Consider the following 57,671-nt stretch of genomic DNA (forward strand, 5'->3'; position numbering starts at 1 on the left):
TTAAGGGCTTGGATGGTTAAGTGCTTGGATGATTAAGGGCTTGGCGGGTGAGTAGCTAAGCGCTAATTTTGGCCATAAAAAAACCACCATTGAGGTGGTTTGTTTTAAATTAAATTGCTCCCCAGAATACCGACCGTCGGTGCAGCCCTTGAACCGTAGGTTCAAGGCGGGAAAATGTTCATATCCTAAGGTTTCTCGATACGAGCCGAGCATACGCAATGTCAATGAAAGCATTCACCCTGGGTTTGTAAATATCGGCACAGGGACATAACCTACAAGCGAATATCCCAGGGAGCAAAACAGGGTTGAACCAGGTACCGTTAGCCATTACTAGCGGCAGTACATAATTCTAAAATTGTTAACCTTTCTTGGTGGTTCGTTCAAGCAACGAGTTTTCTAACGTTGATTGTAATAACGAGATACGCTCATCCATTTGCGCCATATACTGCTGATTTTTTTGCTGCTCTTCATACAACTCATGACCAATATTTAACGCGGCCATAATGGCTAATTCTTCGCGACTCAAATTGTTGGTACGTGTTTTTAATGTAGAAAGCTGCTGCTCGACACCCTTGGCAATCGCACGCAAAGCATCCTCTTGTCCCTTAGGACAATTAATCGAGTAGGTGCGCCCTAACAGGGAGATATCAATAGCACTATTACTCATGCTTCGCTGAAGATCCTTATTTGTCGAAAAATAAAAATTGTAGCAGGTTAACGACTTACCTCGCGATAACGCCTTAGCATTACGCTTTTACCACAGTTGATAACGGTATTAGTCTATTTGCGGACTATATAGCGCTACTATTAAAAGTGCAAGGTAACTCGCCGCCTTTACGATTATTTGCTTGTTGTCTGAGCATAATTAATCTTAAAGCATAATTATGGCTAAACTCTCTACACGTTCCCTACACGTCAGGCAGGATAACTCGTTAAGCGCCTAGCTCAAGGCTAATACAAGCCGTCATTGCAATAGGCGTTACAATCGTCATTTCTATTTTTACAAATTAATGGCATCGAACAGTTTACCGTTTAAGAATACTCGCTTTGGTGCAAAACGCTTAGTTGATTGCGTTATAGACAAGACAGTTAATATCAGCTTTAGCTTTATAGCGGCGGGGTTAGTGAAGCTTTGGTCAATTTGCTATTATACTTAGCAAATCGCAATGAACAATTTGGTGGCAGTTATTAACTCTGCTAGCATTGCATCTGATCGAATATAACTGGAACAATATCATGGCAACCCCTCCTTCTTTATGTATTGAAAAACTAAAACAAGCGTTAGATTCAGCTGAAATTGGTCAGCATCCTGTTGAGGTGCATGGCGCATTAGTTGGTTTAATTTGTGGTGGGGTAGATCAAGCAAAATTAGCTTGGCAAAAGCCATTACTTGAATTGATGAATGACGGTCAAGCAGTCAGCACTGAACTGCAACAACTTATCAATGAATTATTCCAAGACACAGCGACTCGCTTAAGCGATGCTGAATTTGGTTTTACGCCGTTATTACCAGAAGAAGAAGAGCTACTCAGCTTGCGCTTAGAGTGCTTAGCCCTATGGGTACAAAGCTACTTAACCGCTATTGCGCTTATTCAGCCAAAGCTTAACGGCGCATCAAGTGATGTGCGCGAAATTATCCAAGATTTAGGCGCTATTGCTCAAGTGGAATTTGATGTCAGCGATGATGATGAATCAGAAGCTGCATTTATCGAGTTGCACGAGTTTGTCAGAATGGCGGCTATTTTATGTTACTCAGAGTTTGGCCCTGAAATGCCATTAGATGAAGAATCCCCATTAGCGCCGCTGCACTAATTAGAATGTAGCTTTCGCCTTGGGCCGTGTTGGCTCGGGGTGAAAAGTCCTCTGGCATCACAGATACTTGAGCTCAGCCAGAACACGAACCAGAGCTGAACTAGCTACATGGCCAATAGCAATACCATCATAACAATATTCAATTCATATCATAATTAACAAAAACAATAAGAACAGGCTTTATGACTGAGTTAAACGCGAAGACAGATAGCAAACAGGCAAGTGCCCAATTACCACAGCCACCACAACAGCCACCACAACAGGTGGATATCACTATTGTTGGCGGCGCTATGGCTGGTGCCAGTTTAGCGCTGGGTTTAGCAAAATTATCAGAAAAATTATCCGCTAAACATGCAGGTCTTTTAAACCGTCCTTTATCTATCGCCTTAATTGAAGCGCAAAAAACTGATGATAATCACCCAGGGTTTGACTCGCGTTCAATCGCCATTGCCCATGGCTCAGTATTTGAGTTAACTCAGTTAGGGATCTGGCCAAGTATTGAAAGCCTTGGCAGCGATATTGAAAATATTCATATCTCAGATCGCGGTCACTTTGGCATGACCGAGCTTAACGCTGAGCAATTTGGCCTGCCATCAATGGGGCAAGTGGTTGAGCTAGCGAAAGTCGGTAAAGTCTTGTTTGATCAACTTCAACAAGCGGATATTAAATTGCACTGCCCAGCAAGCCTAACTCAGCTTGAAACCGATATGGATGGTCACACGATAACCCTTGATAACGGCCAGCAAATTCGCAGCAAGTTGTTAGTGGCTGCAGATGGTGCTCACTCCAAAGTGCGCCAAGCGTTAAAACAAGATGTGACTCAAGTTGAATTTGAACAAGTGGCGCTGGTGGCCAATGTCCAAACTGATAAACCTCACAATAGTTGGGCCTATGAGCGTTTCACTGACACTGGCCCATTAGCCTTATTACCCATGGCGCCAATAAATGGTAAAACTCGGCTGTCATTAGTGTGGGCGCTAGATGCTGAGCAAGCCCATCAGTTTAAACACTGTGACAAAGCCGACTTTTTAGCCGCGTTGCAACAGGCTTTTGGCAATCGCGCCGGGCGCTTTACTGATGTCGGCTTACGGGTCAGTTATCCATTAACCTTATCTTACATGCCAAGACCGATTTATCATCGCACTGTGTTTATTGGCAATGCGGCGCAAACTTTACATCCCATTGCAGGTCAAGGCTTTAACCTAGGTCTACGTGATGTGGTTGGATTAATCGATGCTGTCGAAACAAGTATTGAAACCAGCATTAAAAGCAGTATTGATACAAGTATTGAAGCTGGCATTGAAAGTTTAGATCTTGGCCACAACTCGCTTATTCATCATTATCTTGCATCAAGACAGCAAGATAGAATGGCCACCATCAACAATGTTGAGTTTTTAGTGCGTGGCTTCTCAAATCAGTATTGGCCGCTAGTGGCTGGGCGCAGTTTAGGGTTAAGATTATTGTCATGGTGTCCGCCGCTTAAAGCGCCGATTGCCCATAAAGCCATGGGCTGGAAAAGCGTCTAAAGATTGCAAGTGCAGTAATAAAGCATCTCAGTAAACCGATTGAAGATTAAGGATTAACATGTTTCAAACTCAGACCTATGATGTAGCCATAGTTGGCGGTGGTATGGTTGGCTTGGCAACGGCAATCGGTTTAGCCGAGGCAAACTTAAACGTGGTGGTGATTGATGCGGGCCAAACAGAGGCTGTGTCAGGTGAGCCACGTCTTCGAGTGAGTGCCATTAACAAAGCCAGTGAGCGACTACTTACCAACTTAGGTGCTTGGCAGTACATTGATAGCGCCCGCGCTACCCCATATTCAAAAATGGCGGTGTGGGACAAAGACGGTTTAGGTAAAATTGCCTTTGATGCCGCCAGCATTAGCGAGCCATCCCTTGGGGCGATTATCGAAAACCAAGCCATCAGCTTTGCCTTAGCAAAACGGGCCGCTGAACTCTCGAACATCACCCACCTAGAAGGTCAGCGACTAGAACGCATCGCCTTTGGTGAGCGTGAATCATGGCTTACCCTAGATAACGGTGACAACTTAAGCGCCGCCCTAGTGATTGCCGCTGACGGCGCCAATTCTTGGGTGCGTAGCCAATGCCAAATCCCATTAACCTTTTGGGATTATGGTCATCACGCCATTGTCGCCACTATTCGCACCAGTGAGCCCCACGATGCTACCGCCCGCCAAGTGTTTTTAGCCGATGGCCCATTAGCTTTATTGCCATTGTATGAAGACAATTTATGCTCAATCGTGTGGTCAGTATCGCCCCAGCAAGCAGAAGAATTATTAGCGCTATCAAGTGATGAGTTCTCAAAAGCCTTAACCGCAGCATCAGATGGTCGTTTAGGCATTTGTGAACTGGTCAGCTCGCGCCAATCGCACCCATTACGGATGCGTTATGCCCGTCATTTTGCCCGTCATCGTTTGATTTTAGCCGGTGACGCCGCCCATACAATCCATCCGTTAGCAGGTCAGGGGGTTAACTTAGGCTTTTTAGATGCGGCCAGTATTATCGAAACCGTTAGCGAGTTACATGAAGCGGGTAAAGATCTCGGTGATTACGCCAACCTTCGCGCCCTTGAGCGCTGGCGAAAAGCTGATGCCATTGAAATGATTAGCGCAATGGAAGGGTTTAAAAGACTATTTTCCGGTAGCAATCCAGTTAAAAAAGCCTTTAGAGATCTGGGTTTAAACCTAGTTGATAATGTCGCAGGACTAAAAACAGTGTTCATCAAACAGGCTATAGGCAATAAAGTGAAACTTCCTAAGCTTTGTCGAGATTAAATTTTTTAGCTAATTCGGCCTAAAAATCCTTATATATCAGGGGATGGGCCGAGTTGGCGTAAATAAAGATATTAAAACGCCCATAGTCGCATTAGCTAAACTAATGACAAAGTCTCAGATTAGAAAATTTCCTACTATACAAAATTAACCCTGTGGGTATAATTTTGGCGCATTTATAAAATACCTTCATTAGTTTTACCCTCAGAAGGTTCATAAAAAAGAGATAATAATGGCTAATAAAACTGTACTCTTTAACAAGCACTTAGAATCAAATGGCAAGATGGTAGACTTCCACGGTTGGGACATGCCACTTAACTACGGTTCACAAATCGAAGAACATAACGCTGTGCGTCAAAACGCAGGTATGTTCGATGTATCACACATGACAGTGGTTGATGTGACGGGTACCGATGCTTGTGCATTTCTACGCAAATTATTAGCAAATGATATTGCTAAGCTTAAAGTTGCTGGCAAGGCGCTATATAGCGGCATGTTAGATGACAATGCTGGCGTAATTGACGACCTTATCACTTATTATCTTACCGATACCCATTACCGCGTTGTGGTTAACTCAGCAACTCGGGTAAAAGATTTAGCATGGATGGAAAAACAATCTGCAGGCTTTGAGGTGACGATTACTGAGCGCCCTGAGCTGGCGATGATTGCCGTTCAAGGCCCTAACGCTAAAGCCAAAGCCGCTAACGTATTCAGCGCTGAGCAAAACGCCGCCGTTGAAGGCATGAAGCCATTCTTTGGCGTGCAAGCAGGTTCACTGTTTATTGCTACCACGGGTTACACCGGTGAAGTTGGCTACGAAATTATCGTACCTGAAGCAGAGGCAGAAGCATTATGGCAAGCACTACTCGAAGCAGGCGTACAGCCTTGTGGACTAGGCGCACGTGACACCCTGCGTTTAGAAGCAGGCATGAACCTTTATGGTTTAGATATGGATGAAACCGTTAACCCATTAGCCGCTAACATGGGCTGGACTATCGCATGGGAACCAAGCGAGCGCGACTTTATTGGCCGCGAAGCATTAACGGCTATTAAAGCCGCTGGACCTGACAAATTAGTTGGCCTAGTCATGGAACAAAAAGGCGTACTGCGTCACGGCATGCCAGTATTCTTTACTGATGCAGACGGCGTAGAGCACCAAGGCTCAATTACTAGCGGCACATTCTCGCCAACCTTAGGCTACTCAATTGCCATGGCAAGAGTACCCCAAGGCATTAGCGATACCGCTGAAGTGGAAATGCGTAAAAAGCGCGTAGCTGTTAAAGTAATAGCGCCAAGTTTTGTCAGAAATGGTAAACAGGCATTCTAACCAAAGTGTTATAAATGCTTGTATTGAAGTCACTGAATAATAAAAGTGTTGCTAATGAGGTTGTTAGCCAGCACTTAAATAACACTAACGATTACGCTTTAAATTTATAGATATAGGAATTACGACAATGAGCAACATTCCAGCTGAACTTAAATATGCATCATCTCATGAGTGGATCCGCAAAGAAGAAGACGGCACTTACACTGTCGGTATCACTGAGCATGCACAAGAGCTATTAGGTGACATGGTATTCGTTGAATTACCAGAAGTTGGCGACACAGTGACAGCCGGTGAAGATTGCGCCGTAGCTGAATCAGTAAAAGCTGCATCAGACATCTATGCACCGATTTCAGGTGAAGTAATTGCCGTAAACGAAGCATTAGAAGACTCACCAGAGCTAGTAAACAGCGAAGCATTTGGCGAAGGTTGGTTCTTCCGCGTTCAGCCTTCAGACGAAGCTGAAGTGGCTAACTTGTTAGACGCTGACGGTTACCAAGAAGTGATTGACGAAGAATAATCGTCGACGCTACTAGAAGCTCCCTTGGGAGCTTCTTTTGTTTTACCTTTAAATATTTAAAGGCATTAGCGATCCTTACGTCCCGCGTATAAGTATTGCATTACAACATTTTTTTCCTAGACCAGCTATTGATGCCCTACCGCAAAATACTGGCAGATTTGGAACACGATTTCTCATGACAAAGCAGACCCTAACTCAATTAGAGCAACACGAATTGTTTTTAAGCCGTCATATCGGCCCAAGCCAAACTCAACAGCAAGAAATGTTGAATTTTGTTGGCGCAGAATCGCTCGAAGACTTAACCGCACAAACAGTGCCTGGTTCAATTCGTTTACCGCAAGAATTGACCATTGGTGATTCATGTGGCGAAGCAGAAGGCACCGCTTACATCCGCGGCATAGCTGACAAAAACAAAGTCTTTAAAAGCTATATCGGTATGGGCTACTACGGTACAGAAGTACCCAATGTCATTTTACGAAATGTGTTTGAAAATCCGGGTTGGTACACAGCGTACACCCCGTACCAGCCAGAAATCGCTCAAGGCCGTTTAGAAGCCATTCTAAACTTCCAACAAGTGTCTATGGACTTAACTGGACTTGATCTCGCCTCAGCATCATTACTTGATGAAGCAACAGCAGCAGCTGAAGCAATGGCCATGGCCAAGCGAGTATCAAAAGCCAAAAAAGCCAATATCTTTTTCGTGGCAGACGACGTATTCCCACAAACATTAGACGTAGTGCAAACTCGCGCAGAATGCTTTGGTTTTGAAGTTATCGTTGGCCCAGCAAGCGAAGCCGCAAACTACGAGCTATTTGGCGCATTATTCCAGTACACTAACCGTTTTGGTGAAATCACCGACAACACTGAACTGTTCGCTAAGCTTGCTGAAAAGAAAGCGATTGTGACTGTTGCTGCTGACATCATGTCACTGGTACTGCTTAAATCACCCGGTTCAATGGGCGCAGATATCGTATTTGGTAGCGCTCAGCGTTTTGGCGTACCAATGGGCTACGGCGGACCACATGCGGCATTCTTCGTTGCACGTGATGCACACAAACGTTCAATGCCAGGTCGTATTATTGGCGTATCAAAAGATACCCGCGGTAATAAAGCCCTGCGTATGGCGATGCAAACTCGTGAGCAACATATCCGCCGCGAAAAAGCCAACTCAAACATTTGTACTGCGCAAATCTTATTAGCCAATATGGCGTCGTTTTACGCGGTATTCCACGGCGCCGTTGGCCTTAAAAATATCGCCAGCCGTATTAACCGTTTAACAGACATCTTAGCCGTCGGCCTAAAAGCCAAAGGCGTTGAGTTAGTTAACAGCACTTGGTTTGACACCCTTTCATTATCAGGCCTTGATGTTGATGCGGTTAACGCACGTGCATTAACTGCTGAAATGAACCTACGTATCGACCACGACGGCATTGTCGGCATCAGCCTTGACGAAACCACCACCCGTGACGATATCGCTCAGTTATTTGATGTCATCTTAGGTGCTGACCACGGTCTAGATGTAGCAACACTCGATGCTGAAATCATTGGCGGCGCTGCTTTTGGCGAAGGCGAGGGATCAATTCCTGCTCATCTCATCCGTCACGACAAGATATTGTCTCACCCAACATTTAGTAGCTACCAAAGCGAAACTGAAATGATGCGTTACATCAAGCGTCTTGAGAATAAAGATTTAGCCTTAAATCACTCAATGATTTCGCTGGGTTCTTGCACCATGAAGCTAAACGCCGCCGTTGAAATGCTGCCAGTAAGCTGGCCAGAATTTGCTAACATGCACCCATTCTGCCCGCTTGAACAAGCCCAAGGTTATACCCAGTTAATTAACGAATTGTCAGATTTTCTCGTTAACATTACGGGCTACGACGCCGTGTGTATTCAGCCAAACTCTGGCGCGCAGGGCGAGTACGCTGGCCTGTTAGCGATTAAGAAATATCACGAGTCACGTAGCGAAGGCCACAGAGACATCTGTTTAATCCCCCAATCTGCCCACGGTACTAACCCCGCTTCTGCCCAGCTTGCTGGCATGAAAGTAGTCGTAACCGCCTGTGATAAAGACGGTAACGTTGATTTAGAAGACTTAAAAGCGAAAGCGGCAGAGCTTGCTGATAACTTATCGTGCATTATGATCACCTACCCATCGACCCACGGTGTGTATGAAGAATCAATCAGCGAAATCTGTGAAATTGTGCATCAACATGGCGGTCAAGTTTACCTTGATGGCGCTAACATGAACGCACAAGTAGGTCTTACATCACCGGGCTTTATCGGCGCTGATGTATCACACCTTAACCTACACAAAACCTTTGCTATTCCACATGGCGGCGGCGGACCAGGAATGGGCCCAATCGGCATTAAAAAGCATTTAGCGCCGTTTGTTGCAGGCCATAAAGTTGTCAAACCAGGCCGCGAAAGCGACCATAATGGCGCAGTATCAGCCGCGCCATACGGCAGTGCTAGCATCCTACCTATTAGCTGGATGTACATTAAGCTGTTAGGCACAAAAGGGGTTAAGCAATCAACCCAAATGGCGCTACTTAACGCTAACTATGTGATGAAGAAGCTGTCGGCCCATTACCCAGTATTATTTACTGGCCGTAATGATCGCGTAGCCCACGAGTGCATTATCGATTTACGTCCACTTAAAGAAGCATCTGGCGTCACTGAGATGGACATTGCTAAGCGTCTAAATGACTACGGCTTCCACGCCCCAACCATGAGCTTCCCTGTAGCAGGTACGTTAATGATTGAGCCAACAGAGTCAGAGTCAAAAGTAGAGCTAGACCGCTTTATCGAAGCGATGATCGCTATTCGTGGCGAGATTGCCAAAGTCGAAGCAGGCGAGTGGCCAGCGGACAACAACCCACTGCATAATGCACCGCACACCATGGCTGATATTATGGATCCTGAGTTTGACTCACGCCCATACAGCCGTGAAGAAGCCGTGTTCCCAAGTGCAGCGGTAAAAGCGAATAAGTTCTGGCCGACGGTGAATCGTATTGATGATGTTTATGGGGACAGAAATCTAATGTGTTCTTGCGTGCCTTTATCTGATTACGAATAATTGCTGCTTAGACTCGCTATTACGGCGTTGAACCTCGGCTCCAGTGCTCATTGACACCAGTCAACTCCGCGCTAGAGCTTTCGGTTCGCCTTGTACTAGCATCGCCAGCGACGCAATTATGGTGTTGTTGGGTGAGTTGAAGTTTAGTTATTTATCAAAGTAAAAAAGCGACCTTAGGGTTAATGCCGTTCACTTAACGTGAACGGCTTTCTTTTTTATGGGGTATCGGTCCTTCGAACACTTCAGCACTCTAGGGTAACTACGCTCCCTTTTTCCTTCTAAAACAAACTGTTTTGCATTCTTTTCTATATCAAAGATTACCTTAGGGATATTGCCTGGAGACATACTAGGAAGCTGGGATAGTTTAAAAATAATATGCGATGACGCTTCTCTAAAACTCAATTGGTTAGGGAAGACCCCTTTTAATGAGTGCGCCATCAATACCATCTTATATCTCAGTAAGTTATACGCAAGAAGGACTCCCCACAACTCCTGCCTAATTAATTCCGGAAGCTGACTTCTGAGTGTAAACCGAGTTTCAAGCATGTACTGCTTCATCTCTCTGTACCCCAGCTCTATCTCCCATCGATGAGCATATAAATCAACAATTTCACCTGATGGATAACGCATTGGCTCTGTGAGTGAAGTGATGATTTGCAGCGTTTTTCCCTTCACTGTTTTAGTCAGTAAACGGGCTTCCATAAACTCAGGTAAATCAGGCCTTTTCTTTCTCGATTGAGGCGTGGTTGTTAGCCTAATAAGCTTGTCCTGTCGCCCTAAAGAACGTATCACTTCATATTGTGTATTCTTTTTCAATGGCATTAACCAGTGCCTATTACTTCCCGCTTGTGACCAGTCATGTAATAACCCCAACGAGTAAAAGCCCCGGTCGAACAGGGTTAAACTGTTATCCGGCGTGTTGTTGATGAGATTAGCCGCTAATGTCATTTCATTTTCAGCCACACTCGCAAAAGAGGAGTCGACTAACAGATGGCTACTTAACTCCATTAGACACACCATGCGAACTTGGGGATAGGAAGCATTATTCGATTGATTACTCGTGCGAGAAAATGCACTATCGTTTTCAGGAGTATCGGGGGGTCTCCAGACGACACCGTCAACCCCATAAAGATTAAGGCCGCACCATTGTGGGTGTTCAGCCTGCATGTTCCACTGCTGCTGAGTCTGTCTAAAAATATCTTCTACAACGTCACTCCCTAATTTTTTTCTTGCCTGAGTGACAGCGCTTCGAGCAACATAATCGACTTCATTTGGGAGGATAATATCCAATTTATTAATCAGTTGCCTAACGGACTCACCCCGAAATAAGGCCATGCCGATAACAGCCCAAATCATAGATTCCATAGGTAATTTTCGCTTACGAAGCGTGGCTACACCATTGGATTGTAGACTATGTTGAATAAGCTCTGGGCAGAGAAGTTCACCAAGACTGTCGAACTCGGTAAGTCGGTTGATAGAGGTACGCGCTAAAGCTTCAGAAAGTTCCATGAAAAAATCCAGTACAAACAAGAGTCTGTACTGGATTTTGAAGCCTTTTAAAGATCGGTCAACCGATCATATTGGCCTTAACTGATCGGCATTACGCTACAGCGGCTTTTTTATTCTGTCTATTTAAAACTTATTCGCCTTTTTGCATACTAATTTCAAGCGTTGATTCAACCGCAGCTGAAATCGCATCTTCAGTAAACAACAGTGGGCGGAATTGTTTTTCTGTTGAGTACAAGATGCTTTGGTCAGCAAAAGAGGGGCTCAGTATATTGCTCGATTCAGAGTAAGTTAAAATCCCTTTTGCCACAGGGCCATCATCAGTGAAGCTCACCGCCATCATCCAACTTGAACCATAACGGATTTGATAGCCTTCAGCGGTTAAGCCTGACGCCATATTTCGACCTGTCACAGCATCCATCACGGGCGCATACTTGTGCTGCGGAATTAAGGTGTCATCGCCAGATAAACTGGTTGAGAAGACATTAAATCCACCTTCAGCATTGTGACTTCCTGGCCAAGGTAACTTGGTGCCAGATGCGCTGCCATCAGGTAATGACTTCTCGACAAACTGCACCATTCCCATCGGCGTATCGACACTAAATCCAGCTGCCTCAACGTTTAATGCTGCGTGGGCTAATACCACTAATGCACTACCATCGGTGGTTAACGTATTTGGCGTTTTAGCCGCCATAGTGGCATCAAATGGCACGGTTAACATGGCGTTTTGATCAAATAAATGCGCAAACTCACGAATTAACGCACCGCCGACACTGTCATTGTCTTGCTTACCATTCCATGCTTTTAAGGCGCTACATGCTGCACTGATATCTTTCGATAAACTGGCGCTAACCATGACGGGTGTATCACCTTGGGCTTCACATTGAGCGATTAAGTCGCTAAAAATAAGCTCGTTTAGGTAAATACGATTAGATAATGCCGCAGCCTCTAACTCATCGATTGAGAACTTACCATCATCGCCAGCAGCATCTTCCATCATGGTTAGTGCCATGCGGGTACGCAGTGATTGCTGACCACGCTCGGCGCCATACATAGGCGAGTAGCCTTCAAGTGGCGCAGCTAAGTTGGTTGACCAAAATGAATTATTTGAGTTTTGCACAAAGTCACTACGTTCAAGCTTGGGTGCACGGTCATAAGGGGTTGGACCATCAAAATGAAACAGTGAGGTATTGCCCGGTAAAATAGTGAAACCTGCTTGTGCTTTAGCGGCAATGATTGCAGGATTGGTTTTTAATTGAACCACTGCAAAATCAGTTAAGCCCGGTACCGTAGAATCATCAATATAAAAGGCGTTACCTTCTTTATCTGCATACATCGTATTGTTAAAGATAACCCCATCATAGTTTTTAAAAGCTTGTTGGAATTCATCTTTATTTGATGCTTGATTCATCGCGAACCAATGATCGACAGGATCTTTAGTGGCCATATTGGCATCTTGAATCATAAAGGCTTGGCCATCATCCCAACCAAACGGGGCTAAGGCGGCAGGCGCTTCAACCATCGGACCTTTGATGGTGGTGTAAATATCTTTCTCGGCGACTAACATGCCCGCAGGGCCGCCATTAACCAGAATTGACACCGTCTCTTTAGTGATAGGTAATGGCTTACCATCATACATATATTGCATACGATCGCCGCTGACCATTTCAAGATTGTACATAATGAAGTGTTCGGCCGTTGAGAAGGTATGTGTCCAAGCAAGATCTTTATTAAAACCAATGTTGATTAGCCCAGGCATACCCACAAGTGAGCCACCCATGACGTCTAAATGGCCAGGAATGGTCACATGAGACTGCCAGAAACGTAAATTACCCGTATGGGGGAAATGCGGGTTACCCAGTAACATCCCTTTACCGTTTTCGGTTTTATCTTTACCTAAACCCCAACCATTAGACCCTAAGTTACGTGGGTTGGTTTCTGGTGTAGTAATGGTATTCGCTCGGGCAAGTAGCTTGGTATTTACATCTTGAATGAAAGCGGTTTGCGCCATTGAAGGAGCAGGGCCGACGATGCGAGGTAGATACTCTTGGCCGTCCCCTGGATTTGCATAGAAAATAAGGTCGAGGAAATTTGCCGCCCCGGGCAATAATGCGATTGAGAAAAGATAGTTGGCAATGTCGACGCCTTCAATGGGTTTAACCCAAGGTTGGCCGGCACAAAATGGTTCAGCCTCTTGCTCACCCGCTTCTACATCGGCTAAATACTGGTTATAACCGGCACTAAAGCCCTCCATTAACGCCCGTGAGTTATAGCTAAATTGCGGATACTGCTCTTCAGCCATTTGGCGAATTTTTAATGCTTTATAAGCAAAATCAGACACTAAATTGCCATTGTCTTCTGAGGTCGGTAAGCCTGTAGCAAAATCAATTGAGGCATGGGGGCCAAAATACATCGAGCGTTCAGAGTTTGCTTTAACAAACCCATCAGCCAGCACACATAAGTTATCTTGAGCTTGAGCATAGCCACTGCCAAAACCTAGGCTTTCCAGATTGTCAGCTGTGATATGCGGAACACCATAAGTGGTACGACGGATTTGGGCACTGAGTTTGCCATCAGGGGCAAAGGCTTGCAGCGGGGGAGTGACTTCTGGTTCTGGAATGACTTCAGGGGTTTTGGAATAATCAGTATCGTTGCCGCAACCGGCTAAAAAGACTGATGACGCAACGCCAAAAGCCAGCATGATCTTATTTATGTGCATTACTTTTATCAAAATAATAATCCTTATTATTGTTGTCTCAGCAATTTGCATTGCTGAGTGAGTCTACCTTTTCCTTGTGTCTCAACTTTAAGCGTTAACAGCCTCAATCGTGATTCCCATCATCACTTGTTGATTGTGTGAAAACCTTAAATACAACAAAAACACTTATTTGATTAAATCAATCATTCAAACGTATGTCTACATATACCTGCATTAGTTGATGTCAATTTATAGAGATTACGAAATAACATGGCCACCCACTTTAAGTGGCTAAATTATCAACACTGTACTAGGCTTTGGTTATTGCTTAATAATCGGTGATAGATGATGGCCAGACCAAGAGAAACACTCGTGAGTTTAGAAGATACGCCTTACTACCACTGCTGTTCTAGAGTGGTGCGTAAAGCCTTTCTATGTGGTTTTGATGCAAGCTCTGGTGATAACTATGAGCATCGCCGTGAGTGGGTTGATTCTCGGATATTAGAGCTTGCGACGATTTTTGCCATTGATATTTGTGCTTATTCGGTGATGAGTAATCATTTACATGTGGTGCTAAAAGTGGATATTGATACCGCCAAAAACTGGTCTGATTTCGAGGTGCTTACCCAATGGCATAAAGGCTTTAAAGGCACATTGCTGACCAATAAGTTTGTTAAAGGTGAAGTGCTTAATGAGTTTGAGTTACAGGCTGTGAATGACTGTATTACTCAATACCGACTACGCTTGACTGATATCAGTTGGTTTATGCGTTCACTGTGTGAACCTATTGCCCGAATGGCCAATAAAGAAGATAACTGCACTGGTCGATTTTGGGAGGGGCGCTTTAAATCCCAAGCATTATTAGATGAAGCTGCAGTACTTGCGTGCATGGCCTATGTGGACTTAAACCCTATCCGCGCCAAGATGGCTACAGCCCCTGAAAGCTCCGATTACACCAGCATTCAGCGCCGGATCAACTCAGCCATGAAAGGTGAGCAACCCGCGGAGTTACTGCCTTTTGTGGGCAATGAACGTTTGGATATGCCTAATGGTTTGATGTTTAGTGTTAAAGACTACATTGTGCTGGTTGAAGATACAGGGCGGATTATTCGTGATGACAAACGCGGTGCCATAAGCGCGAGTAGCCAGGATATTCTCAATAGATTGAATATTCCTGCTGAAAACTGGTTAAAAATCACTACTGAGTTTGGTGCATTATTTAAAGGAGCTGTAGGGGCGTTACCTGCATTAACTGAATATTGTGAACATCTAGAGCGCAAGCGGCGACAAGGTGCAGCTAACTGTCAGCGATGGTTGTGCGCTTAATAAATCATTTCTTAATTTCAAGTAAAAGTATTCCCCACTTGATTGATATCAAGCTTTTCTGCTGGATTGAATTTAGTTTATGACTTAATTTTGGCGATTAATTATGAAATTTTCAGTCCTTTGGCAGGGTTCATCCCTTCAGTAAATGATTGTTGGTGTTAGCAACTTAAAATGAAAAGCGTTATGTTATAACTTCAAAATAATGGGTGGCTATGTATTTTTTAAAATTAACATAAATTTAATATGGGTAGCACAGTTAGTTTGCTAGCAGGTATGACAACAGCCATGTTGCAAGCTGGGTAACTGGCAGTAATAGTACCTAGAGTCCCATTGCCTTTAGGCTGGGGGGGAAGTCAAAAGTCACGTAGTAATTGACGGTAAGAGCCCCTGATAAACATGGGCTCTTAGACTTAACATGCTGAACAACCCAATTCTGAAAACGAATTTGTTCATTTTAAAATTGGTACTTTAAACCTAGTTGAATGTCATTGGCTTTTAAGCTGGTTTGAAGGCGATCACCATTAACGTCATAATCAGTAGCGACATCACCTAAGTCGTAATATCTGTATTCTAATATGAGCGCTAATTGGTCTGAAATAGTCATATCAACGCCTGCACCTACAAAAAAAGCAAATTCACTACCATCACCTTTATAAGAAAATGTTTGAGGGAGAAAACCACCAGCGTCACCTCCACCAAAACTGCCTACGTAAAGATCACCTTTAACATCATAAAAACTAGCGCCTAATCCACCTTTGATAAATGGTGTAAAATTTGTAGAATTTTTAAATTCATAGGCAACATTGAGTGTCACCAAGTCAACATCAATACCTGCATCAATTCCAAATTCATCTAGCGCCCTGATATCACTTCCTAATTTTCGACCAGCATCTGTATCATAACTGGCATAGGAGTACTCTAATTCAAGACTTAATGCAGGAATAACTTCTACACCCAAAGCTATGCCATATTTTGCATCGGCATCAATATCACTTTTAGGGGTACCTGTACCATTAGTACCATCATTGAATACTTTTGAAGTTGGGCTGCTATATCCCGCATTAACAGATAGGTACCAATCTCCAGCAATCGCTTGAGAAGAGAATAATGGAGTCGCCATTAATAGTGCAACAGAGAACGCATTTAATTTTCTACACATAAATAGTCCTTAATTTAATTTGCTTATCCGCACAACAAGGGAAGAGTGAGTCTTGATTAAATTAGCCTTATATTCTATTGGTTAATATGATAAGTGCTTAACATGCAACACTCATTATTAAGTCCAAAAGTTACTGTTTATTTTGCATTTTCACAGTGAGCTTTAAATTGATTTTTGGGAATAAAAATGTTTATTGCTGACAACAAGTTCCTAAATAACTTCACAGATGACTTAGTCTCGAAAATTGGTACATTAACGCCCGGTATATCCCAACTGATTAGAAAAATAACATGGCCATATTATTTCGTGGTGGGCGTCAGACTTCCCACCATTTATTTCAAAACAAAATGCATTATCTAGTGGCTATATCGGCGCATTATCATTGTTGATGAGTCGGTATTCTCCATAAATTTTGCAGCAGCGGGGGCTTCCATAAAGGTACTCATCGATGCGTTTGCATCTTCTAAGGAGTCCCAATGAACGATAACTCGCCAGTACCCCTGTGTCGTCATACCTGATCTACGTGAAATAAAACCGGGTTGTTTAGACACATGGCTTTCTGCAACGGCTCTATCTAGAGGCGTAAAGTCATTAGCTGTAACACCATCGCGTAAATCGAATGTCGCGACTTCTACAACGTAATCAGAAGTGAAACCAAATTTCCCATTGTTATTCTTCCACTGGTCTTTGCTTGGTATTGTTTCTAAAGTATCCCAATGCTCAACTATTTTTCCATTATCAATTCTAAATAGATCATAAAACGAGGTGGGTTTACCCATAAAAGTGCCTTCGCCAACGCTTAGGACAAAATTACCTTCGCCCAATATTTTATGGTTAACGCTGTAAACCATGGGGGTTCCTGCTTGAGCTAAGGCTTTCATAGCCTCACTAAAACCACCAAGACCATCCCCAACCATCGAATTGTGTTGCAAGTAATCTTCTGCTGCACTGTCGATATACATGCCGATTTTACTCATATCACCTTGAATAAAAATGGTTTGGATAAAATCTGCGACCAGAGCTTTGTTTTCTTCTGTTTTGTCTATATCTGTAATGTCTGTAGGCCCATCTAACTGCGAACGGCCACTAGGATTCTTGCCTGTCAGTTCCTGTAAGTTATCCCAATGCTCTACTATTAACCCATTCTCAAAACGGAAAATATCAAAACCTACTTTGGGGCCAAAGAAGTTATATTCGGTATGGAGGAACACATAATCTCCATCTTCTGCGGCTCTAACGGTATTCGCTTTTGCTGACCCCTTAGGTAGGGCACTGAGAATTTTTCCGAAACCTTCTAAACCATCTTCAACGGCTAGGTTATGCTGAATGTAGTGGGTTGAATTGATATAACCGATAGCGTTTTGATCACCCGTTTCAATACTAGAGATGACAGCAATGGCCTTTTCTTTATTCGACATTTCTTCGGATGCTGTAACTGATGCAGCGCACAAAATGCTTGTTAATATTACTGTTGAGGCTGTAATGCGTTGTTTTAAATGATGCATGGTGGCTTTCCTTCATGAATTGTTCAATAAATTGTAGCCCAACCTTATCCTTTAGCTATACTTGAAATAGGTACGCGGTGTTAACAAAAATGGAACAGTATGGATGATATAGCGAATCACAGAGCACTTATCTTTGTATCAAAAACTGGATCATATAGTGTTGCAGCCGAACGTTTAGGGATTTCTAAAGTGATGATATCTCGCGCTATTAAGACGTTAGAAACTGATCTTGGGTTTCGTTTGCTAGACAGAACGACTAAAGGATCAAAGTTGACACCAAAAGGTAAAGCCTATGTAGACTTCTGCGAACCAACGATACGTAATATTGAGGAGAGTGTTCAAGCGCTGGTGGGTTATAAGAGGGATTTCAAACAAAAAGGGAGTAACCCGGCGATACGACTTAAGCTATCAAGCCCCAATACATTCGGGTCAATAGTTATAAGTCAAGTGATTAGTGATTTTCATCAAGCCTATCCGAATATTCTGGTTGAGCTCATTACTGACGATGCGTTTAAAGATATTTTTGAGCATCAGTTAGACATAGCTATCCGCGCTCACTTAACGTCAGAGTCGATACTTGAGAATACGATTTCGCGAAAACTAATAAAGCTACCTTTTACTTTTTGTTGTACGCCAGATTATTTAACTCATCACGGCCAGCCAGAGAGTATTGAAGCTTTATTTGTAAAGCACGCATTTGTTGCCTGGACATACTTAAATCAACAAGAGAGTGTCACTATTAACCATGCTGACAATTTGGCATTTATACCGAAAAAAATCGCTTTCATAAGCAATAATTCACTTGCTTGTTTAAACAGCATTTTGACTTCTCATGGTATTGGATTTTTGCCGTACCACGTTATAAGAGACTCGTTAAAACGTGGAGAACTTGTCGCACTGTTTTGTGAGCAAACCTGTTTTGAAGCTGATATACGAGTAACTTATCTTAATTCTCAAGGACCACAATCAGTCACAGCTATGTTTGTGGACTACTTAATTTCCAGTCCTTGGTTTACCGAGTTAAAAAATGAGATAGTCGCTTTCAACCAAAAACAGGCGCCCATTCTGCATCGATTATGAAGCGCTACTGAGGCATAAACGTTTAAGTGTTCCCAATTCATAACTTAAGCGAGAAAGAGCAATAGCTTCCTTAGGAGCAAAGAATAAGTGAGGTCAGAATCTGAGGGAGCCCCACGAATTTAATAGATGATTGTGGATGCTTGATTAACGATTGCCGCGCCTTAATTCTTGCGCGCCAGTGAGACTTTAGCAGCCTCAAAGATTTATCTTTGTAAGCTCTTCATCCTATAAATTGATTTGATAAAACATTAATTAACATAAGAATTAACATGGCCACCCACTCCAAGTGGCTGAATATCTAACGATCTCCTTTGCTTTCAATCAGTGGGTGCCGTTAAGGTGAGCGTAGGCTTAATCTCATCCCCCAACTTGAACATTCAAAAAAGCCCTAATCTTTGCAAGATCAGGGCTTATTGATTGAGTGACTACATAAACACAGAGCCAGTATTAACGCTAAAGATTAACCAGCCTTAGCTTGGATCCTGTATGCATGTAGTAAAGGTTCTGTATAACCAGAAGGTTGCGATTTACCTTTAAATATAAGGTCGCAAGCCGCTTTAAAGGCTATGCCGTCAAAATTAGGGGCCATATTAATGTACAGTGGATCGCCTGCATTTTGAGCATCTACCACTGCAGCCATTTTTTTCAGTGCCGCCATCACTTCTTCTGCACTGCATAAGCCATGTTCAAGCCAATTAGCTAAGTATTGCGACGAGATCCGCAAAGTCGCTCTGTCTTCCATTAAACCTACATTATTAATATCAGGTACTTTCGAGCAACCGACGCCTTGGTCAATCCAGCGCACCACATAGCCCAGTATACCCTGAGCATTATTTTCTAGCTCAAAGGTAATTTGTTGCTGGGTTAATGTTGTCGTGTCATCAAGCAATGGAATCGTCAACAAGTCATCGATGCTAGCACGCTTACGATGCTTAAGTTGCTGTTGAACTTCCGCCACATTTATTTGATGATAATGGATAGAATGCAGTACGGCACCATTGGGCGATGGTACCCAAGCCGTGTTTGCCCCCGCTTTTGGGTGAGCCACTTTTTGTTCTAGCATGGCAGCCATTTCATCTGGCATCGGCCACATACCCTTACCAATCTGAGAGCGACCTTGTAAGCCACATTCAAGTCCAATATCGACATTCCAGTCTTCATAAGCCTTAATCCATTTTTGCTGCTTCATCACAGATTTGGGGACAAAGGCGCCCGCTAACATTGAGGTATGGAGTTCGTCACCGGTACGGTCAAGAAAGCCGGTATTAATAAAGACAACGCGCTGTTGCGCGACCCTGATACACTCTTTTAAGTTGAGTGTGGTTCTGCGCTCTTCATCCATAATGCCGACTTTAATGGTATTACGGGGGAGGTTGAGTGCATCTTCTATCTTGGTAAATAAGTCACAAGTAAATTGCACTTCTTCTGGGCCATGCATTTTAGGTTTGACAATATTCACCGATCCTTTGCGGCTATTACTGCGACCATTATTGTTACCTTTAAGGTCATGCATAGCGGCAAGCACAGTGAGCATGCCATCCAATATTCCTTCTGGTACTTCATTGCCATGTTTATCTAGTACGGCATCAATCGTCATCAAGTGGCCAACATTACGTACAAAGAGTAAGCTTCTGCCGGGTAACGTTACGGTGTTAGCGTCTGTACTAGCATTAACATTAGCAGCGGTATAAACCCTATCATCATTAAGCTCTCTAAGGATTTGTTTACCATTTTTAGTCAGTGAGGCAGCTAAGTTACCTTGCATCAAACCTAACCAATTGCGATAAACTTCAACTTTGTCTTCAGCATCAACCGCCGCAACAGAGTCTTCGCAATCCATAATGGTGGTAACAGCGGCTTCAACTAACAAGTCTTTTACGCCAGCACTATCGCTGCTGCCGATAACACTGTCTGGATCAATTTGGATCTCAATATGCAAACCATTATTAACCAGCAAAATCGCACTGGGCGCATCTGCACTACCTTGGTAACCGACACACTTTTGTGCTTGGGTTAAGCTTGTGATTGTGCCATCAGTTAACTGCATACGTAGTTGGCCTGCATCAATATAATACCGCGTTACATCAGCATGGCTGCCTTGCACTAATGGGGCTGCGGTATCTAAGTGATGTTTTGCAAATGCGATAACTTTATTGCCCCTTATGGGGTTGTACTGTTTGGTCAGCTCGGCGCCGTCTTGTTGTGATATGGCATCAGTACCATATAGCGCATCATATAAACTGCCCCAACGTGCATTGGCGGCGTTAAGGGCAAAACGTGCATTTTTTACTGGCACAACTAATTGTGGCCCAGCTTGCGCTGCAATTTCATGATCGACATTTTCAGTGCTAATTTGAAAATCGTCACCCTCAGGCACTAGGTAGCCGATTTCGGATAGAAAAGCTTTGTATTGGTCTGGGTTAACGTCTTTAGCTGGGTGCTTTGTATGCCATTGATCAATTTGTTGCTGCAATTGCTGCCTTTTTTCTAACAAGGCCACATTAATGGGAGCAAATTCGGTAATGATGTCCTCAAATTTTGCCCAGAAAGTTGCTGAATCAATGCCTGTACCTGGACAAATGTCACTATCGACCAGTTGCCACAATGCTTGTGCTACTTGTAATCCACCTACTTGAATACGTGCTGTCATATTTATCCCTACCTTTAATTCCTGTGCGCTGAACTTAAAAACCACTCAAATCTATTATTAATCGTTAATTCGCAGCAAGACTTTACTCTATATCAAATTAAGCTTATTTATCCAATTTATACTTGTTATCACCAATATTCATCAAATCTATGGTAAATCACCCTTTTTTGGTTAATTTGCAACGTATCAGTAATTAAAAATCAAAATAACAACAAGATTAAACGTCGCCTCTATTTATTTCATCTGCCGTTTTAGTGATTAATTGGCGCATCCATTGATGTGCTGGATTATGTTGAAGCAAGGGGCTCCAAGCCATAGTTAATGCAATGGGTGGAATAATAAATGGCGGCGGAACAATACTCACCCGATCATTATTGTTGTGATGACGAGCCATCTTACTTGGTATGGTTGCGATCAAATCCTGTTGCTCAGCCAACAAACACGCGGCTTGGTAATGGCGAGTAAAAACCGTGATTTGCCGTTTTACGCCAATTCGAGTTAATGCTTCATCCACCCAACCTAAGCGCTGAACATCAGCAGGATCCATCCCTACACCAACGCCCATTCCGGTTTTACTCACCCACACGTGTTTGGCTTGCAAATAACTGTCTAAAGAAAACTTGTGTAAAACTGGATTCGTCTTACTAATCAAGCAGCTGAAGTCGTCATTCCACAAAACTTTCTGGTGAAATGATTGCGGAATAGTGTCGAATCGATTGATCACCATATCGACTCTTCCTTGTTCTACATCAGGGAAACTGACATCACTTGGGGTCATGATGTCTAAAATAATGTTGGGTGCTTGAGTCCGAAGTTTTGCAATTAGCGGAGGTAGTAAGGTCGCTTCAGCATAATCACTAGCCATTACTCGAAAGACTTTGTCACTTTCTTGTGGGTCAAATTTGGCGCGAGGCTGTACGGCTTTTTCTAGCCCGATAATCAAGGTACTGATTATGGGTTGCAACTCTTTAGCACGTTCTGTCGGCGTCATGCCCTGACTGGTGCGAATAAGTAAGGGATCATCAAACAAGGTTCTTAAGCGTTTTAGGCCGTTACTCATTGCAGGCTGGCTAATACCAAGTTGGTCAGCTGCTTTAGTTACATTTCTTTCACGTAGCAAAACATCTAAATAAACAAGGAGGTTCAAGTCGATACGAGATACATTCATAAGATGAATACCGAAAATAGTAAGTATAAATTAGACTTATTTAACCAAATCTAACTATTATTTTCAACGTAATCATTTGCCGCTAATCAATTTGTTAAAGGAATATACACATGACTAACTACAGAAGTAATATCGATGAAGCTGCTACCTTGATTAATTCAGAAGGTAGTGCATGGAATGCCATCAACCCAGAATCAGTCGCTCGTATGCGTCTACAGAACCGTTTCCAAACTGGGTTAGACATCGCAAAGTACACTGCTAAGATTATGCGTGAAGACATGGATAACTACGATAAAGATTCATCGCAGTACACTCAGTCTCTAGGTTGCTGGCATGGTTTTATTGGCCAACAAAAAATGATCTCTATTAAAAAGCATCTTTTAACCACCAAACGTCGTTACTTATACCTTTCAGGTTGGATGGTTGCAGCACTGCGCAGTGAGTTTGGCCCATTACCTGACCAATCTATGCATGAAAAGACCTCTGTCGCTGCGTTAATTAAAGAGCTATACACTTTTCTACGTCAAGCTGACGCACGTGAATTGGGTGGCCTGTTCAGCCAATTAGATAATGCCAGCGAGTCAGAAAAAGCGGCGATTCAAGACAAAATTAATAACTTCGAAACCCATGTTGTACCGATTATTGCTGATATTGACGCAGGTTTTGGTAACGAAGAAGCCACTTACTTGATGGCAAAGCAGATGATTGAAGCCGGTGCTTGTTGTATTCAATTAGAAAACCAAGTGTCTGATGTAAAACAGTGTGGCCACCAAGATGGTAAAGTGACCGTCCCCCATGTTGAATTTCTAGCGAAAATTAATGCGGTTCGTTATGCCTTTTTAGAATTGGGTATTGATGACGGTGTGATTGTTGCCCGTACCGATTCACTAGGTGCTGGTCTAACACAAAAAATTGCCGTAACCAATGAAGCTGGTGACTTAGGTGATAAATACAATAGTTTCCTTGAAGTGGAAGCGGTTGATGCAGCAACACTTAAAAATGGCGATGTGGTATTCCAACAAGGTGGAAAGTTGGTAAAACCTGCTCGTCTACCCAATGGCTTATTTAAGTTCCGTGCGGGTACGGGTGAAGAGCGTTGTGTACTTGATTGTATTACTTCACTGCAAAATGGTGCTGACTTACTGTGGATTGAAACTGAAAAGCCTCATGTATCTCAAATCGGCGGCATGGTTAACGAAATCCGTAAAGTAATACCAAACGCAAAGCTTGTGTATAACAACTCACCATCGTTTAACTGGACACTTAACTTCCGTCAGCAAGTATTTGATTCAATGCAAGCAGCAGGACAAGATGTTTCAGCTTACAACCGCGATCAATTGATGAGTGTTGATTACGATACAACTGAGCTTGCTATTCAAGCTGATGAAAAAATTCGTACTTTCCAAGCTGATGCTGCACGTGAAGCGGGTATTTTCCATCACCTTATCACGCTACCAACTTATCATACCGCAGCACTATCAACTGATAACTTGGCTAAAGAGTACTTCGGTGACCAAGGCATGTTGGGTTATGTTGCTAATGTTCAACGTAAGGAAATCCGTCAAGGTATTGCCTGTGTTAAACACCAAAACATGGCAGGTTCTGATATGGGTGATGCACATAAAGAGTACTTCTCTGGTGACCAAGCGCTTAAAGCGTCAGGTAAAGACAACACAATGAACCAGTTTTAACGACTCGTTTTACAAACGATAGCAAGTGTTAAACTGGCTATCGTTTACACCAAAAAGCCTGAAGTATAGCTTCAGGCTTTTTTTATATTTTAATTTCCCGAACTAAATCACTTGGGTCTGTCTCTGAAAATAACATGGGCAGCCATGATTAATGGCTTGTTGCTGTTTCAGGGGGTAAGGCAATGTATTTATTTCTGCCACTGTTTTTCGCCATGTAACATGCATCATCTGCTCGTTTAATCAGTTTGTTAATATCTTCGTTTTTATCCCAGTGGGCAATGCCGATTGAAAGGGTATTTACTCTGTCCAGTGATGCAATTTTGAGCGCTCTGCAATTTTCTAGGATACGGTTAGCTAATATGAACGAATCGGTTAACGATTGCCCTGTAAGGACAACGACAAACTCTTCTCCTCCAAAGCGAGAAATAACATCTTCAAGTCTAAGGGTCTTTTTAAGCATACTTGCTATCGCCACAAGTAGTATATCTCCGATATTATGCCCCCAATTATCATTAACCGATTTGAAAAAATCTAAATCAATAAAGAACAGGGTTACCTCCATGTTTTGTCGTTTGGCTAACGACAACTTGGGATTAATGATGTCAAAAAATGCTCGTCGGTTTAGCAAGGATGTCAGTGGGTCTTCACGTGCAATTCTTTCTATGTCTTTTTGGGCTTTAATAAGTTGCCGTTTTTCGCGACGAAGCTGAAAATTGAGTTGCGCCATTAGATTACTAAGACTGCTTATTTCTTCAATTAGCTTTTCATCTTTTAGCTCCAACATTTCAGCAATACAATAGAACGAGGACTCCATTTTACGAAACGAACATAAAAGCCCTTCACCTTTTGTGGTTTTAAGTAGTTGCGGATCTGAGTCAAGGTCTTTTATTTGTGTCACTCGAGGGGCACCGGCAAAAAAGTCATGCCAATTGTTTGTTTCAGATAGAAAAATAGCAAACAGTAAGTGAAAGCCCCGGTTGTGACTGATTAATGTGCCATCGTAAGCAAACTCAGCGATAGCCAATACGTGCGAATTTTCTGCGATATCTATTGCAAGTTCACTGGGGATATTCATTAAGCTAACCAGGTGTTGAGCTTTTGAATCGCTTCTTTGTAATCGCTGGTGATGAAATCGGCTTTAAGCACTTCTTGCGGTTCATGGAAAAAAGACAGCGCCTGACCGCCTACAATGGTTTTAATATGTGGGTATAAGGCGTCGATTTCTTGGAGGATCTCTCGAGCCTTTTTGATATTGTAAGGCATGGTAACGCTGATGATTACGGCTTTAGGTGACTCATTTGTAATATAATCAAGAATGGCATCTTTAGGTGCGTCGGCACCAAGATAGGTTGTATCCCATTCATTTGCTTCTAACGCTGTGGCAACCATCCATGAGCCAATTTGGTGTTGTTCAGATGCCGCGCAAGTTACCAATATCTTTGGTTTAGTTATTTCTGGAAGGTCTAGGTGCATTAGCAGCCCAGTGAGCACACGATTGGTAATGGCTGTGGCTAAATGTTCGGTGGATACTGATACGTCACCATTTTGCCAAAGCAAACCTATTTGATAGAGAGCGGGCTGAGCCTCATTATTAAAAAAACGCTCAAAGTCTTCCCATGTAGTGACTTTATTGAATGCATAGCTGTAGGCGTTACGGTGATCACCTGTAATAATATAGTGGAGAAAGGGGTTATCCATTGCAATAAACTCTTCTTCTCGGTTGCCTTTTATTAGGCTACAGCACTCATCATGGGCCCTAAGCATCCAATCGTATATTTGCACTAATTGTGCAGCCTCAATTGGTGGAATTGTCTTTAAAATCAATTGCTGCCATTTTTCTAGTTCTTCTTTAAAGTAGAGAAATGGCACCCCTTGAGAATGATAAGCCTGATAGACCCAGGGAAGTGCTTTCACTAAAGCGGTTCCATCACGGGATTCAATAACCTGGGAGATAAACCCAAGGTGGTTGCGGTGATTATTGATTAATAAGTCCAGCGAATTGCCATTTAAAAAACGACTTTGCTCGGGCTTTGAAATCCAGCGATTAATTTCTACCAGCATTTCTTCACCGAATTGACAATATGCATTAATGGCATTGTCAGTCACTGTGGCAAGTAGTGTATTGAGTTTTTGGCTATCCATAGTTAGTCCTCAATTGAACAGATACAAATTGAACTTATGCGCGAGGTTAAAAGTCGACAAAACCTAATGCTATTATAGTCATAATAAAGCTCATTGCTGGTTATCATTAAAGCAAAAGTAGTAAAAAATTAGGCAAGTTTAAGTGATGACTGTGCCTTTGTTTGAAATGCGTTGATGAGATAACTGAGGGCCTTTAGCGCCGCAAGTCGGTGTTGGTTAATGCTTCGACTTAGCAAGCACCTTGCTGACTTATAGGCTAACACTTGACCTTTAACCATTACTGCTAATTTACAGTTATCCCCCCATATTTAATTCAACAATAACTGATATTATTGGTTTTTTTCAATATTTAATTGTGGTTTATGTGATTTTTTAGAGTCAATATAAGCGCTTATGGCTAAGCCATTTGTTACTGGCGCTTGACGCTGAAAGCTTGCCTTATGGCGGCTATTAACACCATAGGGCAAGATTTTATCGCTGAGGACTATTTATTTAGCACAAATTGATCAATTTGATTTTGGGCTAAGGCTTGATCCATGGTGCCCTTTAGCAGTTTGTACATCAAAATCGAGGCATCAATCTCAGTTTTACGGTTAGTTAAACTTTCAATATTCAGCCCTAATGGAATATTAAGCGGTATAACCGCGGCTAAAATTTTCAGCAGGTTACTGTGATTAATCTTAATTGACTCATACAGAGGATCTTCTGCCGACAAAATACGCTGGCTGGTAGCTTCGGGTACCGACACACCTAACCAGTTGATAAATTCAAGAGTTTTAGCACTGCCGCAAGGTGAAAACGTCAGGATGATGCGATTAGGCTTGATATTGTTTAACGCACATTCTTTGGCGTAGCTGGTTAACATATCAATGGTTGCTTGGGCGTTATACACCGCCTGAGTGATGTAGTATTCACAGCCTTGGTTTGATTTACCTAACAGGCGAATATGTTCATTTTTTTTACTTAAATGGCGCTCTGCAATGGCCACGCCACCAAGGTAGAATGCTTGAGAGTGCGCCGCTAATACGCGGTAAGCGTCATTTAATGGTAATGAACTTGCAACCTGAGTCGATGGGGATCCCACTAATACCAAGTCTCTGACATTATTTTGATACCAAGCGCGGGACAACCACTCACTAAAGCCCTGTTCATCAAGACCGGCAACGCTCTTATAAGCAATAACTGGCTTGCCTGACTTTTGATTGATTAGCTGAGCGTAAGTACCAGAGTCATGAGTGGCTTTAAAGGGAAAAGGCCTTGGGGTGTCAATGCGGCTGGTTTCATCCTGAATATCGTAGATGATCAAACCATCAAAGTTTATCTCATCAAGGCGAGCTAACAATTTATCAGCGATAATACTGACCGATTCAAAATCAGTATCGATTTTTGGTGGGGTTGTACCAATAAAATAGATCCCACGGTGATGATCGGATGAACGCTGTTTTAATGATTTTTTCATGTTTAGCCGTCTAGATGGATGTTATCTCCATTGTGTCTTAAATTTTGACCCTTGTTAAGGCCGAAAAAGGGTATTTTTTGAAATAATTAATAACCACTTAAATTAGTCGGCGATAAGTTTTAACTCAGATGATTTTATCTGTCTGTGGGTTTGAATATAGAGCAAGCAGAGTCACATTTTCCCTATTAGTTGTGGTTAATGTACTTGGCTGAGGAGGTGACTTTATTGAGTTATCGCTGCGCCGTTTAATGCCGCAATTCTGGCATCGGTTGATAAATTGATGAATTTAGGTGCGGCAGTAACCGCTAGAATGGCAAGAATAATGATAACGACTACGAGCTCAATTAAGGTAAAACCCTTATTATGGTTAAGCGCCATGGCTCAAAAATCCATTTATTCAGTTTATTATTTGGCAGCGATGTTATTTCAAATGGGCTGCTACCCCTACTTATCTACTTGAATAAAAGGTTTTTATTTATAAGAGTTTAGTATTTTTGACCTCCCTTTAATTAGCCTGTGACATAGTGTCGCAGTTTGTTGGTTTTAAGTTGAAACCTGTTCTGGTTAATTTATAAATGTCCGCACAAATATTATAGGTTTGTCATAGGACTGTTTATGTACCACTCTAAATTGATGATTTCTATCGCTGTCGCTTTAGGTTTTTTTCCCACTTCCTTCGTTCAAGCCACTGAGGCTAATCCCACAGACACTCAGGCTGTTGAAACCACCCAAGAAAAAAAACACAAGCAGCACTGCGATAATAAAAGCTGTGATGACTACCTTGTGGTGACAGGGGAGTTAATGCGCGATCCTGCCAAAGTTGTCACCGATCCCAAAAAGCCCAGATTACCGCTGCCCGCTTATGACGGTGCAGGTTACTTAAAAACCATCCCCGGTTTTAGTATCGCCAGAAAAGGCGGCGCAGGTGGCGACCCTTCTTTAAGAGGCATGGGCGGTTCACGCATCAGTATTGTTGATGATGGCCAGCATGTTTATGGCACCTGTGGCGGACGTATGGATCCGCCAACAGCTTATATTTATCCAGAAGCCTATGATGCCATTACAGTGATTAAAGGCCCACAAACAGTAAAATATGGCCCAGTAGGTTCCGCAGGGACGGTATTATTTGAAAAAGATCGCCATAGCTTTAGTGAGAAAAGCCTTGAAGGTCGCGCCAGCGTAACCGGTGGCAGTTTTGGCCGTGAAGATTACTTAGTCGAAATAAAAGCAGGTACTGAAACCCATTACATTGATTTTGATGCTAATAAGTCTAAAAGCGATCATTATCAAGACGGTGATGGAACCACCATTCAATCCCTTTATGACCGTAATAATTACAATTTTGCTTTAGGTTGGACCCCCGACGAGTCAACCGTGGTTGAGCTTGCTTATGGCAGCTCAAGCGGTGAGGCTGAGTACGCTGACAGAACCAATAAAGCTCGTGTGATCGATAATGAAAATGTCACCTTTCTGCTGCAAAAGGATGTTGATTTTTACTGGCTGAATAATATTGATTTTCAGTTATATAGTAATGAAAACGATCACGTTATGGATCAGTTTGACCGCGGCGTAAATGCAGGCACTAATGTCAGACGAAAAACCGCAGGTGGTCATTTATGGTTTGATATTTCAGCCAATGAAAAATGGGAAACCATTGTCGGGCTTGACTATATGGACAGTAAGCACAAAGGACGCAGCATCAATCAAGCAGAAGATAATGGCCTAGATGATTTATTAGCAAACCCCTTTATGCAGGACATGGCTTATATCAATACCGGCTTATTTGTTGAATCAAGTTATCAGCTTAACCAAGGTAAAATCTTGACGGGGCTAAGAATGGATCAATGGCAAACCAGTTTATATGTGGCCCAGCAAGGCGGCCGTGATGATGACTTATTCAGTGGCTTTGTTCGCTACGAGTTTGAGACTGATAAAAGCCAATATTATATTGGCGGCGGCCATGCCCAACGTATTCCTGACTATTGGGAGTTCATGAAGGCAGACAATAATGATTTGTCACTTAAGGCATTTGATTTAGATGCTGAAAAAACCACCCAGCTTGATGTTGGCTGGATTTATCAAGACGATATTGAAATATCCACGGCGTTTTATTACGGCAAAGTGGCAGACTACATCTTAATTGATGCTAATACTGCCAAGACCGCAGCTTACAATATTGATGCAACGATTTGGGGCGGCGAATTAGGCCTGCTATATCCATTTACTGATCAATGGTCGGCGCAAACCACCGTCAGTTATAGCCATGGTGAGAATGACACTGACAATACACCACTAGGGCAAATATCCCCTTTAGAGGGTCGTATTTCAGTGAATTATGAAGCTGAAAATTGGACCGCTGGGTTATTTTGGCGGATGGTTGCGGCGCAAGATAGAGTCGCAATTGGTCAAGGTAATATCTCAGGACAAGATCTGGCTGAAAGCAGTGGTTTTGGCACATTGGCCATCAATGGCTCTTGGAAGCATGATGATATTTTAGTGAGTTTTGGTATTGAGAACTTATTTGATATTACCTATGCCGAACATGTTAGTCGCTCTGGAGCGGGTAATGACATTCCTGGTAGTTCACCACTATTTCAAGTTAATGAGCCGGGTCGAACCGCTTGGGTAAAACTTGATTACAATTTTTAATAAAAACCGGCAGGCTTGTTACATTTAATAAGCCTGCATCATTGCCCACTTTGGGTGAAACCTCTGCTTTAATGCCTGATACAGCCGCCGACAAACTTGTCCCTAGCTGCAATACATTGCTTTTATTCACATAACCTATGTAAAGCTATGCAAAGTTACCCTTTGGCAGTTTTCTTTATAAAGTGATCTAATTAAAATCAATCACGTAACATCTAAATAATATTAAATCATATTAAATAATAATAAACGAAAATGGATTTCCAGTTAATGAAAACACGCTATACGCTAGTGGCGGTTGCAACTTCGCTATTCATTTTATCTGCCTGCAGCAGTTCATCCTATCTTGACGAGTCTTTGGTTAAACCTGAGCTGCCTGCGTCGTGGCATACCGACGCCAAATCATTAAAAGACAATCAAAGTTGGGTAACACCAATCGCTACCGATCAGTTATTAGAACTTATCAGTATTGGCCTGAACACCAACCAGCAGTTAATTCAGTTAGCTCTTGAAGTCGAGGTTAACAAGCAGCAGCTTAATGTCAGTGATGCCAGCTTTTGGCCAGAGTTAAGCTTATCGGCTAATAGTGCTAGAGGGGGAAATAGTGATGCAACGTCTAGCTCCAATAGTCTTAGTCTTGATGTTAGCTATGAGCTAGATATTTGGGGCAAGTTATCCGATAGCGCTAAAGCCTCAAAACTGAATTTACTCACTGCTGAGGCCAATTATCAGCAAGCAAGGGATGCACTGGTTGCTGATGTGGTGATTGCCTACTACAAGGTAGTGACCTCAACAGAGCTCGTTAAGCTATTTGAGCGTCGCACCGAAAATGCCAAACTTAATTTTGACATCATTGAGTCGGGTTACCTGCAAGGGTTAAACACCGCGCTGGATGTGTATTTAACTCAAAATGAGTTTCACAGTGAAAACTCAAACCTGTTGGCACAGCGCAGTCAGCGCAATAAAGATATTAGAACCTTAGAGCGCTTATTAGGCGGCTATCCAGCAGGTAAATTACTGATAGATGAAACACTGCCGCTATTGCCACAAGGGATTAAAATTGGCGTCCCCAGCGAGCTCGTTAAACGTAAACCACAACTGCAAGCCGCTTGGTATCAGTTGCTCGCTCAAGATGCCGTCGTGGCCTTTACTCAAAAGCAGCGTTATCCAGCCTTACGTTTAGGGGCTGATATTGGCACCGCCAGTAATGATATTGCTAACTTATTAAGTGGTGATTACAGTTCATGGTCAGTATTTGCCGGTATTACCGCACCGATTTTTAACGCCGGTCGCTTAAAGTCACAAACCGAGCAGCAAAAGCTGAAATTAAAGCAGCAAGAGCAGCAGTATTTAAATACTTTGTTTAGTGCCTTTGAGCTAGTTGAAAACAACCTTGATCTTGATGCCAGTTTGCAGCAGCAATATCGCTCAACTTTACAAGCGCAAGACAATGCCCTCCAAGCTGAAACCCTATCATTTGAGCAATACCAAATCGGCCTTGTCAGCTATACCACAGTACTGGATGCCCAAAATCGTGCCTTTGTGGCCCAAAGTTCGGTTATCAGCTTAAAAAACCAAATCATTGCCAACCGTATCGGATTACACCTTGCTTTAGGTGGCGATTTAGATGCCAGTGTGACAGAAGAAGAAAAATATGATGAATAAGAAATACCTGATCCCAGTAAGCATTGTTGCGGTTGCGGTTGCCACTATTATGGTGATTACCTCAAACCCACCTACCACTAAGCGTGGCAAACCGATGGCTGTAGCTGCCATGTCGGTTGAAACTCAGGTGCTTAAGCCACAAGATTATCAAATTCAGGTGAGCAGTTTTGGGGTGGTAAAACCGCGCACCCAAAGCTCGTTAGTGACGCAGGCTTCAGGTCAAATTCTATCTATTAGCCCCAACTTTCGTGAAGGTGGTTTTTTTGAAACTGGCGAAGTGTTAGTTGAGCTTGATGATAGAGATTATCAAGCTGAAGTTAAAATTGCTGAAGCTGGGTTAATGTTGGCTAGGCAACAATTATTAGAAGAACAAGCACGTACTAATCAAGCCTTAGCAGATTGGCAGCGCCTGAGTAATGGCCGCGAGCCGACATCGCTGGTGTTGCGTGAGCCGCAATTAGCTGCAGCGCGAGCGGCAATGCTATCTAACCAAGCGAAACTTGAACAAGCCAACTTGGCCTTGGAACGTACCCAAGTTGTTGCCCCCTTTTCTGGGCGAATTTTAGAAAAACATGTTGATGTAGGCCGGGTGGTTTCGACCAATAGTCAGCTGGCAACGATTTACGCCACCGATTATGTGGAAATACGTTTACCAATCAATAACAGTGATTTAGCACTGGTAGAACTACCTGAGCAAGGTAAGTCTGTGGTGGCTAAAGTGAGTTTTGAGTCTGACTTAATAGGCCTGCAAAAATGGGAAGGGCAGTTAATTCGCACCGAAGGTGCAATCGATAGTAACTCGCAGCAGTTGTATGTGGTGGCGCAAATTGATGATCCATTTGATTATCAAGCTAATCAGCAAATGCCACTGAAAATTGGTCAATACCTGACAGCCAATATTGCCGGTAAAAAGCTGAGCCAAGTGTTAGTTATCCCCACTAAAGCAATTTATCAAGGCTCTTATGTCTATGTGGTTAACGATGGCATGTTATTGCGCAGAGAAGTGACCACAAGATGGCAAAATAGCCAAGACTCAGTCGTAAGAGCGGGCTTAAAAAATGGCGATGAACTGGTTATTACCTCCCTTGGACAAGTGAGTTCAGGCACCCCTGTCACTGTTGTTGGCGCAACGAATAAAGTTAAACCACAGCGAGGTCCAAGAGGTGAGGGCAGAGCCGATGGCAAGTCTCGCAGTAAGCCTGATGGCGAGCGTAAAACCAAACCTGCTAGTAAAGAGGAGTCACAGCCATGATTGCTTGGTTTGCTAAAAATCACGTAGCGGCCAATTTATTAATGTTGTTGCTGCTGGTATTAGGTTTAGGTTCACTGTCAACGCAGATACCACTTGAAGTGTTCCCGACAGTTGAGTCTGAAAGGATCTCTGTTCGAGTATCGCTTCGTGGCGCGACCCCTGAAGATGTTGAAAAAGGGGTGACAATTCGTATTGAAGAGGCGGTGCAAGATCTTGAAGGCATAGAAAAAATCACTTCTAGCTCTTCAGAGGCGTCATCGCAGGTCACCATTGAAGTTGACAGTGGTTACGACCCCCGAGAAATGCTAGCGGACATTAAAAGCCGCGTCGATGCCATTAACACCTTTCCGGTTGATGCCGAAAAACCTGTCATCGCCCTTGCCCAGCGTAAGCGTGAAGTCATCGCAGTAACGGTAACCGGCAAATATAGCGAAAAAGAAACCATCGAGTTTGCTGAAGTGGTGCGCGATGAATTGTTGCGCCTAGAGGGTGTCACCCAACTAGATTTAAGCGGGGTGCGTAACTATGAAGTGTCGTTAGCCTTATCGCAAAACAAATTACGTCAGTACAACTTAACTCTGAGTGAAGTATCACGGGCGATTAATGCCTCTAGTACTGATATCTCTGCGGGTAATTTAAAAACTCAGGGTGGCGACATTTTACTGCGCTCTAAAGGCCAAGCTTATTACAAAGATGAGTTTGCCAATATTGCCATTAAATCTGCCGCTGACGGCACCATTATTCGTTTAGGCGATATTGCAAATGTGGTTGATGGCTTTGAGGAAACCCCTGTAAGAACTCGCTTTAATGGTCAACAAGCGGCATTTATCGATGTGTATCGTATTGGTCAGCAAAGCGCGATTGATGTGGCTGATAAAGTGAAAGACTACATTGATTCTCGTCAGGCAACCTTACCTGAAGGCTATGGCCTTAGCTATTGGGATGACGATTCTGAAATCGTTAAAAACCGTATTGCTACCCTAACAGGTAGTGCGCTGCAGGGCGGCATACTTGTGTTGCTATTACTGACATTGTTTTTACGTCCATCAATTGCCATATGGGTGTTTATTGGTATTCCGGTTTCTTTTATGGGCGCGTTTATCTTTATGCCATTTTTTGGTGTGTCGTTAAACGTCATCAGCCTGTTTGGTTTTATCTTGGTATTGGGGATTGTGGTCGATGACGCCATTGTCACCGGCGAGAATATTTACACTCACCTTAAGACCGCGCCTAATGGCGAGCAAGCGGCGATTCTTGGTACCCAAGAAGTTGCCGCGCCAGTCACCTTTGGCATCTTAACCACAGTGACCGCATTTTTACCCATGTTGTTTATTGAGGGCACTCGCGGGGCGATATTTGGTCAAATTGCGATAGTGGTGATCCCAGTATTATTGTTCTCGCTAATTGAATCTAAGTTTGTGCTACCCGCTCACCTTAAAAATATTAAGTTGCGTCACCAGAAGGAAAATTATAATAAGTTTGAGATTTTTCAGCAAAAGTTCGCTGATGGTTTTGAGCGAGCAATCATTCAATTTTATCAACCGTTTTTACGCATAGCGCTAAAGCATAAAACGGCCACATTGAGCTTATTTCTCAGTGTACTGTTAGTGATAGCGGCATTGTTAGCCACTGGTTGGACTAAGTTTACCTTCTTCCCGCGTATTCCCAGTGAAACCGTCAGGCTTAACTTGACTATGCCAGCTGGCACCCCATTTGAGGTGACTAATGCGCATATTATTGCTATTGCAGCAAAAGCTGAGGCGCTACAAGAAAAGTATACCGATGAAGATACTGGCGAGAGTGTCATTATTAATATTTTGGCCACTACAGGTGGTCGTGGCGGCACCTCAAATGCAGGGGGGGTTCGTTTTGAAATGACTCCAGCGGAGAAGCGTGAATCAGGTATTACCTCTAGGCAACTATTAACTGAATGGCGTAAAAGTGTTGGTGAAATTCCTGGGGCTGAGTCAGTGACTTACCGCGCTGAAATTGGCCGAAGCTCTGATCCTATTGATGTGCAGCTCAGTGCAAACTCCCTTGATACCTTACGTGAGATTGCCGATCAGGTTAAACAGCATTTAAAAACTTACCCGACAGTATTTGATATTGCCGACAGTTTATCTAACGGTAAAGAAGAGCTGCTAATTGAGTTAACCGAGCAAGGTAAAGCGCTAGGGCTCACTCGACAGGAAGTATCAAGTCAAATAAGAAGCTTTTATTTTGGCTCAGAAGTGCAGCGCATCCAGCGTGGCCGTGATGATGTGCGAGTAATGCTGCGCTTGCCGCTAGATGAACGTCAGTCATTAGATGACCTTAAAAAGGTCCTGATTACCACCAGTCAGGGCGCGCAAGTGCCGCTTGGTCATGTGGCTAAAATGACCTCAGGTAAGAGCCCATCAAGTATTCAACGCATCGATCGTTATCGGGTGTTAAATGTCACTGCCGACGTGGATAAAGACAATACCAATATGACTGTGCTACAAGCAGATCTTAAGGTGTACCTTGATGGTTTAGTGCAGCAATACCCTGGAGTAAGGCACTCACTTGAAGGCGAAGCTCGTGAACAGCGAGACAGCTTTGGGTCGTTGCAATGGGGCTTAGTGTTTGTGTTGTTTATGATTTATAGCCTACTCGCAATTCCGTTTAAGTCTTACATTCAGCCATTAATTGTGATGAGCGTGATCCCCTTTGGCTTAATTGGCGCAGTACTAGGTCATTGGTTAATGGGCTCGCCACTGACCATTTTCAGTATATTGGGGATGTTGGCGCTAGTAGGGGTGGTGGTCAATGACTCTTTAGTGCTGGTGGACTTTATTAACAAAAAACGCGCAGATGGAATGGCATTAGCGGAGGCGGTATTAACCGCAGGTGCAAAACGTTTTAGACCGGTTATGCTCACCAGTTTAACCACGTTTATCGGCCTAATGCCGCTATTATTAGAGAAGTCGACCCAAGCGCAGTTCTTAATTCCAATGGCGATATCATTGGGCTTTGGGATTATCTTTGCCACCTTTATCACCTTGATTTTGGTTCCGGTAAATTACCTTGTGGTTGAGCGCTTAAAGGGCAATAAAGTTGATAATGCCAGTCTAGATCAAGAGTTTGAAAATAGCTTTGGCGCTGCTAAGGTTAAGGTATAGCTCAGGTTATAATTCAGTGGCGATTTTAATCGCAAAATATAGCGTTGCCAGTAATGAAATGCCCTGCTGGCGACGCTTTAAGCGTGATAAATGTGTCGGCCTAAAAAGTTCAAAACATTTATCACGAGATAAAAAACAAAAGGAAAAACAAAAGGAAAAACAAAAATTATTGCAGCAGAAACGCTTAATATGAAGGTAATTGATAGCGATTAGTGATTTTTCGATGTTTGGTTGCATCTCAAGATAATCAGCAAATCAGGCATTCATACAATCAGGTAATCAGCCAATTATATAATCAGATATTTATACAGTCAGCAAATCAGGCATTTATATGATCAGGCATTTATACAATCAGCTTATTGGTGTTAGCCTAAATTCAATTACTGCAAATACTCTTACAGCTAACCTGCAAGCTTGGTGACCTGTTTTATTTTCTCGATAAGAACATGCTTTTCAAATGGTTTTGCCAAATAATCATCCATTCCTGACTCATAACATTTCTCAATATCTTGATCCAGTACACTGGCGGTAAGTGCAATGATTGGCAGCCGTTGCACAGATGGGTTTATTTGCTCCCACTCTCTGATTTTTTGGGTGGCAGTAAAACCATCCATAATGGGCATCATACAATCCATTAAGATTGCATCAAATATTTTGCCATCACTAATAAAATCAAACGCCTCAAGCCCATTATTAGCAATTACGAAGTTATAGCCCGCTTGCTTGACTAGCACTGAGGCGACCTTTTGATTAACGAGGTTATCTTCGACAATCAAAATCATGCCGTGAATGGTGCGTGGTTGTTCTTGCTTATCAATACCATCATTGGCGGCTTTTTTTTCAGCTGGGGTGACTTTGTTGCGCAGAGTACGACTTTCGATGCCATTACGAATGGCATCGCTAAAGCGCCTGCCAAGCAGTGGTATGGTGATAGAGGCGTCAATGTTATCTAATGTTCGCTGCTCAGAAGGGCTATTAATGGCAATGGAAAAACTATCTTGCAGCATGAGTAATTCGGGTAATGCTTTTAAAGCCTCTCGGTTCATTGAGGCATTATCAATAAATAACAGATCAAACTTTTGCTTATCCTGTAACAAGTCAAACGGTGATGGGTAACGGTAATTTATGCTAAATTCATGTTTACTACAGGCAGCATCAATAGCATCAATAATATCATTATTACTGGAAATAATTGCCGTAGTCAGGTGTTTAAACTCGTCTCTTTTAGGCTGCTCTTTGGTAATGATGCGGGCTTTAAGTTCAACGCTGAAACAACTGCCTTTACCTTTTTCTGAGCTAACTTTTATATCGCCGCCCATTAACCCCACTAGCTGTTTACAAATTGCCAGCCCAAGCCCTGTACCACCAAATTCACGAGTGATGGTGCCATCCTCTTGGATAAAAGGTGAAAAGATTTGTTGGTGATTTTCTTCTTTAATACCAATACCGCTATCGTATATTTTAATTTTCATATTGGCATAGTTAGCTTCGTCGTAATCGCAGCTCACAGCGACTTTAATAAAGCCGTTATTGGTAAATTTAACTGCATTTGACAGAAGGTTCATTAATACTTGGCGCATTCTATGTTCGTCAAGTGATACTAAGTGAGGCATATGTTCAGGGATTTCAATTTTAAGGTCGAGTTGCTTTTCAACGACTTTAGCTAACACCATAGTGAGGGTGTCATAGATGACCTCGGTAATATTGGTGTCGTTGTAAGCAATAGACAGGTTACCCGACTCAATTTTAGAAAGATCCAGAATATCGTTAATCAATAGTAATAAGGTATGTGAGGATGTTTCTATGGTTTGCAGGTACTCATTTTGCAAAGGAGTTAACCTTGTGCCTGACATTATCTCCGACATGCCAATAATGCCATTTAACGGTGTTCTAATCTCATGGGACATATTGGCCAAAAAAGAACTTTTGGCTTGGTTAGCTCTTTCTGCATCTGATTTTGCTTGCAAGATTTTGGCATCATTTAAAAAGCGTTCATGAATTAGGTTATTGAGCTTTTTAGAGAAGTAGCTTAATTCATCTTTACCACTTTCGTTTATCTTATTTGAGTAATCATGTGTTTTTTCAATTTTTGACATGGTTTTAATCACATGATGCAGATACTTTAGAATGCGGCGGTAAAGGTTTGCGCCAATGGTGCCAATAGTAACGAGCGATATTAGCAATGCAACGCAGAACATAATAATAAGCTGCTTAGACTTTGCTATTTCAGAGTGAATATTGGTGGATAATTGCTCTGAAATGGTAGTGACAACATATTGAATTAAGTTCAAACGCTGATTAAACACCTCCAAGTTAGCATCTGTATTATCAACAATTTCATTCCCTTGCAGAAATTGGCTGCGCAGCTGATAACTTTGTTGGAATGCTTGATCTGAAAAGGTAGTTAATAACAGGTCTACTTGCTCAGGCTTGGCGCTAATATTAATAAAGCGATCGACATACAGTTGTTGTCTTTCAGCGCTCATATTCAATTGACTCAGCAGATCTTCGTCGCCTCGATTCGTTATCAGTTGATCCATTAGCCATTTTTCTTCTGCAGACCACAGTGATAGCCATTGCAATTGAAATAAAATCGTCAAGTTCTGGTTAATTTTTTCAGGTACATCAAGCTTATCTTTTTCTAGCGTCATCAACCCTTGGTTTTGCAATTCGTTCATCCAAATTGACCAATCAAATAAATCCTCTTTGGTAAGGGCTGGCGATTCAGCTAAGGCTTCTTCAGTGCTGTTAAACCATGCTTGAATATCTTCACTGTGTTGAGCGCTAAAGCTTGTGGGTAATAACGCAGACAGTTGCTCCGTAATAGATGTGAATTGGGATAATACAAAGGGCTCATCTTGGCCGCTGAGCGCGTCTTGCGCTTGAGTAATTTGCCGATTAAGCTGGGAAAATAACTCTAAAAAGGTCACTTTGTTGTTAAGGCTGTTTAAAGCTTGCACATTATCAGTTTGTTTTTGGATTTCTAACGCTGATAAAAAACCTGCAAAAACCAATGGTAACAAGACAAGTGCCAACATCCTTGCTTTTATTGAAATACGATTCAATAAATTCATCTCAGCTCCTTGAGTAAAATTAGCCATAAAAAGTTAGCTATAAAGTTGTATATCGTAGGGTTCTTGGCTAAGTTTAGATTAGTAAAACTTCTGACTATGTTTAGCATAGTACAAAAACTATCTAGGAATGAAGGTTTTTATATGATTAATGGATTAAACCACAAAGCCTTTTTATTGAGCCTGAAGCATTTTTTTTTGAGTAGATTGTGCACAAGGCGGCTTATCTTTCTTACTGCATTAATTTTATCCCCATCAACTTGGGCTTTAGAGGCTGATACCAGCAAAAGCTCTGAGGTCGAATTCGCTATTTTTAGCCTTAATGATGACATGCCGCCTTTAAGTAAAAGTAAGGCGAGAATGTTATATCGAGGTAAGTCTAAAAAAGTCGGAGGTAGCTTTAAAATTGTCTTAGTTGATCTACCTGAAACCTCCATGCACCGCGAAGAGTTTTATAGCATGTTGCTGGGTAAATCGGTCTCACAAATGAATGGTTATTGGGCCGGGTTGGCTTTCTCCGGCAAAGGCTCGCCACCAGAAGAGTTAGACAGTGATGATATAAAGAAGATCCTCAAATGGCTGAACGACAATCCTAATGGTATTGCATATGCTCCGATAGAGTCGGTGCCTAAAGAAGTTAATATCTTAATCACAGTGCCACAAGGAGAGTAGCCATGTTATTAAACCGAAAATACATAATTTTACTATTAACCCTTGGCATGGCAACCAATGCACAAGCTGCGATAGAGCTGACTGATAACTTTTCCATCAGTGGTTTTGGTTCAACATCTATCAGTAAATCAGACAATAAAGCGCCATTATTTATTAACCGGGAAATAACAGATGAAACCTGTTATGACTGTGATACTTTATTTGGAATACAACTTGATTTAGATGTGTTTGAGGGCTTTGATGCATCAGCTCAAGTGGTTAAGCGCACCCAAGATAAATGGAGCGAACCTGAGTTAGAATGGGCCTACCTAAGTTATGAATTTAGTGACTTTAAAGTAAGGGCTGGCCGATTGCGCTTACCCTTGTTTTTAGTCTCTGAGTTTTATTTTGTTGGCCAAGCCTATGCGTGGGCAAGGCCGCCGGGTGAGATTTACGACTCGATTTTAGGTACCACCTCATACGATGGTGTTTCGCTGGCTTGGCAATATGAATTATCTGATGAAATATCACTTACCGTTTCACCTTATTATGGTTTCGGCCGCTTAACTGAGGTGAATTTAGGGCCGATATTGATGCAATTTGATTCTGACTATACCACCGGAATATATGTCGATTTAGTTGGGTTTAATTATCGTATCCATACTGGATTTTTACGGTCTAAATATACTTTACGCCCAGCCCCTACTGCTGATGAGTTAAGTGTATTTACTTTGGGGGCAGAATACAGTTTAGATGCTTGGCAGTTTATGGCTGAATTTGAACATGATGAGCTGCAAAGTAATTGGTACGCCAGTGTTGGTTATGCAATCGATGATTTTACTCCCTATGTGGTTTATGCCGAGAGTCGTGAGCTTAGAGAGAGTCAAGGGGTGACTATAGGGCTTCGCTATGATGTGACTTCATCGATTTCACTTAATGCTGAGTACCAGTCCATTTTAGGGGATAATCCAATAAACCGAGCGCAATTTGCCGCACCACCAATTATTTGGGGTGAAAGTACCGATGTTGAGTTATTAAGCTTGACGGTGAACTTTGTCTTTTGATGCTAACGAAACGTGTTGATGCTAGCTAAAGGTTTTGAGGCTAGGCAGTTAACTGCCTAGCCTTTTTAAATAGTTAACACTTTACCGCGATACTTATTTTTAGCTGTTTTGCTCGCAAAGATAGCTGCTTTGGCTTAATTGACTATTTAGTTTGCTATGTTGAATAATATGGCAAAGCGCCATCATTCATAACGCTTTTCGTAAAAAGAGCTTTAGATCAATCTCATGTAGTACACCAGCCGCCCCCTTAGCGGATATTCTTATTCAATCGCCCTAGTTAATTACCTCTTTTGGACTATATAGCTAGGTCTCACTTCTGACTTGTAGTTGTTTGATTGTTGAACAACGCCCTTTATAATGCCGCCGTTTAATAGATGACGCTTTTTAGAGGATGTAACTTGAGCACTTTGTATACAGAAACCCACATTGGCAGCATGCAGTTAAAGAACCGCTTTATCCGCAGTGCGACTTGGGAAAATATGGCAACTGAAGATGGCCATATGACAGAAAAGTTATACGCCATATACAAAGAGCTTGCTCAAGGTGAAGTCGGCCTGATCATTACAGGTTATGCCAATATCGTCGCAGAAGAAAAACCCAATGCGGGCATGATGGGCATATACGACGACTCCTTTATCGAGGAATATAAACAGCTAACGGATTTAGTTCACCGTAATGGCGCCAAAATAGCCATGCAGCTGGCCTATGGTGGCACCAAAACCACTTACAACGTGGGCGAAAGAGTGATTTTTGCCCCAAGTGAGGTTTGCGAGCGTGGCACAAAAACCTTAGGTAAAGCCATGACCATTGCCGAGATAGATTACATAGTGCAGGCATTTGCGAAAGCGAGTTTACGGGCAAAACAATCAGGTTTTGATGGGGTTGAAATTCATGGGGCCCACAGCTATTTAATTAATCAGTTTTTAAGCCCTTATTACAATCAAAGAGATGATCAATATGGTGGCAGCCTAGAAAACCGCCTGCGCTTTTTAGTTGAAATCTATACGGAAACCAGAAAGCTGGTGGGTGATGATTACCCGATACTGGTGAAATTAACCGCCTGTGATTTTTTTGAAGGTGGCTTAACCTTTGCTGAAACCCGTGTTATTTGTAAAAAGCTTGCAGCCATTGGCGTTGATGCCATTATCATTTCTGGCAATATTCATGGTAAAGCTAATGACATGATTGGTGAGTCGTTTGAGGGGCATACCATTCAGCCACAGGGTTATTTTCATCAATATGGCGATGTGATAAGTCGTGAAGTGAATATACCAGTTATTACTGTAGGCGGGTTAACGGATATTGATGCCATTGAGGCCATTGCCGCGAATACCAATATTCAATACTTTGCCCTATCAAGACCATTATTGTCAGAGCCTGATCTAGTGAAGCGTTGGCACAATGGTGATAGAGCTCAAGCCCTATGTGAAACCTGCTCAAAATGCCGCACTAAGCGTGGTAATTTTTGCATTGTAAATAAACAGCGAAAAGCTACGATTGCGGGTTTTTAACTTTTATTCTGTCCATTAAAACTTGTCGATTAAAAAGCGAACCAGATGGTTCGCTTTTTTACGCGATGTTAATTGACTTACTGATGTGAGTTCATCAACTGCAGCTTATCTGAGCCAATCTGATTTAGTCGATGTCGTCAAAATACCAGTAACCAGCATTGACCCAAGCGGTTAATTGCTCAAGCACATCGTTATCGTTTAACCATGGACTTAGGTCTTGTGCACTAAGCTCTTGGGTATCACATAGCAGTGCGATTAAGGCTTCTTTATCTGCTGATAATTGCAGTTGCTCGCCATTGATATACAGCACACCGTCAGCAACACTAGCTTCAAAGTACAAAGTGCGCAGGCCACCCAGTTTAATCAGCGGTTGCTGTTTAAGCTGCTCAGTCACATCTAAGCTTTGAAACCCTAAACTTTCTTCAGGTAAATCAAGTTCACACTTAGATTGTGTTAAGTAACGGCCACTAAACTCACTGACTAACTTATCATCAAGGGTGGCAAACAGTTGCTGTTTGATCCGCTCAAGATCGCTGCTGTTCACAATACCTGAATGTTCGCTTAAGGCGCGGTCAGGATCGGCAATTTGCTCATTACATAAATCTTTATCAATGATGTGATCGGCCATTGAACTGATCATATCTTTTGCTGATGCCGTGCGGTAACCCACTGAAAAGCTCATTGATGGCTCAAGGGTGACCCCATCATGAGGGTAGCCTGGTGGCAGATACAAGATATCGCCAGGAAGCAGTTCAACATCAATGATTGGGCCGAATAAATCGAGTGTTAATTTAATGCCAAGCTGTAATCGGTCGCTGTAATTCACCGCAAAAGTAACTGATAACCTAGCTGGTCGCTATATCAGCTAGCTGCTTATGTTATTGCTTTATTTCGCCTGTATTCATTCTGTGGTTTTGTTTAATCTGGCTAAATTGGCACGATTCCAATGGCTGTACCTTCTGATCACCATACTCAGGGTGATAATAACGATGAAGGTAAATATTATTCGGCCCCAGAAGACCATGTTAAAGTCAGCGCCAAGCAGCATGATCAGCAGGGTATCTTCGATAACACTATGTAATAAGTTGAGCATCATGATGGTTATAAATATTTCATAGCGCGAAATCGTGCCTTTTTTCGCGCCATTGATCAGTAAGCCTCCGCCCAGTGATAAACCCAGAGTAATACCGATAATGGCAAGATTAGCCGCCTCTTTGCCGATGCCGATTAATTTGAATAATGGCTGCAGAAGCATGATTAATAGGCGTTCAAAACCTGTTAGTTTTAATATTTTAAGCACAAACATGAGTGCTGCGATAACCACAAAAGTCATCGCTAGATTTTCTAACTGCCCCACAAACCACGCTAGATAGCCAATATCTTGATTACTTTCCTGTTGCCATACAATGACCGCAGCCTCTTGGCCCTGTTCGCTATAGCGATAAAACTGGTGTTGTAGCCAAGCAAGGGCAAAACTTCCACCGATACGGATCACTAATGTAGCCCATAGGGAAACCCCGGCTTTTTTTGCAATGCTCGCTTCTATGGGTAAGCCATGAGCCAGCAGCATCATACTGCAAAGAATGGTGATTTGAGCAACGCTTAAGCTAGTATCGAGGTTAATAAAAATAATTATCCCAGTGTAAATATTGGTAAGCAGGGTCGTTGCCCAAACGATGCCCATTTCACTGGGTAAACCAACAAAATTCATTAACGGCGCCAGCAGTGCACCCAGTAGCACCAAACCGCCCATTTCTTCTACTACTTTCATAATAATAATCATTGGGATCATGATTTTAAACAGTGTAGTAGTGACAGAATAGACTTCAACAGAGAGTTGTTTAAAAAAGAGCGTAATAGAGTTCATTGTAACGTGGTTCGTTGCTGCCAATAGAGGCGCATATAATACCTAGGAGTTGGTTAATTTTTGGTTGTAAATTAAATATTTTGCATATCAATATTTCCTATTTATAATTAATTGGTAAATTTTGGTGCTATTTAAGTGGGTTTAAAGAAATATGGAATTAGACAGGATCGATCGGCGCATTTTGATGCAGTTACAATCGAATAATAAGATTCAGAATATCGATCTCGCTGCAGAAGTGGGACTGTCGCCGCCAGCGTGTTTGAAGCGGATAAAACGCTTACGAGAGGCAGGGATCATTATTGGTGATGTTTGTTTGATTAACCCTGAGTTATCAGGCAATAAGTTGACTTTGATTGTGTCGATTGAAATGGATCGCGACCGGGATGATATCTATCGATTATTTCGACAAACAGTCATGAAAGCGCCTGAAGTCACTCAGTGCTATCAAATCTCGGGCAGTTACGATTTCATGCTTATTGTCTGTGTTACCGACATACAAGCCTATGAAACCTTTATTGATAGCACATTGCGTTGTGATTTTAACATTCGCAAGTTTCATACATCCGTGTCATTACGTACGGTCAAAAACGCCACCGCCATTAACTTAAATACCGATTAGCATGTTACTGGATTTGGCTAAGCATTAATTATTGCAAATCTAACAGTAAAAAAATGGTTCAGTGACCGATGTCACTGAACCATTTTTTATAGACTAGTTACAAACTCGTGTAACCGATTTTAGCGCAGCTAAACTGAGTTAAGGCGCTTTAATCGATCTACTAGTTTTAGTCGATTTCGTCAAAATACCAGTAACCAGCATTAACCCAAGCGGTTAATTGCTCAACCACTTCATCATCATTTAGCCATGGGCTTAAGTCGTGTGCGGTAAGCTCTTGGGTATCACATAGCAGTGCGATTAAGGCTTCTTTGCCCGCAGATAGTTGCAGTTGCTCGCCATTGATATACAGCACGCCATCAGCAACGCTGGTTTCAAAGTACAGCGTGCGCAGGCCGCCAAGCTTTACTAAAGGTTGCAGCTTAAGCTGCTCAGTCACATCTAAACTTTGAAACCCTAAACTCTCTTCGGGTAAATCAAGTTCGCACTTAGACTGAGTCAGGTAGCGACCGCTAAATTCACTGACTAGCTTGTCATCAAGGGTGGCAAAAAGTTGCTGTTTAATTCGCTCAAGATCGCTGCTGTTCACAATACCTGAGTGTTCGCTTAAGGCGCGGTCAGGATCGGCAATTTGCTCATTGCACAAATCTTTGTCGATAATGTGATCGGCCATTGAACTGATCATATCTTTTGCCGATGCAGTGCGGTAACCCACAGAAAAGCTCATTGATGGCTCAAGGGTTACCCCATCATGAGGGTAGCCTGGTGGCAGATACAAGATATCGCCAGGGAGTAATTCAACATCAATGATCGGGTCGAATGCTTCGGTGTGCAGTAATGCAGGGTGAGCAGCAAACTCTTTATGCGGCCCAAGGTCACCGACTCTCCAACGACGTCGGCCAGAACCTTGGCAGATAAATACGTCATAAAGATCAATATGGGGGCCAACGCCGCCACCCGGTGTGGCATAGCTGACCATGACGTCATCTAAGCGCCAGCGTGGGATAAAATCAAAACATTTGATCAGCTCTTCAGCTTCAGGCACCCAGTTGTTAAGGGCTTGGACAATTAAGGTCCAGTCAGTTTCACCGAGCTTTTCATAGGATTCAAATGGGCCAAACTCAGCTTGCCATTCATCGTTTGCTTTAAACACGCGGCGAGATTCAACCACATCTTCGCAAGCCAGCCCTGCCATTTCTTCTGGTGAAAGCAGGTCTTCAAAGTGTTTAAAGCCTTGACGGATCACCAGTGGTTTCTTTTGCCAATACTGTTCAAGAAACTGTTTTGGCGTCATACCATTTAAATCTAATTGCATATTTATTACTCAGTGAAATTTGCCGCGATACTAGCAAGTATTAGCATTTGGTAATTTGGCCGAGATCATAAAATGGTGGATTAGCTGGTAAAGGCAATAAATCTGCCTAGCTCAATAGCGCCTGAAAAAATCTAAACCTGTTGAGTGTATCAATTCTCTACTTGTCACTGACAATAGCAGCACTTTGTAGACAAAGGTTTTAGTCATACATCAATGCTTGGGCTTTTTTATGATCGAACTCTTTTAGCGACTTTCTGGCGAGTTGCCTAAACGGCAGGGCTTTAACGACTTCTTCAAATGGCTGAATAGCAAAGGCCCAAAAAATTGACCCATCAAAGACTAAAATGATCAGTGCACATAAGGGGATTGAAATCACCCATTGGCCAGTAAAGTTAATTTTGAATACTGCGGTAGTTTTACCCACTGCTCGTAATATATTGCCATGAACCGTGTTGTAACCACGCACGATAGGCAAAAAGATATATAGCGGCGCAATGACAGCTAACGCTTGATAGGTTGCTGCATCTAAATGTGGGTAAATATCGGCAATAAAAATGCTCATAAGACCAAACAGCATTGCGCAAATCACTGAAATAACCACCGCAATATCGATACTGGTATCAACGTTTTTACTCAAATCATCCATCTTATTAGAACCAATAGCTTGGCTAATGGTAATGGCTGATGAGTGCGACCAAGCCGCAATAAATTGGGTTCCCGCTTTAATCCAAGGCATCACCAAGGTGATGGCGACATAGGCATTAATGTCGAGCTGTGAGTACAGCAACTGATACACAGTCACCCCTATCATCAGCATAGTGACGTTGGCTGCAATCGGGAATATCTCAATAAAATGCAGCCGAATATTGCGGCTCATTGAGGTGTTTTTATCTGGCAGCGTGATTTCGATTACAGGGCTGAATTTCATATATGATCCCAGATACATAAGCCGCACGCTTATGGCAATAATGCTACCTAGTGCGGCGCCTTGAACGCCCATAGCTTCAATTGCGATCGTATCGCTAAACTGATAACCATGAATAAGTAAATAGGACAAGACGGCGTTAATGGGCAACTCAATGAGATACCCTTTAAAGGGAATTTTAGTGCGACCCAAGCCATTAAACAGGGCAATCATCACCTGGGTTAGTGCAGTGTAAAGTATGATGTATTTTGAAATCACTAAGTAACTGGCAATTTCTTGTTGTAACAACACATTGTCTGTCAGCAGGCCAATTAAAGGGCGATCAAACAGGGTTAGCAATATCCAAAAAAGCAAGCCCACCGAGCAGTTAATCATCATCCCAGACCAGAATGCTTTTGATAGTGTTTGATTATTGCCAGAGCCAACGGCGCGACTCAACACCAATTGGGTACCATTGGCCAATGCCATTTGAATACCCAAAATAGCAGCAACAATAGCAGTGGCTATGCCCATAGCCGCTAAGGGGATTTCGCCTAAAGGCGATACTAATAAGGTATCTATCATCAACATGGACTGCATCAGCAGTCCATTTAATGCTAATGGCCAAGCAAGGGAAAGGTTCTTTTTTACATAGGACTGAGAGGGCACGGCTAGACCTTAAATGCGGTTAAGTTAAATCAGTTAAAAACAGAATAAGTTGTAAATTTAATCAAGTTATAGAAGGCGTTAACGTTGAATAATAGGCTAAATAACCATATTTCAATCTTGAATAATCGCTCCAATAAGCTTATTGACAGGCGCTTAGCTCACACTGCATTACTAACGTTTACAGGGACTATCATCGAGTTATACCTATTTGTACTACAATAACTTAAATAGTTTTTGGTTACTATGGGGGAGCTTTAGGTTTTTCGGGTTATAAATGACAAGATCAGCTATTGGTACTCTGGTAAAACAAAGACGCAGGAAGTTATAAGGGCTGGTGCAGTTGAATGGTCGATTCGATAAAGAGAAAAGCAACACAACTTACTTTTGCTATGGCTTAAGTAAGTTGTGGCTTTTAGATATTACAGTTCGGCTGTGGCAATTAATTACCAGCGCAAGGTATTAATCCTTAGGATTTTAGCTTCATGTTGTGGGAACGAAACTTTAAAAAGCGCGATATTGAACTGACAAAAGTCATAATTCCAAAACACAACACAGCCGGTATCAGTGTTAACAAGGTGACTTTGACAAGTGAAATAACACCGATAAGTAATGGTGAAATATTCGGTTCTGAGTGGGGTTCACTAATAACCATATTGATAGTTGTCGCCCACTCACTCAGGGATACTGTCCACAATAAAGCGGTGAATAGTAGTGAAATTGACAGAATAATAAAACTACGACTTTTCCATTTGTGGCTAAGGTATTTCATAATTTAGGCCTTTTTTGCTGTTTGTTTTTTGAAAAACTTTTTACTCATACCCTTAATCCATTTCCAGTGCATTGCTAAGTGGATCCCTAGCATTGGCATCAATAGATTGCCTAGGTCGTGATGCATTTTTGACCATACCGGAAGGATGTCAAAATGAATCCCTAGCTGAGGTAGCATCACTTCTGACACCAAAAAGCCACTTAAAATAACCATCAGCATTGCTAGGTAGAAAATAAAATCCCACACAGCATTAAAACGGGCTTCACCAGATAATTGGCTGACAAACTTTTTAGGCAGTGACTTTAACCAGTCCCAGTGCAGTAATAGGTGAATAACCAAAGGGACTATAAACAATAAGCTTAACCATTCGTGCAATAAAACCCCTGTGGCTTTAGGGGCGCAAACTAATATAAATCCAATTAACAGTAGTGCATCCATGACGTAGAGTGTTTTACCTAAATCGTCTTTCCAAGTTTTCATTTACCAAGTTTCCATTAACCATCATTGATGACATTTTATTATTCACATTTAGCGATTCATATTCATTGACTGACATGAAAATAGATTGCTGCAATCAGCGCAATTTACCCTAAGTTGATTGACTTTATCAACTAACTTTACTTTGGTTTACACTTGGTATTTTTCACATTCGTAGTCGACTTTTCGTCGTGGTTAATGGTGATACAGTGATGTTATGCGCAGAAGTGACAGAGGGCCTATTGAATTGCCCGCCACCTTGCGTGGATAGGCTTTTTTATGGCTGAACATTAACAAAAAGAAAAAAAGGCCAACGTTAATAGTTGGCCTTGCTATCGTAAGTACTTGCTATCGTAAGCAAGGGTATTAAATTGCCCAACCACCCATGTAGAAAACAACTAAACCAAGGGTTATGGCGATAACGCCCACTCGAAGTTTACGCCACTCACCGCTGCATATTCGGCCAATGACTAAGGTGACAAACCCTAGCATAATTCCGGTGACGATATTACAACTTAAAATAATAAAGATTGCGCAAGTTAGCCCTGCCATTGCATCGACTTTATCGTCAAAATCAAGCTTACTGACATTACTTAACATCAGCAGGCCAACATACATCAGCGCGGGCGCGGTGGCATATGCAGGCACTAAATAGCTTAATGGCGCCAAAAACATCATCAGTAAAAATAATACACCAACGATGGTTGCGGTTAGTCCTGTTTTCCCCCCTGCCGCTGTACCTGCAGCTGATTCAATATACACTGCAGCGGGGGCGCCACCGACTGCGCCTGCAAAAATACTGCTTACAGAATCTGAGGTAAGTGCCTTACCTCCACTAATAATATTACCTTTGTCATCAAGTAATTCTGCTTGGCCTGCAACGGCACGTATGGTACCTGTGGCATCAAAAATAGCGGTCATCACCAAAGCCAAGACAATGGGTAGTACTACAGGGTTTAATGCGCCCATAATATCGAGCTGACCAATTAATGATTTATCAGACATTAAATCAGGTAAGGCAAACAAGCCTTGATAGGTCACGTTGGGATCAAACAATAACCCAAATAGCGATAAGCCAATGATCACCAGTAAAATACCGCCTGGTATCCCGCGTCGTTCAAGGCCAATGGTGGCCGCAAGTCCAATAATGGTAGCAATAACGGGCAGGCTATTGATGTCACCTAATTTTACCGGTAAGCCAGCATTGTTAGAGACGATTAATTGCACGCTATTGGTGGCAATCAAAAGTAAGAACAAACCAATACCAATACCTGTACCGTGAGCAATACCTTTAGGTAAATTAGTCAGTACCCACTGACGGATCCCTGTAACACTCACAAAAGTAAATATGAGACCCATAAGAAAAATAGCGCCCAGAGTCACCGGAATTGATATCCCCTGACCCAGTACCATACTGAATGCCGTGAATGCTGTGAGTGAGATGGCACAACCAATGGCCATGGGTAAATTAGCCCATAGCCCCATGAGTAAAGAACCAAAAGCGGCAATTAAGCAAGTGGAGATAAATACTGCCTCAGGGTCGAAGCCTGCTGTGCTAAGCATATTTGGCACCACAATAACCGAGTACACCATGGCTAAAAAAGTTGTTAAACCAGCAATGATTTCTTGTTTTAAGGTACTTCCACGAGCAGAAATGTTGAAATAGCGATCGATAAATGGAGCAGAGGCTGCAGTAGCCTTGGTGGTCTGTTTAGACGTCATAGTAGATAACCTTTGATCTCTTAAATATCAGTTAACCAATGAGTATTCATTGGCTACATAGCTACGGCAGGTAGAGCCCCAAAACCTTATGGTATTGGGTGAGAGATCCACTTAGCGCTATAAGCGTTAGTGACCTGCGATTATTGTAGTAAACAAATGTAGTAAACAAATTTGTTATACACATTATCTGGTAAAATTTACTCTTACCAACATAGCTTTTGTTGGTGCGAAGTTTACAGGATTAACCAATAGCGAAATTTGAAACAGCTAACAGTTTTACGCAACAAGTGTGAAAGTTACGTGAATGATTTGACCTAAGCGATATCGATAGTTAAACAAATCTTTTGATTTGAAAGTCTATGCTATTTAGTTAGTTGATATTTATGACTGCTGCGCTTGAGCAAAACGGCGCTATTGCCTACAATAGCGGATATATTTATTACTACAGATAGCAACCATGACTGACTCAACTGAGAAACTCGCTTTACCTGATCGCCTTTCCGTTAACCCACGTAGCCCACATCATGTGGCTGCCATTTTCGATCACGACATTGGTATTACCGTTAACGGTAAAGAGCGTTTTGACGTTGAAGAATATTGCATCAGTGAAGGTTGGGTTAAAGTGCCGTCTCACAAAGCGTTAGACCGTCGCGGTCAACCGTTAATGATGACAGTTAAAGGCACTATTGAAGCCTTTTACAAGTAAGCTGATTAATCTTTAAATCAGTAGCTTGAGTTAAGATCAAAAAGCATTAGTTTGAGTTGTTAACTTAAAGCATAAAAAAGCGAATCGATTGATTCGCTTTTTTGTTTTTTAATCTCGACGCTTTGTTAGCATTAGACTTAAATTGCGTTCATGCCTGTTTACGACTTAGATTAAATCAAAACGATCAGCGTTCATCACCTTTGCCCACGCTGTAATAAAGTCGCGAACGAATCGTTTTTTATTGTCATCTTGGGCATACATTTCAGCATAGGCACGCAGCTGTGAGTTTGAGCCAAAAATCAAATCTACCCGTGTTGCCGTCCACTTGAGTTTGCCTGTTTGACGTTCACAAATATCGAACAGATTATCTGATTTTGGTTGCCAGCTATAATTCATGTCGGTGAGGTTGACAAAAAAGTCATTACTGAGCACGCCAACATTATCGGTAAATACCCCATGTAATGTATTGCCGTAGTTGGTGCCAAGCACCCGCATACCGCCCACAAGTACCGTCATTTCAGGGGCAGTGAGCCCCATCAGTTGACTGCGATCAAGCATTAACTCTTCGGCGCTGACAATATAATCATTCTTTAACCAGTTACGAAATGCATCATGAAGCGGCTCCAAATCGGCAAAGGAGTCAATATCGGTCATCGCTTGGCTTGCATCACCACGGCCGCGAAAAAACGGCACTATCATCTCATAACCTGCCGCTTTGGCAGCTTGTTCAACCCCGACATTACCTGCTAGAACAATCACATCGGCGATACTGGCGCCGGTATCTGTCGCGATTTGGGCAAGTATAGTTAATACCTTACACAGGCGTGTCGGCTCATTGCCTTGCCACATATTTTGTGGTGCTAAACGAATACGGGCACCATTGGCTCCGCCGCGCATATCTGAGCCTCTAAAGGTTCTGGCGCTGTCCCATGCTGTTGTTACCATTTCGCTAACACTTAACCCGCTGGCGCTGATTTGCTCTTTTACCAATTGAATATCGTAGTGGCGGTTTCCTGCGGGAATAGGATCTTGCCAAATCAACTCCTCATCTGGCACATCAGGGCCGACATAACGGGTTTTAGGCCCCATGTCTCTGTGAGTCAGCTTGAACCAAGCTCTGGCAAAAGCATCAGAAAACTCATCAGGATTATGATAGAAACGCTCGGAGATTTTTCGGTATTCAGGATCCATTTTCATCGCCATATCAGCATCAGTCATCATGGGGTTGTAACGTTTGCTTGGGTCTTCAACATCAACAGGTTTATCTTGTTCTTTAATATTGATGGGCTGCCACTGCCAAGCACCTGCTGGGCTTTTTGTGAGCTCCCAATCGTAGTTAAGTAACAGTTGAAAGTAGCCATTATCCCACTGGGTTGGGTGAGTCGTCCATGCGCCTTCTATACCACTGGAAACCGTATCACGACCAATACCGCGGTTCGCTTGGTTATTCCAGCCCATGCCTTGTTGTTCAATGTCAGCGGCTTCTGGCTCTGGGCCCAGTAGACTTGCGTCTCCGTTACCATGGGCTTTACCCACGGTATGGCCGCCAGCGGTAAGGGCCACTGTTTCTTCATCGTCCATGGCCATACGTTTAAAGGTCACCCGTATATCATGGGCGGTTTTTAGTGGGTCAGGGTTACCATCAACGCCTTCTGGGTTGACGTAAATTAACCCCATCATCACTGCCGCTAGTGGGTTTTCGAGATTACGCTCACCTGAGTAGCGACTGCCTTCACTGCCACTTGGAGCCAGCCAATCTTTTTCAGCTCCCCAATAAATGTCTTTTTCAGGATGCCATATATCTTCACGGCCAAAGCCGAAACCGAAGGTTTTAAGCCCCATGGATTCATAGGCTATGGTGCCTGCGTAGGCAATTAAATCTGCCCAACTGAGCTTGTTGCCGTACTTTTTCTTAATTGGCCACAGTAGCCGACGGGCTTTATCGAGGTTGACGTTGTCAGGCCAGGAGTTAAGCGGGGCAAAGCGCTGATTACCTGTGCCAGCACCGCCGCGGCCGTCAGCAGTGCGGTAAGTGCCCGCCGCATGCCAAGACATGCGGATCATTAAGCCGCCGTAGTGCCCCCAGTCAGCAGGCCACCATGGCTGACTATCTGTCATCAGTGCATGCATATCTAGTTTTAGCTCGGCGACATCGAGTTTTTTAATTTCCTCTTGATAATTGAAGCGATCGCCCATGGGGTTGGTCTTAGCATCATGTTGATGCAAAATATCCAGATTAAGCGCTTTAGGCCACCACTTGGTATTTGGCATGCTGTTGTCGGTCGTAGCACCGTGCATTACTGGACATTTGCCACCAGTATTTGTGGTGTTTTTATTCATAGCTTAACTTCCTTAGTATGTAGAACCCTAAGCCGCTTTTAGCAGCATAGCTTGCACAATATGATTGCCATAAGGCGCAGTACATTAGGTGTTCAGGTTGAATGACTACCCACTTTTTACCTCCCACAATTGGCGTATGATGAAAGCGATAGTCATTGCTTTTCGATATGGCTATCTATCAAGTTAGTTCATAAAGTCAGACTTTGGCGCTTTTAAGCTCAATCGTTTTGATGGTTTTTATCTGAATGGGGGTAAACAAAACATGGCTATCTTTAGTGTTGCCAATTTTTAGGGCATCTACGGTTTGTTGTTCGGTTTAGTCTTTGCTCGTGTCATTGCGGATGGTTAGACGAATAAACTGATAGTGAGTCCAATTGGTGGGATTCACCATTATGAGGTATTTGCACCTCTTGGTTTGCTGAAAAATAACTAAGCATTTGAAATGCAGCCTTGCCATCCGTTGGCGGCACATTAATTTGGTGATTTGATCATGGCTATGGTAGAGAATTTTAAGCAAAGTATATTAAAGTAAAGCAATGGCTCACTCTCTGCTATTTACCCATATTGACACGCAAGTTGAATGAAAACTGATTTTAGCCAATAGCCCCCCACAAAACGCCAGTCATTACTGGCGTTTTTATTATTGGCTTAGGGGTGATTATTGGCCAGTATAAGCTTTACTGCTTTGTTTCTTATCTTAATTAGCAATTATATCCCTGATGGAATGAGCTACGAGAGCCTTAGGCTATTAAGGGACGCATTTACTCCAAATATTGGTCATAATTCTATGAAAAACGAATGTTTCCCATATAGAAAATACCGTATTTAATATTATTCGAGCATTCTCATTGGTTCAAATCTCGCCCACTTAATTTTCTTGTTTATCTAGGTAAGCAAAAAATTTTGATAAATGTTTTTTTATTCACTTTTTTTGCAAAAAAAATCAGGGTTAAACTCTTAAAATAAAGCCTTATCTTATTCTGTGAAAGCGGCATTCCCCAGTTATTTGTAGCGTAAAGACTGTATTAACCCCCCCTTTACAGCAGAGTTATCTTAATAAGGCTTTTTTTCTGTAAATAACTTCACCATGTCTTTGATTATAAATAGGTTGCTTATAAATTATTCCTTACTTTTTGTGTTGACGAATATGATAGCGGGATGTTAAAAAGTTGTTGCTTGGTGATACATTTGTATTACTAAAGAGGTATTTTTTAACAATAATAATTAGCGCATCAAAGGGATTGGAAGATGAAAGATAAGATGTTTAGACGCTCGTTAGTTGCTGCTTCAGTAACAGCGTTATTGGCTTTAAGTTCACCTGCATCAGCAAATAGTGCGGCGGGTTCAATTTATGGTAAAGCGACAACGGGTACTGAAATTACCTATAAAAATACTAAAACAGGTGTTTCACGCACAATCACAGTTAATGATACTGGTCGATTCAATATGAATAGTATTGCACCTGGTACTTATGTCGTTAGTGATAACCTTGGTAATAAGCAGGAAGTCACAGTCGTGATTGGTACAGGTGCCTTTGTATCACTTGCTGATGCTCCAGAGAGATTGAGTGTTGTCGGTTCTCGTATCACATCTATTGATACATCAAGTGTAGAGTCTTCAGCGGTATTTACCTCAGAAGAAATCGCGAAATTGCCGATGGCAAGAAACTCGGTAGCTGTTGCGTTACTTGCACCTGGTGCAATTCAGGGAGGGGATGCCTTTGATAGAAACCTGCCTTCATTTGGTGGCTCTTCTATTGCTGAGAATGGTTACTATATTGATGGTATGGATGTGACCAATTTACGTACAATGTTAAGTTTTGCCTCTGTTCCGCAGGATGCTATTGCACAAACTCAGGTAAAAACTGGCGGTTACAGTGCTGAGTATGGTCGTTCGCTTGGTGGTGTCATAAATGTGGTGACAAAGTCTGGTAATAACGACTGGGAATTTGGTGGTTCAGCTTACTACACTCCAGACGCCCTTAGAGCTTCAGGCAAAGATGTTAGATTATTAGATATCGATGCAAATGGAGATGTATACGACACTTTAGATACATCGAATCAGTATGACTCATTGGATGAAATCGCATATAACGTGTTTGGTGGTGGCGCGATTATTGAAGACTCACTTTTCTTCTTTGCTAATATCGAAGGGAAAAATAAACAGCGTGATAATTATAGTAAAGATAGTAGCTACGAATACAGTAATACAACGCCCAACTATTTAGCTAAATTAGATTGGTTTATTACTGATAATCATTCATTACGCTTTACGCACATTAACAATGTTGAAGAATACGATCGTACTAACTACTTTAACGATTTCGATGATGACGGAAATCCAATTGTTGGTAAGCACGGGGAGCAAACAGGTAAGTTTACATACGAAGAAGGCGGAACGGTTAATATTTTAGCCTATACAGGCCACCTTACAGACAATATTACCTTTAACGCTATGTTTGGTAAGTTAGAAAATACTTATCTTAAAGTACCAAACCTTCCTGGTGACGAATGTCCTGCTGTGTACGATACGACTCCTGGGCAAAACTGGGTGCCAATTGGTTGTTGGAACAAGCCTGGTCAGTTCTATATTACTGACCAAGTCGAAGACAAAGATGAACGTGAAAGCATGAAGTTTGATGTTGACTGGGTTTTAGGAGACCACAGCCTTCGTTTCGGATATGACTCACAGCAATATGATTCAACTTCTCCAGGTACCAATCCATCTGGTGGCGTTTACTATCGCTATGCAACAGCTTATGCGGGTAACAACAACACGATCAATGGTGTTGTACTTCCTGAAGGTACTGAAGCCGTTCGTGTACGCTTGCATGAAACTCAAACAGCAACTTTCGGCGTTGAAAATACAGCTTGGTATATCGAAGATAACTGGCAGTTAAACGATGATATGCTTGTTTATTTAGGTGTCCGTAGTGAGTCATTTAATAATATGGATGGCAACGGTAAAACATTCGTTGAATCTAGTAACCTTATAGCACCTAGATTAGGTTTCTCATGGGATGTAAATGGCGACTCTTCAGCTAAATTATTTACAACCCTTGGTCGTAGCTATATTCCAGTAACAGCAAATACAAATATTCGCTCGACTCGAGTCGAAAACTATAATCAAAGCTGGTATCTATTGCCTGATGGTCGTAAGACTGATGGAACTGAAGCACCAGTAACAATTGGTGATATTATTGGTGAGCCAATTATCGATAACCAAGTACCACAGCCTGAACGTATTGCTGATAAAAACTTAACTCCAATGTATCAAGATGAGTTCATTATTGGTTATCAGCAGTTCTTAACTGACGATTGGAGTGCAGGAGCTAAATTTACAGCTAAAGCACTTCAAAATGGTATGGATGACTT

The 57,671-nt window shown here is 42.4% G+C and carries 38 protein-coding genes, 1 other RNA gene and 2 pseudogenes (1 of these 41 running past the window's edge); 20 read left to right on the top strand and 21 right to left on the bottom strand.

Translation table 11 applies throughout. The features are described 5' to 3' along the window. Window positions 1-114 precede the first annotated feature (114 nt). Both ssrS and zapA read right to left on the bottom strand, forming a co-directional pair. Window positions 115-297, bottom strand: a non-coding RNA gene (gene ssrS / locus BCU94_RS13520) — 6S RNA. A gap of 61 nt (window positions 298-358) precedes the next feature. Further along, entirely contained in the window at window positions 359-667 is a 309-nt protein-coding gene (gene zapA / locus BCU94_RS13525) for a cell division protein ZapA (RefSeq protein WP_076539654.1), read from the bottom strand. A gap of 569 nt (window positions 668-1,236) precedes the next feature. On the opposite strand from zapA, the gene BCU94_RS13530 reads away from it, so the two are divergent. The 6 genes from BCU94_RS13530 to gcvP all read left to right on the top strand — a co-directional run bounded on the left by BCU94_RS13530 (window position 1,237) and on the right by gcvP (window position 9,528). Next, a complete protein-coding gene (locus BCU94_RS13530; RefSeq protein WP_102476654.1) occupies window positions 1,237-1,812 on the top strand; it encodes a UPF0149 family protein in 576 nt (191 codons plus the stop codon). Window positions 1,813-1,994: 182 nt separating this feature from the next. Then, window positions 1,995-3,338, top strand: a complete 1,344-nt coding sequence (ubiH, locus tag BCU94_RS13535) for a 2-octaprenyl-6-methoxyphenyl hydroxylase (protein WP_102476655.1) — start codon at window positions 1,995-1,997, stop codon at window positions 3,336-3,338. Between the two features lie 58 nt (window positions 3,339-3,396). Further along, entirely contained in the window at window positions 3,397-4,608 is a 1,212-nt protein-coding gene (locus tag BCU94_RS13540; RefSeq protein ID WP_102435702.1) for an FAD-dependent oxidoreductase, read from the top strand. A 229-nt stretch (window positions 4,609-4,837) separates the two neighbouring features. Next, window positions 4,838-5,932, top strand: coding sequence for a glycine cleavage system aminomethyltransferase GcvT (gene gcvT / locus BCU94_RS13545; protein ID WP_102476656.1), 1,095 nt, complete (start codon window positions 4,838-4,840; stop codon window positions 5,930-5,932). A gap of 127 nt (window positions 5,933-6,059) precedes the next feature. Continuing rightward, window positions 6,060-6,449, top strand: coding sequence for a glycine cleavage system protein GcvH (gene gcvH / locus BCU94_RS13550; protein WP_076539644.1), 390 nt, complete (start codon window positions 6,060-6,062; stop codon window positions 6,447-6,449). 175 nt (window positions 6,450-6,624) lie between these two features. Beyond that, a complete protein-coding gene (gcvP, locus tag BCU94_RS13555) occupies window positions 6,625-9,528 on the top strand; it encodes an aminomethyl-transferring glycine dehydrogenase (RefSeq protein WP_102476657.1) in 2,904 nt (967 codons plus the stop codon). Window positions 9,529-9,717: 189 nt separating this feature from the next. Here gcvP and BCU94_RS13560 read toward each other — a convergent pair whose 3' ends face one another. Beyond that, window positions 9,718-11,037: an IS4 family transposase gene (locus BCU94_RS13560; RefSeq protein WP_102476658.1), complete on the bottom strand. Its 1,320-nt coding sequence runs from the start codon at window positions 11,035-11,037 to the stop codon at window positions 9,718-9,720. A gap of 130 nt (window positions 11,038-11,167) precedes the next feature. Then, complete coding sequence (locus BCU94_RS13565; protein ID WP_102476659.1) at window positions 11,168-13,753, bottom strand: acylase; 2,586 nt, start codon at window positions 13,751-13,753, stop codon at window positions 11,168-11,170. A 327-nt stretch (window positions 13,754-14,080) separates the two neighbouring features. Here BCU94_RS13565 and BCU94_RS13570 point away from each other — a divergent pair, with 327 nt between their 5' ends. After that, window positions 14,081-15,058 carry a transposase gene (locus BCU94_RS13570; protein ID WP_198590889.1) on the top strand — a complete coding sequence of 326 codons (978 nt, stop codon included), beginning with the start codon at window positions 14,081-14,083 and terminating at the stop codon, window positions 15,056-15,058. 454 nt (window positions 15,059-15,512) lie between these two features. On the opposite strand, the gene BCU94_RS13575 is transcribed toward BCU94_RS13570, so the two are convergent. Both BCU94_RS13575 and BCU94_RS13580 read right to left on the bottom strand, forming a co-directional pair. Beyond that, window positions 15,513-16,217 carry a porin family protein gene (locus BCU94_RS13575; RefSeq protein WP_102476661.1) on the bottom strand — a complete coding sequence of 235 codons (705 nt, stop codon included), beginning with the start codon at window positions 16,215-16,217 and terminating at the stop codon, window positions 15,513-15,515. Window positions 16,218-16,573: 356 nt separating this feature from the next. Next, window positions 16,574-17,722: a nuclear transport factor 2 family protein gene (locus BCU94_RS13580; RefSeq protein ID WP_133126463.1), complete on the bottom strand. Its 1,149-nt coding sequence runs from the start codon at window positions 17,720-17,722 to the stop codon at window positions 16,574-16,576. 99 nt (window positions 17,723-17,821) lie between these two features. Between BCU94_RS13580 and BCU94_RS13585 the strand changes: the two genes are divergently transcribed. Continuing rightward, the gene (locus tag BCU94_RS13585; protein ID WP_102476662.1) at window positions 17,822-18,802 is read left to right on the top strand and encodes a LysR family transcriptional regulator; all 981 of its coding nucleotides are present in this window, start codon (window positions 17,822-17,824) and stop codon (window positions 18,800-18,802) included. Between the two features lie 70 nt (window positions 18,803-18,872). Here the strand turns inward: BCU94_RS13585 and BCU94_RS13590 are convergent. The 3 genes and pseudogenes from BCU94_RS13590 to BCU94_RS13600 form a co-directional block, all read right to left on the bottom strand. After that, window positions 18,873-19,052 (bottom strand): annotated as a pseudogene (locus BCU94_RS13590) (hypothetical protein); the annotation flags it as partial. A 210-nt stretch (window positions 19,053-19,262) separates the two neighbouring features. Next, the gene (locus BCU94_RS13595) at window positions 19,263-21,452 is read right to left on the bottom strand and encodes a malate synthase G (RefSeq protein WP_102476663.1); all 2,190 of its coding nucleotides are present in this window, start codon (window positions 21,450-21,452) and stop codon (window positions 19,263-19,265) included. A 217-nt stretch (window positions 21,453-21,669) separates the two neighbouring features. Then, entirely contained in the window at window positions 21,670-22,620 is a 951-nt protein-coding gene (locus BCU94_RS13600; RefSeq protein ID WP_102435682.1) for a LysR family transcriptional regulator, read from the bottom strand. 110 nt (window positions 22,621-22,730) lie between these two features. Here BCU94_RS13600 and BCU94_RS13605 point away from each other — a divergent pair, with 110 nt between their 5' ends. After that, the gene (locus tag BCU94_RS13605) at window positions 22,731-24,311 is read left to right on the top strand and encodes an isocitrate lyase (RefSeq protein ID WP_102476664.1); all 1,581 of its coding nucleotides are present in this window, start codon (window positions 22,731-22,733) and stop codon (window positions 24,309-24,311) included. A 148-nt stretch (window positions 24,312-24,459) separates the two neighbouring features. Here BCU94_RS13605 and BCU94_RS13610 read toward each other — a convergent pair whose 3' ends face one another. From BCU94_RS13610 to BCU94_RS13625, 4 genes and pseudogenes are all read right to left on the bottom strand, one after another. Then, a complete protein-coding gene (locus BCU94_RS13610) occupies window positions 24,460-25,386 on the bottom strand; it encodes a GGDEF domain-containing protein (protein WP_102476665.1) in 927 nt (308 codons plus the stop codon). Beyond that, window positions 25,386-26,453, bottom strand: a complete 1,068-nt coding sequence (locus BCU94_RS13615) for a cobalamin B12-binding domain-containing protein (RefSeq protein WP_102476666.1) — start codon at window positions 26,451-26,453, stop codon at window positions 25,386-25,388. Before BCU94_RS13615 ends, BCU94_RS13610 begins: the two co-directional genes overlap by 1 nt. Window positions 26,454-26,937: 484 nt before the next feature. Continuing rightward, window positions 26,938-27,912, bottom strand: a complete 975-nt coding sequence (locus tag BCU94_RS13620) for a hypothetical protein (protein WP_102435674.1) — start codon at window positions 27,910-27,912, stop codon at window positions 26,938-26,940. Between the two features lie 240 nt (window positions 27,913-28,152). Beyond that, a pseudogene (locus BCU94_RS13625) lies at window positions 28,153-28,290 on the bottom strand (prepilin-type N-terminal cleavage/methylation domain-containing protein); the annotation flags it as partial. 237 nt (window positions 28,291-28,527) lie between these two features. Between BCU94_RS13625 and BCU94_RS13630 the strand changes: the two are divergent. From BCU94_RS13630 to BCU94_RS19600, 5 genes are all read left to right on the top strand, one after another. Next, window positions 28,528-30,561, top strand: coding sequence for a TonB-dependent copper receptor (locus BCU94_RS13630; protein ID WP_241905008.1), 2,034 nt, complete (start codon window positions 28,528-28,530; stop codon window positions 30,559-30,561). 267 nt (window positions 30,562-30,828) lie between these two features. Then, window positions 30,829-32,223 (top strand): TolC family protein, encoded by a 1,395-nt coding sequence (locus BCU94_RS13635; RefSeq protein WP_241901130.1) that lies wholly within the window; start codon window positions 30,829-30,831, stop codon window positions 32,221-32,223. Continuing rightward, complete coding sequence (locus BCU94_RS13640; protein WP_102476667.1) at window positions 32,213-33,475, top strand: efflux RND transporter periplasmic adaptor subunit; 1,263 nt, start codon at window positions 32,213-32,215, stop codon at window positions 33,473-33,475. Before BCU94_RS13635 ends, BCU94_RS13640 begins: the two co-directional genes overlap by 11 nt. Beyond that, complete coding sequence (locus tag BCU94_RS13645) at window positions 33,472-36,615, top strand: efflux RND transporter permease subunit (RefSeq protein WP_102476668.1); 3,144 nt, start codon at window positions 33,472-33,474, stop codon at window positions 36,613-36,615. Before BCU94_RS13640 ends, BCU94_RS13645 begins: the two co-directional genes overlap by 4 nt. A 16-nt stretch (window positions 36,616-36,631) precedes the next feature. Next, window positions 36,632-36,808 (top strand): hypothetical protein, encoded by a 177-nt coding sequence (locus tag BCU94_RS19600; protein ID WP_157937398.1) that lies wholly within the window; start codon window positions 36,632-36,634, stop codon window positions 36,806-36,808. A 208-nt stretch (window positions 36,809-37,016) separates the two neighbouring features. On the opposite strand, the gene BCU94_RS13650 is transcribed toward BCU94_RS19600, so the two are convergent. Further along, a complete protein-coding gene (locus BCU94_RS13650) occupies window positions 37,017-39,689 on the bottom strand; it encodes an ATP-binding protein (protein ID WP_102476669.1) in 2,673 nt (890 codons plus the stop codon). A gap of 195 nt (window positions 39,690-39,884) precedes the next feature. Between BCU94_RS13650 and BCU94_RS13655 the strand changes: the two genes are divergently transcribed. The 3 genes from BCU94_RS13655 (at window position 39,885) to BCU94_RS13665 (ending at window position 42,912) form a co-directional block, all read left to right on the top strand. Next, window positions 39,885-40,358, top strand: coding sequence for a hypothetical protein (locus BCU94_RS13655; RefSeq protein ID WP_241905009.1), 474 nt, complete (start codon window positions 39,885-39,887; stop codon window positions 40,356-40,358). 2 nt (window positions 40,359-40,360) lie between these two features. Further along, on the top strand, window positions 40,361-41,401 hold the full coding sequence (locus BCU94_RS13660; RefSeq protein ID WP_102476671.1) for a porin: 1,041 nt from the start codon (window positions 40,361-40,363) through the stop codon (window positions 41,399-41,401). A gap of 398 nt (window positions 41,402-41,799) precedes the next feature. Further along, the gene (locus tag BCU94_RS13665) at window positions 41,800-42,912 is read left to right on the top strand and encodes an NADH:flavin oxidoreductase (RefSeq protein ID WP_102476672.1); all 1,113 of its coding nucleotides are present in this window, start codon (window positions 41,800-41,802) and stop codon (window positions 42,910-42,912) included. A 124-nt stretch (window positions 42,913-43,036) separates the two neighbouring features. On the opposite strand, the gene BCU94_RS13670 is transcribed toward BCU94_RS13665, so the two are convergent. Further along, window positions 43,037-43,738, bottom strand: coding sequence for a winged helix domain-containing protein (locus tag BCU94_RS13670; protein WP_102476673.1), 702 nt, complete (start codon window positions 43,736-43,738; stop codon window positions 43,037-43,039). A gap of 75 nt (window positions 43,739-43,813) precedes the next feature. Beyond that, the gene (locus BCU94_RS13675; protein ID WP_241905010.1) at window positions 43,814-44,683 is read right to left on the bottom strand and encodes a hypothetical protein; all 870 of its coding nucleotides are present in this window, start codon (window positions 44,681-44,683) and stop codon (window positions 43,814-43,816) included. Between the two features lie 247 nt (window positions 44,684-44,930). On the opposite strand from BCU94_RS13675, the gene BCU94_RS13680 reads away from it, so the two are divergent. Further along, on the top strand, window positions 44,931-45,398 hold the full coding sequence (locus tag BCU94_RS13680; protein WP_102476675.1) for an Lrp/AsnC family transcriptional regulator: 468 nt from the start codon (window positions 44,931-44,933) through the stop codon (window positions 45,396-45,398). A gap of 166 nt (window positions 45,399-45,564) precedes the next feature. Here BCU94_RS13680 and BCU94_RS13685 read toward each other — a convergent pair whose 3' ends face one another. From BCU94_RS13685 to BCU94_RS13705, 4 genes are all read right to left on the bottom strand, one after another. Continuing rightward, complete coding sequence (locus BCU94_RS13685; protein WP_102476676.1) at window positions 45,565-46,710, bottom strand: cupin domain-containing protein; 1,146 nt, start codon at window positions 46,708-46,710, stop codon at window positions 45,565-45,567. Window positions 46,711-46,909: 199 nt separating this feature from the next. Then, window positions 46,910-48,283, bottom strand: coding sequence for an MATE family efflux transporter (locus tag BCU94_RS13690; RefSeq protein WP_102435658.1), 1,374 nt, complete (start codon window positions 48,281-48,283; stop codon window positions 46,910-46,912). A gap of 772 nt (window positions 48,284-49,055) precedes the next feature. Then, the gene (locus BCU94_RS13700; protein ID WP_198590886.1) at window positions 49,056-49,532 is read right to left on the bottom strand and encodes a cytochrome b/b6 domain-containing protein; all 477 of its coding nucleotides are present in this window, start codon (window positions 49,530-49,532) and stop codon (window positions 49,056-49,058) included. A 363-nt stretch (window positions 49,533-49,895) separates the two neighbouring features. Then, the gene (locus tag BCU94_RS13705; protein WP_102476678.1) at window positions 49,896-51,251 is read right to left on the bottom strand and encodes an NCS2 family permease; all 1,356 of its coding nucleotides are present in this window, start codon (window positions 51,249-51,251) and stop codon (window positions 49,896-49,898) included. Window positions 51,252-51,708: 457 nt separating this feature from the next. Between BCU94_RS13705 and BCU94_RS13710 the strand changes: the two genes are divergently transcribed. Further along, window positions 51,709-51,957 carry a DUF3297 family protein gene (locus tag BCU94_RS13710; protein ID WP_076539562.1) on the top strand — a complete coding sequence of 83 codons (249 nt, stop codon included), beginning with the start codon at window positions 51,709-51,711 and terminating at the stop codon, window positions 51,955-51,957. Window positions 51,958-52,122: 165 nt separating this feature from the next. Here BCU94_RS13710 and katG read toward each other — a convergent pair whose 3' ends face one another. Further along, window positions 52,123-54,297, bottom strand: coding sequence for a catalase/peroxidase HPI (gene katG / locus BCU94_RS13715; RefSeq protein WP_102476679.1), 2,175 nt, complete (start codon window positions 54,295-54,297; stop codon window positions 52,123-52,125). Window positions 54,298-55,545: 1,248 nt separating this feature from the next. Here katG and BCU94_RS13720 point away from each other — a divergent pair. Beyond that, on the top strand, window positions 55,546-57,671 hold the 5' portion of the coding sequence (locus BCU94_RS13720; RefSeq protein ID WP_102476680.1) for a TonB-dependent receptor plug domain-containing protein. It continues 874 nt past the right edge of the window; the window shows 2,126 of its 3,000 coding nt (coding positions 1-2,126); its start codon is at window positions 55,546-55,548; its stop codon lies off the right edge, out of view.

Source organism: Shewanella sp. 10N.286.52.C2 (assembly GCF_002874545.1).
Lineage (GTDB): Bacteria > Pseudomonadota > Gammaproteobacteria > Enterobacterales > Shewanellaceae > Shewanella.

Coding starts and splice junctions, on each gene's coding strand:
- BCU94_RS13595 (WP_102476663.1), bottom strand. CDS start 21,452: ATGACAGCACGTATTCAAGTAGGTGGATTACAAGTAGCACAAGCATTG.
- BCU94_RS13615 (WP_102476666.1), bottom strand. CDS start 26,453: ATGGATAGCCAAAAACTCAATACACTACTTGCCACAGTGACTGACAAT.
- BCU94_RS13645 (WP_102476668.1), top strand. CDS start 33,472: ATGATTGCTTGGTTTGCTAAAAATCACGTAGCGGCCAATTTATTAATG.
- BCU94_RS13650 (WP_102476669.1), bottom strand. CDS start 39,689: ATGAATTTATTGAATCGTATTTCAATAAAAGCAAGGATGTTGGCACTT.
- BCU94_RS13685 (WP_102476676.1), bottom strand. CDS start 46,710: ATGCAATTAGATTTAAATGGTATGACGCCAAAACAGTTTCTTGAACAG.
- BCU94_RS13675 (WP_241905010.1), bottom strand. CDS start 44,683: ATGAAAGTAGTAGAAGAAATGGGCGGTTTGGTGCTACTGGGTGCACTG.
- BCU94_RS13680 (WP_102476675.1), top strand. CDS start 44,931: ATGGAATTAGACAGGATCGATCGGCGCATTTTGATGCAGTTACAATCG.
- gcvH (WP_076539644.1), top strand. CDS start 6,060: ATGAGCAACATTCCAGCTGAACTTAAATATGCATCATCTCATGAGTGG.
- BCU94_RS13540 (WP_102435702.1), top strand. CDS start 3,397: ATGTTTCAAACTCAGACCTATGATGTAGCCATAGTTGGCGGTGGTATG.
- BCU94_RS13710 (WP_076539562.1), top strand. CDS start 51,709: ATGACTGACTCAACTGAGAAACTCGCTTTACCTGATCGCCTTTCCGTT.
- gcvT (WP_102476656.1), top strand. CDS start 4,838: ATGGCTAATAAAACTGTACTCTTTAACAAGCACTTAGAATCAAATGGC.
- gcvP (WP_102476657.1), top strand. CDS start 6,625: ATGACAAAGCAGACCCTAACTCAATTAGAGCAACACGAATTGTTTTTA.
- BCU94_RS13580 (WP_133126463.1), bottom strand. CDS start 17,722: ATGCATCATTTAAAACAACGCATTACAGCCTCAACAGTAATATTAACA.
- katG (WP_102476679.1), bottom strand. CDS start 54,297: ATGAATAAAAACACCACAAATACTGGTGGCAAATGTCCAGTAATGCAC.
- BCU94_RS13640 (WP_102476667.1), top strand. CDS start 32,213: ATGATGAATAAGAAATACCTGATCCCAGTAAGCATTGTTGCGGTTGCG.
- BCU94_RS13705 (WP_102476678.1), bottom strand. CDS start 51,251: ATGACGTCTAAACAGACCACCAAGGCTACTGCAGCCTCTGCTCCATTT.
- zapA (WP_076539654.1), bottom strand. CDS start 667: ATGAGTAATAGTGCTATTGATATCTCCCTGTTAGGGCGCACCTACTCG.
- BCU94_RS13630 (WP_241905008.1), top strand. CDS start 28,528: ATGTACCACTCTAAATTGATGATTTCTATCGCTGTCGCTTTAGGTTTT.
- BCU94_RS13585 (WP_102476662.1), top strand. CDS start 17,822: ATGGATGATATAGCGAATCACAGAGCACTTATCTTTGTATCAAAAACT.
- BCU94_RS13565 (WP_102476659.1), bottom strand. CDS start 13,753: ATGCACATAAATAAGATCATGCTGGCTTTTGGCGTTGCGTCATCAGTC.
- BCU94_RS13605 (WP_102476664.1), top strand. CDS start 22,731: ATGACTAACTACAGAAGTAATATCGATGAAGCTGCTACCTTGATTAAT.
- BCU94_RS13560 (WP_102476658.1), bottom strand. CDS start 11,037: ATGGAACTTTCTGAAGCTTTAGCGCGTACCTCTATCAACCGACTTACC.
- ubiH (WP_102476655.1), top strand. CDS start 1,995: ATGACTGAGTTAAACGCGAAGACAGATAGCAAACAGGCAAGTGCCCAA.
- BCU94_RS13620 (WP_102435674.1), bottom strand. CDS start 27,912: ATGAAAAAATCATTAAAACAGCGTTCATCCGATCATCACCGTGGGATC.
- BCU94_RS13635 (WP_241901130.1), top strand. CDS start 30,829: ATGAAAACACGCTATACGCTAGTGGCGGTTGCAACTTCGCTATTCATT.
- BCU94_RS13610 (WP_102476665.1), bottom strand. CDS start 25,386: ATGAATATCCCCAGTGAACTTGCAATAGATATCGCAGAAAATTCGCAC.
- BCU94_RS13660 (WP_102476671.1), top strand. CDS start 40,361: ATGTTATTAAACCGAAAATACATAATTTTACTATTAACCCTTGGCATG.
- BCU94_RS13530 (WP_102476654.1), top strand. CDS start 1,237: ATGGCAACCCCTCCTTCTTTATGTATTGAAAAACTAAAACAAGCGTTA.
- BCU94_RS13600 (WP_102435682.1), bottom strand. CDS start 22,620: ATGAATGTATCTCGTATCGACTTGAACCTCCTTGTTTATTTAGATGTT.
- BCU94_RS13575 (WP_102476661.1), bottom strand. CDS start 16,217: ATGTGTAGAAAATTAAATGCGTTCTCTGTTGCACTATTAATGGCGACT.
- BCU94_RS13700 (WP_198590886.1), bottom strand. CDS start 49,532: ATGAAAACTTGGAAAGACGATTTAGGTAAAACACTCTACGTCATGGAT.
- BCU94_RS13570 (WP_198590889.1), top strand. CDS start 14,081: ATGGCCAGACCAAGAGAAACACTCGTGAGTTTAGAAGATACGCCTTAC.